This window comes from Bradyrhizobium diazoefficiens (assembly GCF_016616885.1).
GTDB classification, from domain to species: Bacteria; Pseudomonadota; Alphaproteobacteria; order Rhizobiales; family Xanthobacteraceae; genus Bradyrhizobium; species Bradyrhizobium diazoefficiens_F.
Genome location: NZ_CP067102.1, coordinates 7,878,979 through 7,936,002, shown reverse-complemented (window position 1 = coordinate 7,936,002; position 57,024 = coordinate 7,878,979). Strand labels below are relative to the sequence as shown.

Here is a 57,024-nt window from a genome sequence, read left to right as displayed (position 1 = left end):
GGCTTCATGCGCGGCATCAAGGCCGAACGCATCTACCGCGAGGTCAAGGTCAACGCCATCGGCGGCGGCACCGAGGAGATCATGAAGGATCTGGCGTCGCGGCAGATGGGGTTGTGAACTAAACCTTCGTTCCGGGACACGGCGTGAGCTGCGAACCCGGAATCCAGAGATGAGTCCTATAATGTCAAGATTCCGGGTTCGACGCTGCCCGTCGCCCCGGAATGATAGGAAGCAAAATGCCGTTTACCGTCGATCACGACGAAATCCGTCGGAGCTTGCAGAATCTCTTCGGAAAACCGCTGCACACTTTTCCGATCATCCTCTAAAGGAAAGTCCTGATGATCACGCTCTATCACTGCGATGCCGCGCGCTCGTTCCGCCCGCTCTGGATGCTGGAGGAGATGGGGCTGCCGTATGAGCTGAAGATGCTGCCGTTCCCGCCGCGTGTCTTCGCCAAGGAATATCTCGCGCTCAATCCGTTGGGCACGATTCCCTTCATGGTCGACGGCGAGACCAGGATGACGGAGTCCTCCGGCATCTGCCACTATCTCGGCGTCAAGTACGGCCCGACGCCGTTGATGGTCGGCCAAGAGGATCCCGCCTATGGCGCCTTCCTGAACTGGATGTATTTCAGCGACGCGACGTTAACCTTCCCGCAAACGCTGGTGCTCCGCTACACCCAGCTCGAGCCGGAGGAGCGCCGCAATCCGCAGGTCGCCACCGACTACGCCAAGTGGTTCCTGGGGCGGCTGCGCGCCGTGGAGGCTGCGACCGCCAATACTGAGGTCTTGTGCGCCGGCCGTTTCACCGCCGCTGACATCGTCATTGGTTACGCGCTCCGGCTCGCCAGCAATATCGGTCTCGCCAAGGACTTCGGGCCCAATGTCGCGGCCTATTGGGCCCGCTTGCAGCAGCGCGACGGCTTCAAGCGCGCGGTTGCCGCGGAGCAGAAGGCCGGCGCCGAGCAGAATATTGCGCCGCGCGAGAGGGCGTAAGGGAGGCTGCCATTCCGGGGCGACGCGAGGCATCGAACCTGGAATCTCGCGCCGCAATCTCTGGATTCCGGGTTCGATCCTGCGGATCGCCCCGGAAAGACGATCCGTGTTCCATGACAGCGCTATCGCGTCGTGACAGCGCCCCAATTTCCGCTAAGGTTGCCCCGTCCGCAGCGGCCAAAGAGCCGCGCGAGGAGGATACCCAATGGAAGATAAGGGTCGCGAATCCGACCATCTGATGTTGATCACGCCGGAACGGGTCTTCTATGCCGGCTTGCTCGGCAGGCCCCGCAAGCGGACCCCAGGTTGCTGTCACGTCTATGTCGCCGTGAAAGGCAACCTGCATCTTACCATCGACGACGTCCTCGCCACCGCCGAACTGTTCGTCACCCTGCCGAACCAGCGGCATTCCATTGCCAGCGACTATCGCACTGCAATCAGTGTCACGCTCGAGCCAGAAAGCATGCGGGATGGCGTGATCGAGGCCTTGGCCCAGCGGCTGACGGGACCTGATCGGGCCGTCTATGCCCGAAAAATCCTCGCGGCCTACGCGCTGCTGCGCCAGCGCCGCTATAACGACATCACCACCGCCGAGTTCGACGAGATGTGTTTTGGCGAGGCGCTGCCGCGCCGCGTGCTCGACCCGCGCGTGACGCGCGCGGTCGCTCGCATCGAGCGTTTTTCCGGCGAGCCCGTCACCGCAGATACCTGTGCGGCCGAAGCTGGTCTTTCAGCCTCGCGCTTCCTGCATCTGTTCAAGGAAGAGACCGGCATCTCGTTCCGCTCCTTCCGCGCCTGGAAGCGCGCGCGGCATCTGCTGCACTTCGCCAACCAGGACCTCAATCTCGCTCATCTCGCGCAGGATATCGGCTATCCCGATAGCACGCATTTCAGCCATTCGATCCGGCGCTTCTACGGATTGAAGCCGCGCGCGATCTTCGTCGGCTCGCGGGATCTCGCGATCTATCGCAGCACCGAGACCGTGCGACTGGCGGAAGCGAGCTGATATCGCTCTCGTAGGGTGGGTTAGCGCAGCGTAACCCACCTCTTTGGTCTTCGCGGAAATAGACAGTGGTGGGTTACGCTACGCTAACCCACCCTACGGCATCTCGTTTTCCAGCTTCTCCGCGCAAGAAGCCGCATGTCGCGCATCACATGATTGCAGGCGTTGAATTCTCAACGTGCGAGACATGAGTGGTATGAGCGACAAGGCCGTCATCACCTGCGCGCTGAACGGCGTGCTCACCGACCCGAAGCAGCACAACGTTCCGGTTACGCCCGAGCAGATGGCGCGCGAGGCCAAGGCTGCGTTCGATGCGGGCGCGTCCATCATGCACATCCATCTGCGCCAGCAGGCGCCGAACAAGGGGCATCTGCCGTCCTGGGAAGTCAGTGTCAGCAAGGAGATCCAGCAGGCGATCCGCGAAGCCTGCCCCGGCGTCATCATTAACCACACCTCCGGTGTGTCTGGGCCGAACTACTCCGGCGCGCTGGATTGCATCCGCGAGACCAGGCCGGAGATCGCCGCCTGCAACGCCGGCTCGCTGAATTATCTGAAGGTGAAAGCCGACAACAGCTGGGCCTGGCCGCCGATGATGTTCGACAACGCGGTCGAGAAGGTGAAGGACTATCTCGACGTCATGAACGCGGTCGGTACCATCCCCGAGTTCGAATGTTTCGACGTCGGCATCGTGCGCTGCGTCGGCATGTATCACCAGGTCGGCATGTACAAGGGCCCGCTGGAGTACAATTTCGTCATGGGCGTGGCGTCCGGCATGCCCTCCGATACGGACCTGCTGCCGATCCTGATCAAGCTCAAGCGCCCCGAAGCGCATTTTCAGGTCACCGCCATCGGCCGCGAAGAGATCTGGCCGCTGCACCAGCGCTGCGCCGAGCTCGGCGGTCATCTGCGCACCGGCCTCGAGGACGCTTTCTATCTCGCCGATGGCAAGAAGGTGACGTCGAACGGCCAGCTGATCGAGGCCATCGCCGCCTGCGCCCGGCGCGTCGGCCGCGAGATCGCAAGCCCCGCCGAGGCACGGAAGATCTTTGGGACGAATCGCTGAATGTAGCCCCAGCCGTCATTGCGAGCGAAGCGAAACAATCCAGTGTGCATCTGCGGAAACAGACTGGATTGCTTCGTCGCTTCGCTCCTCGCAATGACGGGTAGGATAGAGTCATGTCCATTCTTGAAAGCACCATTTCCCCCGGCAGCGCCGCCTACCGCGCCAACCGCGACGGCATGCTCGCGCTGATCGACCGCATGCGCGCCCTGGAAGAGCGCACGCGCGCGGCGTCGGCGGCAGCGAAAGATCGCTTCCACAAGCGCGGCCAGCTGCTGCCACGTGAGCGCGTCGCGCTGGTGATCGATCCCGGCGCGCCCTTCATCGAGCTGTCAACGCTCGCCGGCTACATGTTCGACGTGCCGGATGCGGACAAGAGCGTGCCCGGTGGCGGCGTTATAGCCGGCATCGGCTTCGTCTCCGGCATTCGCTGCATGGTCAGCGCCAGTGATTCGGGCATTGATGCCGGTGCGCTGCAGCCCTACGGCCTCGACAAGACGCTGCGGGTGCAGGAGCTCGCGCTGGAGAACAAGCTGCCCTACGTGCAGCTCGTCGAGAGCGCCGGCGCCAATTTGCTGCGCTACCGCGTCGAGGACTTTGTCCGCGGCGGCAATATTTTTCGCAATCTCGCGCGGCTCTCGGCGGCGGGGTTGCCGGTCGTCACCGTCACGCACGGCTCGTCCACGGCAGGCGGCGCCTATCAGACCGGCCTGTCCGACTACATCGTCATGGTCCGCGGCCGCACCCGCGCCTTTCTCGCCGGGCCGCCGCTGCTGAAAGCCGCAACCGGCGAAGTCGCGACCGAGGAAGAGCTCGGCGGCGCCGAGATGCACACCCAAATCTCCGGCCTTGGCGACTATCTCGCCGAGGACGATCGTGACGCATTGCGCATCGCACGCGAGATCATGGCGGCGCTGGAATGGGAGCGGCCGGGCCGGGCGGAGCCGCAGTTCAGGCCGCCGCGCTACGACCAGGACGAGCTGCTCGGCATCATGCCGATGGACCATAAGCGCACCGTGGACATGAAGCAGGTGATCGCGCGCATTGTCGACGATTCCGACTTCACGGAGATGGCGCCGAACTATGGTCCGGCCACCGTCTGCGGCCATGCCCGCATCGGGTGCCAGGCCATCGGCATCATCACGAACAACGGTCCGCTCGATCCCGCCGGCGCCAATAAGGCGACGCATTTCATCCAGGCCTGCTGCCAGACCCGCAGGCCGATCCTCTATCTCAACAACACCACCGGCTACATGGTCGGCAAAGCCTATGAAGAGGCCGGCATGATCAAGCACGGCTCGAAGATGATCCAGGCGGTGACCTCGGCGACGGTGCCGCAGATCACCATCTATTGCGGGGCGTCGTTCGGCGCCGGCAATTACGGCATGTGCGGCCGCGGCTTCCATCCGCGCTTCTGCTTCTCCTGGCCCAACGCCAAGACCGCGGTGATGGGTGGCGAGCAGGCCGCCGAGACCATGGCGATCGTCACCGAAGCCGCCGCCGCGCGCCGCGGCAAGCCGATCGAGAAGGACAAGCTCGACGCCATGAAGGCGCAGATCGTCGACGTGTTCGACGGGCAGATGGACGTGTTCTCGACCAGCGCGCGTGTGCTCGACGACGGCGTGATCGATCCGCGCGATACCCGCGCGGTCCTCTCCGAGGTGCTGGCGATCTGTCGCGAGGGCGACGTGCGCACGCCCCAGCGCATGCAGTTTTCGGTGGCTCGCCCATGAGGAATGGATCAGTGCAGCACCGGCCGTTCTATAGGATTCTGATTGCCAATCGCGGCGAGATCGCGCTGCGCGTGATGCGCAGTGCGCGGCAGCTCGGCCTCGGCGTCGTCGCGGTCTATTCGGATGCCGATCGCGAGGCGCTCCATGTACGGCAAGCCGATCAGGCCGTGCGGATCGGCGAAGCCTTGCCGGCGCAATCCTATCTCAACATTCCCGCCATCATCGCGGCGGCAAAGGCAAGCGGCGCGGATGCCGTGCATCCCGGCTACGGCTTCCTCGCCGAGAATGAAGAGTTCGCGCAGGCCTGCAAGGATGCTGGCATCGTTTTCATCGGCCCATCGCCGCAGGCGATCGAGGCGATGGGCAACAAAGCCGGCGCCAAGGAGATCATGAAGAAAGCCGGCGTTCCCTGCGTTCCCGGCTACCAAGGTACCGAGCAGGGCGATGACGTGATGCTTGCGGAAGCCGAAAAGACCGGCTTCCCCGTGATGATCAAGGCGGTTGCCGGTGGCGGCGGCCGCGGCATGCGGCTCGTGACCGACGCCGCATCGTTCCCCGATGCCCTGCGCAGCGCGCGGTCGGAAGCGAAGGCGGCGTTCGGCGACCCCACTGTCATTCTCGAACGCGCTATTCAGAACCCCCGACACATCGAGATCCAGGTGTTCGGTGACGGCCATGGCAATGCCATCCATCTCGGTGAGCGCGATTGCTCGGTGCAGCGGCGGCACCAGAAGCTGATCGAGGAGGCGCCATCGCCGGCAGTCACGCCGGAGCTCCGCGCAAAAATGGGCGAGGTCGCCGTCGCCGCAGTGAAGGCGTTGCGTTACGAGGGCGCCGGTACACTGGAATTTCTGCTCGATCAAAGCGGCGAATTCTACTTCATGGAGATGAACACGCGTCTCCAGGTCGAGCATCCCGTCACCGAGGCGATCACCGGGCTCGATCTCGTCGAGCTGCAGCTGCGCGTCGCGCGCGGCGAGCCATTGCCGGTGAAGCAACAGGACGTCAAGTTCTCTGGTCACGCCATCGAGGTGCGGCTCTGCTCGGAAGATGCTGCGCACGATTTCATGCCGCAGTCCGGCCACATGGCGCGCTGGCATGTGCCTGATGGCATCCGCGTCGAGCACGCGCTGCAATCAGGCTCGGAGATTCCGCCGTTCTACGATTCCATGATTGCCAAGGTGATCAGCCATGGCGTGACGCGCGAAGAGGCGAGAGGGCGGTTGATCTTTGGATTGGAGCAGCTCACGGCGCTTGGCGTGACCACGAACCAGGCGTTCCTGATGTCGTGCCTGCGCCATCCCGGCTTTGCCAGGGGGGAGGCGACAACGGCGTTCATCGGTGCGCATCGCGACGAACTGCTGGCACCGCGCCCCGATGCCGCATTCGACACAGCGTTGGCCGGTCTGTTGCTCTACGTCTCAAATTCGCGCGCGCCGACGTGGCGGAGCGGCCGGAGCCTGTCGGCAACGTTCCCTCTGCCTACGAAAATCGAAATCGCAGGCCACACGCACGAGCTCGACGTCACCCGTGAGCGCGACGGCAGCTACATCGTCGCCACCGACGGCCGCCAGGACAGGTTCGAGATCGAGCAACTTGATCCCGACGCCATCCGCTTCCGGCACGACGACGTGATGGACAGCGCAAAATTCCTGCGCGACGGCGATCGGCTCTATCTCCAGCACCGCGGCATCCCGCTCGCGGTGACTGATCTCACCCTTGCCGCGCCGAAGGCCGCCGCAAGCAACGGCGGCGACGGCAAAGTCCGCGCCGCCATGAACGGCCGCGTCGTCGCTGTTTTGGTCAAGCCGGGCGACCGGGTCATTGCCGGTCAGCCGGTGATGACGCTGGAAGCGATGAAGATGGAGCACGTCCACAAGGCCGGGATCGACGGCGTGGTTTCGGCGATCGACGTCGCCGAGGGCGAGCAGGTCACGACCGGCAGGATCGTGGCCGAGATCGGGGCCACCTGATGTCGTCCTGGACATGCGAGCGGAGCGAGCGCAGATCCAGGACCCATTACCACCGCTGCTTGTTATTGTGTCCTATGAGGCTACCGGGTCGCGCCGCAACTTCTCCCTGGGGTAATGGGTCTTGGCTTTCGCCATGACGACGTTAGGAGGCTCGCCCCGTCCCCTCGTTCAACAAGCACGCCACCTGGTGCCCGTCGCCCGCATCCAACAGCATCGGCCGCTCGGTCTTGCATCGCTCCATCGCAAACCGGCAGCGGGTGTGAAACGCGCAGCCGGGCGGCGGATTGACCGGGCTCGGCACGTCGCCGTCGACCAGCGGCGCGAGCTTCTTCGCCAGCGGATTGGCGATCGGCACCGAGGCAAGCAGGGCCTGCGTGTAGGGATGGCGGGGGTTTCGGAACAGCTCGTCCTTGTCGGCGATCTCGACGATGCGGCCGAGATACATCACGGCGACGCGGTGGCTGATATGCGCGACCACGGCGAGGTCGTGCGCGATGAAGAGATATGAGAAGCCGTGCTGCCGTTGCAGGTCGATCAGCAGATTGATCACCTGCGCCTGGATCGAGACATCGAGCGCGGACACCGGCTCGTCGCAGACGATCAGGCGCGGCTCCAGCGCAAGCGCCCGCGCGATGCAGATGCGCTGGCGCTGGCCACCGGAGAATTGATGCGGGAAATTGCGCATCTGGTCGGGCCGCAAGCCGACCTGCTCGAACAGTTTTGCGACGCGCGCCTCCAGCGCCTTGCCGGTCGCGAGTCCATGGACCGCGATCGGCTCGCCAACGATATCGCCCGCCGTCATGCGCGGATTAAGCGAGGCAAAGGGATCCTGGAACACGATCTGCATCGAACGGCGATATGGCCGTAGCGCCGACTTGGACAGATGCGTGATGTCCTCACCGTCGAGGCAGATCCGGCCCGAGGTCGGCTCGACCAGCCGTAGCACGCTGCGCGCCACCGTCGACTTGCCACAGCCGGATTCACCGACAAGGCCAAGCGTCTCGCCCGCACCGAGCGAAAACGAGACGCCGTCGACCGAATGCACGGTGCCCACCTGCCGGCGCAGCACGCCGGCGCGCACCGGATAGTGCTTTTTGAGATCGGTGACTTCGAGCAGCGCCTCGGTCATGCCACCTCCGCGACTTCAGCCGCGCGCCAGCAGGCGGCGAGATGGCCGCCGCCCCAGTCCGCAAGCGGCGGATATTCCTCGCAGCGCTTGATTGCGAGCGGGCAGCGCGGCGCGAACGCGCAGCCCTTCGGCAACCGCACCAGCGACGGCACCGTGCCGGGAATTTCGTTCAGCCGCTCCTGTGCAGCGACGCCGGATGTGGGCACGGCGGGGATCGAGGCCATCAGTCCTCGCGTGTAAGGGTGTTTTGGCGACGCGAACAGCGCCTCGACGCTGGCTTCTTCGACCTTCCGTCCCGCATACATCACGATCACCCGCTGCGCGGTCTGCGCGACGACGCCGAGATCATGCGTGATCAGGACAAGGCCGGTGCCCAGCTCCTTCTGAAGATCGAGGATCAGCGCCAGGATCTGGGCCTGGATGGTGACGTCGAGCGCGGTGGTCGGTTCGTCCGCGATCAGCAGCGCCGGCCGGCACGCCAGCGCCATCGCGATCATCGCGCGCTGGCGCATCCCGCCGGAGAGCTGGTGTGGATATTCGCGCGCGCGCCGCGGCGGCTCGGGGATGCGCACCAGCCGCAGCATTTCGACTGCGATGTCTCGTGCCTCCCTTGTCGATAAGCTCCGGTGCAGCCGCACCGCCTCGACGATCTGGTCGCCGATCCGCATCACCGGATTGAGCGAGGTCATCGGCTCCTGAAAGATCATGGAGATGCGATTGCCCCGGATCTTGCGCATCTCCGCTTCGTCAAGCGCCAGCAGATCGGTGCCTTCGAGCGTGACCGAGCCGCCGACGATGCGACCCGGCGGATCCGGCACCAGCCGCATCAGTGACAGCGCGGTGACGCTCTTGCCGCAGCCGGATTCACCGACGATGGCGAGCGTCTCGCCGCGGTTCACGGTGAAGGAGACGTCGTCGACCGCTTTGAACAGGCCGGAATTCGTGAAGAACACCGTTTTCAGGTTCTTCACTTCGAGCACGAGATCGGAGGTGTCAGTCATCAGCCGCGCTGCCGGGGATCGAGGATGTCGCGGAGCGCGTCGCCGAACAGATTGGCGCCAAACACGGCGAGGCTGATGGCGATGCCCGGGAAGATCACCAGCCATGGCGCGGTGCGGACATATTCGGCGGCGGACTCGGAAAGCATACGGCCCCATGACGGATAAGGCTCGGGAATGCCGAGACCGAGAAAGGAGAGCGACGCTTCGGTGAGGATGGTCGAGCCGAGCTGGGCCGTGGCGAGCACGATCAGTGGTGCCAGCGTGTTCGGCAGCACATGTCGTAGCGCTATGCGCACCTCGCTCATGCCGATCGATTTCGCCGCTTCCACGAACGGCTGCTCGCGCAGCGCCAGTGTGTTGGCGCGGGTGACGCGCGAGACGGTCGGGATCAGCGGAATGGCAATCGCGAGGATCACGTTCGGCAGCGACGGGCCGAGTGCGGCGGTCATGATCAGGGCCAGCACCAGCAGCGGCAGCGCCTGCAAGATGTCGGAGACACGCTGGAAAACGAGATCGACCCAGCCGGAGAGATAGCCCGAGGTGAGGCCGACGATCACGCCGATCGAGCCGCCGAGCGCGGTCGAGCCGATGCCGACCGCGAGCGAAATCCGTGCGCCGTGGATGATGCGGCTGAACACGTCACGGCCGAACGAGTCCGTGCCCATCCAGTGCGCCAGGCTCGGCCGCATCAGTGCGTGTGCGGAATCGACGCTCAGCGGATCATAGCGCGCGATGAAGTCGGCAAAGATCGCCGTCAGCACGAACAGCGTCATGATGACGAGTCCGGCCGCACCCAGCACGTGCCGTTGCGCCATAAACAGCACGCGCCGCCAGCCGCCGGTGGCATGCGCCCCGGCCCGCCTCAGCTCAACGTCAAAGTCGATTGCGGCCAAGCGCCTCTCCTAGTCCGTATACCGGATGCGTGGATCGAACACGGCGTAGAGCATGTCGACGATGAAATTCGCGCTCACCACCACCACCGCAATCAGCATCACGAGGTTCTGCACGATCGGATAATCGCGCCAGCGGATCGCCTCGACCAGGAAGCGCGCGACGCCGGGGATGTTGAACACGGTCTCGGTGACGATCAGGCCGCCGATCAGGAACGCCGCCTCGATGCCGATCACGGTGATGACGGGCAGGATCGCGTTCTTCAGCGCGTGGTGATAGTTTACGGCGGCATCGGAAGCGCCCTTGGCGCGCGCGGTGCGGATGTAATCCTGCCGCAGCACTTCCAGCATCGAGGACCGCGTGATGCGCATGGTCAGCGCCGCGCTGCGGAAGCCGACGGCGGCGGCCGGCACGGCATAGGTCGCAAACGCCTCGAGCCACGTCGCCGGATTGGGATTGAAGATCGGGATCTGGCCGAACATCGCAACCGACGCGGTGAGGATCAGCAGGCCGAGCCAGAACGAGGGCAGCGACAATCCGCTCAAGCTCACCACGCGCAGCGCGTAGTCGAGCCGGGTGCCCTGCTTGACCGCGCTGATGACCCCGAGCGGAATGCCGATCGACGCCGAGAACAGCAGCGCTAGCCCAGCGAGCCGCGCCGTGATTGGGATCCGCGGCAAAATCTCCTGCAGCGCCGGCTTCTCCGACACGTAGGAGTAACCGAGATCGCCGTGCAGCAGGCCGCTGATCCAGTGCAGATACTGCATCACCAGCGGCTGATCGATGCCGAGCTGCTTCTCGAGATCGACCTCGTCGGCGGGATCGACATAACCGGCTGCCGCGAACAGGATGTCGACGATGTTGCCGGGCACGATGCGCAGCAGGAAGAAGATGACGACCGAGATCCCGAACAGGGTCACGAGCATCAGGAACAGGCGTCGCACCAGATAGGCAAACATCTTTCGCCCTCCGCGAGCCGCTAGAGCATGATCCGGACCCGGAGGGCCGCGTTAGCGCAAAGTGCGTGGCGGTTTTCCGACAAGATCATGCTCAAAAAAATCTCCTCAGCCTGGCGTGCTACTTGTCGAGCCACACGTCCTCATAGCGAAAGCCGTTATAGGAGCTGTTCGACATGATCGTGATCCCCTTGACATAGGGCTGCCAGCAGCTGCCGGCCCGCGCATGGAAAATGATCGGACGGGCGACATCCTCCTGCAGCTTCTTGTCGATGTCCCAGACCAGTTGCTTGCGCTTGTTGGTGTCGATCTCCTGCGACTGTAAGTCGAACAGCTTCTCGATTTCCTTGTTGCAGTAGTTGGTGTAGTTCCGTTCCGAGCCGCAGGAATAGTTCTCGTAGAAGGACTGGTCGGGATCGTCGACGGAGTTGCCGGTCAGATTGAGGCCGAGCATGTAGTCCTTGCGCGCGACTTTCGGGAACCAATTCGCGGTTTCCACGACGTCGAGCTCGCCGTCGATATAGATGCTCTTGAGCTGGTCGATCAGGATCACCGCGGGATCGCGATATTCCGCGAGATTGCGCGTCGAAACCTTCACCGCGAGATGCTTGTCGGGGCCGTAGCCCGCCTTCTGCATCAGCTTCTTCGCTTCCTCCCGGTTCGCGTTCACGTCCTGGCCGTAGCCCGGAATGGTTTCAAGCTTGTCCTTGGGCATGCCCCAGATGCCCTGCGGCGGCGGCAGCATGGTGCCGCCGATGTCGGCCTGGCCTTCGAACAGGATGTCGACGAAGGCCCTGCGGTCGAGCGCCATCGCCATCGCCCGGCGGATATCGATGTTGTCGAACGGCGGGGAGGCCGAATTGACGATGATATTGGTCGAGACGTTGGTCGGCTCAACGACGCAGACCGCGTTCGGCGCCTGCGATTTGATATCCTTCAGGAGTGGGATTGTGATGTGCGTCGGGAAGGTCATGTCGAACTTGCTGGCGACAAAGGCGAGAATCGCAGTCGAGCGGTTCGTGATGATCGTGTACTCGATGCCGTCGAGATAGGGCCGGCCCTTCCGCCAATAGTCAGGATTGCGGGTCAGCTTGATCGACTCATTGGCCTTGAACTCGACGAATTTGAACGGGCCGGTCCCGATCGGATGGGTGCGCATGTCCGCCGGAGAGACGTGACAGGGATAGATCGGCGTATAGCCGGAAGCGAGCATCGCCAGCAGCGAAGGTTGCGGCCGCTTCAGGTCGAAGGAGACCTCGAGATCGCCGTTGGGCGTGACGTCGTTGACTTCGGTGTACCAGGTCTTGCGCGGATTCTGCCGCAGCTTCTGCTGCGATTTGCCCATCAGGAGATCGAACGTGCACTTCACGTCGGCCGACGTGAACGGCTTGCCGTCATGCCATTTGACGCCCTGGCGGAGTTTGAACGTCAGTTTCTTGTTGTCGCTGCTCCACGACCAGCTTTCGGCCAGCTCGGGCCTGAGGGTATCAGGACTGTTCTGCGCGATGTGCTGATCATAGATGACGAGATTGTTGAACACCCCCATGAAGGGCACGTTGACCGAGTAGGTCGCTCCCTCGAGGATCGACGCGTTCGCCGGGCTGTCGCGGTGATACATCCGCAGGATACCGCCCTGTTTGGGCTCACCTGCGAACGTTGCGGTCGAAAACGCCAGCAAAGATAGCGCCGCCGTCGCGGCGAGCGCCCACACGCTCCGCATCCTCGGTCCTCCCTGGACATTAGTCTTTTGGGCCATTTGTGGCCTGTTTGACCGGACGATAGCCGACGCGCGTGGAGGGAGGCAACCGGCAAGGGCGCGTGCTGTCTCGACAATTCGGATGACGAAAGGTCGCGGGGTGTTCTCTCACGATGTGAGCGAAGTTCCTTCGGTCACACGATCCGTGACGTCTTGTTGCCCCAATACCGGTCCCGCAGCAGCCGCTTGTAGAGTTTCCCCGTCGGCAGCCGCGGCAATTCGTTCTCGAAATCGACCGAGCGCGGCACCTTCTGCCGCGACAACGATGCCCCGCAGAAGGCGATCAATTCCTCGGCGAGCGCATCGCCTGGCATCACACCCGGCATCGGCTGCACCACGGCCTTCACCTCCTCGCCGAGGTCGGGATTGGGCACACCGAACACGGCGGCGTCCGCGACCTTCGGATGGGTAATCAGCAGATTCTCGCATTCCTGCGGATAGATGTTCACACCACCTGAGATGATCATGAAGGTGGCGCGATCGGTGAGATAGAGGAAACGGTCGTGGTCGACATAGCCGACATCGCCGACCGTGCTCATGCTGCCGTCGGGCGAGCGCGCTTCCTTGGTCTTCTCCGGGTCGTTGAAATATTCGAACGGCGATCCCGTCTTGAACCAGACCTGGCCGGGTATGCCGGTCGGGCACGGCTGCATGTTCTCGTCGAGAATGTGGAGGTCGCCGAGCAGCACCTTGCCGACGGTGCCGCGATGGCTGAGCCATTCCTCGCTGTTGCAGGCGGTGAAGCCGAGGCCTTCGGTCGCGCCGTAATATTCGTGGATGATCGGTCCCCACCATTTGATGATGTCGTCCTTGACCAGCGCAGGGCAGGGCGCGGCAGCATGGATCGCGATCTCGAGCGATGACAAATCGTAGCGGCTGCGCACTTCCTCCGGGAGCTTCAGCATCCGTGAAAACATCGTCGGCACCAGCTGGCTGTGGGTGATGCCCCATTGTTGCACGAGCTGGAGATAGCGCTCTGGATCGAATGTCTCCATGATGACCACGGTGCCGCCCATGCGGATCGTAAGATTGACCGCGGCCTGCGGCGCCGAGTGATAGAGCGGCGCCGGCGACAGATAGACCATGCCCTCGCGGTAGCGCCAAAGTTTGGTCAGGAATTCGAACAGCGGCAGATTGTGCTTCGGCGGTTCTTCCGGCAGCGGCCGCAAGATGCCCTTCGGTCGGCCGGTCGTGCCGGAGGAGTAGAGCATCGCCGTGCCAAGCCATTCATCAGGGATCGGTGTCTTCGGCAGGTCGGCGGTGACGTCCGCCAATCCAACGATGCGGTCGCTCTCGCCGGGACCGTCGGCGACGATGCAGAGCTTGATCTCGGGGCAAGCCTGGATCGCCTCGCGCGCGATGTCGAGTTTTGCCACCGACGTGATCAAGATCTTCGACTGGCTGTTGACGAGGAGGTAAGCGAGCTCGCCCGGCGTGAGGAATGAATTGATGCAGGTGTAATACAGCCCTGACCGCTCGCCCGCGCTGCAGGCTTCGAGATAGCGGGAATTGTTCTCCATGAAGATCGAGTAGTGATCGAGCCGCTTTAAGCCGTGCTTGCGAAACAGATGCGCAAGCCGGTTGCTGCGCGCATCGAGCTCGCGATAGGTGACGGCCTCGCCGGTCGCGGCCATGATGAAGGCGGGTTGCAGCGGGCGCAGGCGGGCATGCAGACCTGGGTACATCAGTCCTCCGGGCTTAGAATCATGCGGCGAGAAGCAGGATTTCTCGCACTTGCGCCGGGCTCTCGATCTTGCGCGGGTTACGCGGGATCCAGTTCGTGCGCATTGCCTGTTCGGCGATAGCGTCGAAATGTTCCGGCGAGACGCGGGCATCGGCGAGGCTGCGCGGCATGCCGAGCGAGCGGATAAAGGCATCGAGCACGTCGGCGGCATCGTGGCCGGGAAAACCCATGGCGGCGGCGACGATCATCTGGCGTTCGGCATTGGCGCTCGCATTCCAGCGCATCACCGCCGGCAGCATGATGCAGGAGGTGTAGCCGTGCGGCACGTCGAAGGCCGCACCCAGCACATAGCCGATGCCGTGGCTCGCCCCCATCGGCACGCCGGCCGCAAGCGCGCCCATCGACAGCCAGGTGCCGATCTGTGCATCCATTCGCGCATCGAGATCGGCAGGGCCGGCCTTCACCCGCGGCAGCGCGTCGGCGAGCATGGCGAGGCCCTTCACCGATTGCGCGTCGGCATAAGGGTGCGTTTCGCGCGAGCAGATCGCCTCGACGCAATGGTCGATGGCGCGGACGCCGGTGGAGAGAAACAGCCATTCCGGCGTGTGCACGGTGATGGCGGGATCGAGGATGGTCGCGCGCGGCACGGTGAGCGGATGCCGCAGCATCTGCTTCACATGCGTGCTGCGGTCGGTGACGCCTGCGATGGATGAGAACTCGCCGCCGGCAATCGTGGTCGGCACGCTGATCTGGCGCACCGTCGGCGCGGTCATCTCCGGCGCGACGCCTTTGTGCACGCGGATGCGGTCGATGCCGCCGATTTCGTCGATGCCATTGGCGAGGCAAAGCTGCACCGCCTTGGCGCCGTCGGTGATCGAGCCGCCGCCCACGGTGACGATCAAATCGGCGCGGGCCTCGCGGGCGGCATTGGTGGCAGCGATCACCGCCTCGCGCGGCGTGTGCGCGGGCATCGCATCGAACAGGCCGCCGCGGCGCGGACCCAGCGCTTGTACGATCTTCGCGATTTCGTCCGTCTGCCGGTTGAGTGTGCCCGAGACCATCAGGAAGGCGCGGCGCGTCCCCAGCCGGTCCATCTGCGCAACAATGGCCTCAGCCGCCGGATGGCCGAACACGACCTCCTCGATCGCGCCGTAAACGACACGTCCCTGATGCACGCCTGTCCTCCCGGACAATTCGTCTTGTTTTTGTAAGGGGTAGTCTAGCCGAGCTCGCCCCGCCCGTCATGCGCGAAGACGCTGGCTGTACTTACCTTCCCCTGGGGGGAGCCCCTCCAGGGGAGGGTGGCGAGCGCCGCTCCTTCATCGCCAAGCTTCGACGTGCACTAAGCCCTGCGAGCGTCTGGCACTCCCGCCCTGTCAACCCGCCATCCGGCCAGGGCATTCCCTGAACACCGCGCGCGCTTTGGTCTTGAAGAGTTCATCTTCTCAACCCATCTTGTGGCGCCCGCGGGTACGGGCGTACCCTGCTATTTCCGCGGCTTTTATGCGAGGACCTGGGATGACTGGACCGGACGGAAGCGAGCAATTTGTCAAAACGCACGATTTCGTTCAGCCCCGGCCTTACGCCATAGCCGGCCTTCTCGCAGCCGCGTTCGCGCTCACCGGTTGCGGACAACCGGCCTCGCAAGCGGCAGCACCGCCGCCTCCCCCGGTGACCGTTGCGCAGCCGGTCAAGCGCACCGTCACCGATTGGGACGAGTACACCGGCCGGTTCGAGGCGGTCGAGGAGGTGCAGGTGCGGCCCCGCGTCGGCGGCTTCGTCAACTCGGTCGAGTTCCAGGACGGTGCGATCGTGCACGCCGGGGATCTCCTCTACGTCATCGACCCACGCCCGTTCGAGGCCGTGGCCGAGCAGGCGGACGGTCAGCTCTCCGATGCGCGCGCCAAGGTGGAGCTCGCCAAGCGCGAGCTCGACCGCGGCCTGAACCTGGTGCAGACCAGCGCGGTGTCCGAGCAGGTCGTCGACCAGCGCCGCCAGGCCTTGCAGGCCGCGCACGCCGCCGAGACCCAAGCCGAGGGGGCACTGAAGGCCGCCCGGCTCAACATCGAGTTCACCCATGTCACCGCGCCGCTCACCGGCCGCGTCAGCCGCCATCTCGTCAGCCCCGGCAATCTGGTGCAAGGCAGCGACACCGGCACCTCGACCCTGTTGACCTCGATCGTCGCGCTCGACCCGATCTACGTCTATTTCGACATGGATGAGACGACCTTCATCAAATACAGCAAGCTCTGGTTCGAGGGTAAGCGCCCGAGCTCGCGCGACACCGCGAACCCGGTGCAGGTGACGCTGGCCGGCGAGACCAAGCCGTCGCATGACGGCGCCATCAACTTCCTCGACAACCGCCTCGATGTTTCCACCGGCACGCTGCGCAGCCGCGCCGTGGTCAAGAACACTGATCTGTCGATCCTGCCCGGCCAGTTCGGCCGCGTCCGCCTGATCGGCAGCGCGCCGTACGAGGCGCTCTTGGTTCCCGACGTTGCCGTCGCGACCGACCAGTCCCGCAAGATCGTGTTCGTGGTGAAGCCGGATGACACCGTCGAGGCGCGTCCCGTGGTGCCGGGGCCGCTCGATGACGGCCTGCGCGTGATCCGCGAGGGGCTGACGGCGGAGGACCGCGTCATCGTCAACGGCATCCAGCGCGCCCGCGTCGGCGCCAAGGTCGCCCCGTCTCCTGCTCAAGCGCCGGCCGGTGCCAAGGCTGGTACCAAGGCTGGTGACAAGTCATGAATCTTGGCCGTCTCTCCATCAACCAGCCCATCCTGGCGATGGTGCTGTCGATCGTGCTCCTGATCGTCGGTGCGCTCGCCTACTCGACGCTGCCGATCTCCGAATATCCGCAAGTGGTGCCGCCGACCGTCGTCGTCACCACGCAATATCCGGGCGCCTCGGCGCAAACCGTGTCCGACACCGTGGCCGCTCCGATCGAGCAGCAGATCAACGGCGTCGAGGACATGCTGTATCTCTACAGCCAGGCGACCTCGAACGGCCAGCTCACCATCACCGTCACCTTCAAGCTGGGCACCGATCTCGACAAGGCCCAGGTACTGGTCCAGAACCGCGTCGCGATCGCGCAGCCGCAACTGCCGGACGAGGTGCAGCGCAACGGCGTCGTCACCCGCAAGAACTCGCCCGACATTTTGATGGTCGTGTTCATGCTGTCGCCCGACGACACGTTCGACCAGCTCTACATCTCCAACTACGCGCTGCTCCAGGTCCGCGACCAGCTGTTGCGCATCGACGGCGTCGGCGACATCCAGATCTTCGGCGCGCGCGACTATTCGATGCGGCTCTGGCTCGATCCTGACCGCATCGCCAATCTCGGCCTGACCTCGACCGAGGTGCTGGCCGCGATCCGTGCGCAAAACGTGCAGATCGCGGGCGGCCAGCTCGCCGAGCCGCCGATCGCCGATCGCGCCTTTCAGCCGAACCTGGTTTTCACAGGGCGGTTGAAAGACCAGAGGCAGTTCGAGGACATCCTGATCAAGGCCGGCTCCGACGGCCGCACGGTGCGGCTGCGCGACGTCGCGCGCATCGAGCTCGGCGCGCTGGCCTACTCCACCAACAGCTTCCTGCTGCGCAAATCCGCGGTCGCCATGCTGGTGACGCAGCGGCCGGGATCGAATGCGCTCGCGACGGCGAAAAACATCTCCGACACCATGACGAAGCTCAAGGAGAGCTTTCCGAAGGGGCTTGACTACAATATCGGCTACAACCCGACCGAGTTCATCGCGCAGTCCGTTCACGAGCTGATCAAGACCATCTACGAGGCCATGCTGCTCGTGGTGATCGTGGTGCTGGTGTTCCTGCAGGGCTGGCGGCCGGCGATCATTCCGATCATCGCGATTCCGGTGTCGCTGGTCGGCACCTTTGCGGTGATGGCGGCGCTCGGCTTCTCCATCAACAATCTCACGCTGTTCGGGCTGGTGCTTGCCGTCGGCATCGTGGTCGACGACGCCATCGTCGTGGTCGAGAATGTCGAGCGGCATCTCGAGCACGGCCTCAGCCGGCGCGATGCGGCACTGAAGACGATGGAGGAGGTCGGCGGCGCGCTGGTCTCGATCGCGCTGGTGCTGTGTGCGGTATTCGTGCCGACGGCGTTCCTCGGCGGCATATCCGGGCAGTTCTTCCAGCAATTCGCTGTTACGATCGCGGTTGCGACCGCGATCTCCTGCTTCTGCTCGCTCACGCTGTCGCCGGCGCTGGCCTCGCAGATACTCGTCCCTCATGAGGAGAAGCGGCCGCCCGCCGCCTGGAATCTGATCGCACGGGCGTGGGGTGCCTTCACCGGCGCCTTCAATCGCGTGTTCGACCGGCTGGCGCACGGCTATGCCGGTGCCGCCAATTTTGTGATCCGGCACTCTGTAGTGATGCTGCTGATCTATGTTGTGCTGATCGGCAGCGCCGGCTGGCTGATCGGGACCACGTCGCAGGGCTTCATTCCGGCGCAGGATCGCGGCTACGTCATCATATCTGTGCAATTGCCGGGCGCGGCATCGCTGGCGCGCACCACCGAGGTCGTGCGCGAGATCGAGCGGATATCGCTGGATACGCCAGGCATCATCCGCGTCGCTGCCTTCGCCGGCTTCTCAGGTGCCACACGCACCCAGGCCGGGAATGCGGCGGCGCTGTTCCCGGTGTTCGACGAGCCTGAAGTCCGGCTGAAGAAGGGGCTGACCGCGAATGCCATCACCGCGGAGCTGCGCAAGCGGTTGTTGGCAATCCAGGGTGCTTTCATCATCGTCATCCCGCCACCGGCCGTGCCCGGCATCGGCACCGGTGGTGGCTTCACCATCCGCATCCAGGATCGCCAAGGCCGCGGGCCGGAGCTGCTGGCATCGGCGACCGACGAGCTCGTCGCGGCTGCGCGAAAATCGCCGAGCCTCACTTCGGTGTTCTCGCCGTTCTCAGCCAACACGCCGCAGCTCTTCGTCGATATCGACCGCACCAAGGCGCAGAAGCTCGGCGTGCCCATCGCCAACATCAACGACACGATCCAGACCTATTTCGGATCGACCTATGTCAACGACCTCAACCTGTTCGGTCGCACTTATCACGTCACCGCGCAGGCCGATTTCCCGTTCCGCAAAGAGCCGAGCGATCTGGCGCGGCTGCGCACGCGCAACGCCTCCGGCGACATGGTGATGCTCGGCAGCGTGGTCGACTTCAAGGACGTCTCCGGCCCCGACCGCGTCGCGCGCTACAATCTCTACGCCGCGTCCGAGCTTCAGGGTGAGCCGGCGCCGGGCACGAGCTCGACCACCGCCCTTAATACTATCAAGAAGCTCGCCGACGACACCCTGCCGAGCGGCTTCACGTTCGAATGGACTGATCTGTCCTATCAGCAGGTCACCGGCGGCAATGCCGGCCTCTACGTGTTCCCGATCTGCGTGCTGTTCGTCTATCTCGTGCTTGCGGCGCAATATGGCAGCTGGACGCTGCCGTTCGCGGTGATCCTGATCGTGCCGATGTGCCTGCTCGCCGCCACCATCGGCGTCCGCATCATGGGGCAGGATGTCAACATCCTCACCCAGATCGGCTTTGTCGTGCTGGTGGGGTTAGCGGCGAAAAACGCGATCCTGATCGTGGAGTTCGCGCGCGACATCGAGAAGGAAGGCAAGCCACGTCTGGAGGCCGTGATCGAGGCCTGCCGGTTGCGACTGCGACCGATCCTGATGACGTCCTTCGCCTTTATCCTCGGCGTGCTGCCGCTGGTGATCTCGTCCGGCTCAGGCTCCGAGATGCGTCAAGCCGTCGGCGTCGCCGTGTTCTTCGGCATGATCGGCGTCACGCTGTTCGGCCTGCTGTTCACGCCGATCTTCTATGTGGTGGTGCGGAACCTGGCGGAAGGACGGAACGAGAAGAAGCCGCAGGGGGTGGCTTAACGCCGCCCCAGCGTCGTCCTGGCTCGGCGCTCCGCTTCGCTGCGCTTGTCCAGGACGACGGTTTTTGAGGCACGGCCCGCCATACTAACGGTCTACGCAAAATCGATGGGCACGCGCGCCGTTCTTCACTAGTATCCGCGCGATTTCAAAACAGAACACTGCTGGGAGTTAAAAGATGAAATCAGCACTTTTGGCCGCTGTCGCAACGTCGGCTTTGTTGCTGGCCGCGCCGGCCTCCGCGCAAGGCGTCAAAATCGGTATCCTGAACGATCAGTCCGGCGTCTATGCCGATTACGGCGGAAAATATTCGGTCGAAGCGGCCAAGATGGCGATCGAGGATTTCGGCGGCGAGGTGCTCGGCCAGAAGATCGAGATGATCACCGCCGATCACCAGAACAAGCCCGATCTCGCCACCTCCATCGCGCGGCGCTGGTATGACGCCGACAATGTCGACATGATCACCGAGCTGACGACGTCGTCGGTAGCGCTCGCCGTACAGGACCTGTCGAAGGAAAAGAAGAAGATCGACATCGTGGTCGGTGCGGCCACGTCGAGCATCACCGGTTCTGCGTGCTCGCCCTATGGCTTTCACTGGGCGTTCGACACCCACGCGCTCGCGGTCGGCACCGGCGGTGCGTTGACCAAGGCCGGCGGCGACAGCTGGTTTTTCCTCACCGCCGACTATGCGTTCGGCTACGCGCTCGAGAAAGACACCAGCGAGATCGTCACGCACAGCGGCGGCAAGGTGCTCGGTTCGGTTCGCGTTCCCCTCAACTCGTCGGACTTCTCCTCCTTCCTGCTCCAGGCGCAGAGCTCGAAGGCAAAGATCGTCGGCCTCGCCAATGCCGGCCAGGACACCACCAACTCGATCAAGCAGGCCGCGGAATTCGGCATCGTCCAGGGTGGCCAGAAGCTCGCCGGCCTTCTGATGACAATCGCTGAGGTGAACGGTCTGGGACTTCCGGCCGCGCAGGGCCTGGTGCTGACCGAAGGCTTCTATTGGGATCAGAACGACACCACGCGCGCCTTCTCCGAGCGCTTCTTCAAGCGCACCGGGCGGATGCCGAGCATGATCCACGCCGGCACCTACTCGGCGACGCTGAGTTATCTCAAGGCGGTGAAGGCCGCCGGCACCAAGGACGCCGAAGCCGTTTCCAAGAAGCTGAAGGAGCTACCGGTCGACGACGCCTTCGCCAAGGGCAAGGTGCTCGAGAACGGCCGCATGGTCCACGACATGTATCTGTTCGAGGTCAAGAAGCCCTCGGAATCGAAGAAGCCGTGGGACTACTACAAGCAGCTTGCCGTGGTGCCCGGCGACCAGGCCTTCTTCACCGCCAAGGAAAGCGGCTGCCCGCTGACGAAGTAGGGCGTAGCGTCATTCCGGGGCGATGCGAAGCATCGAACCCGGAATCTCGAGATTCCGGGTTCGCCGCTCCGGAATGACGGCTGAGAAATCCCTCTCACACCAACCTTAACACCACCGCCCCCAGCGCCCCCGCCCACAGCGCAATCGCCGCAATCGCCTGGATCGCAAATCCGGGGCCGCGCTTGGCGGCGGCCTGCGAATAGCCGATGAAATAGACGATGCGGCCGATGATCCAGACTGCACCGATGCCGGCCGCGATGGCGTCGCTGATATAGCTCGCGAACAGCCAGAGCGACGGCAGGAAGATCGGCATCCATTCCAGCGTGTTCATCTGGATGCGGAAGGCGCGCTCGAAATCCGGATGGCCCGACATCGCCGGCACCTTGACGCCGGTCTTGGTCCGCGACCGCGAGACGTTGATGCAGGTAAAGAAATAAAATGCAAGCGCCAGCAACGTGACGAGAGCGGTGAGGTAGTACATCGCTGATTCCTTCGAGCAGGTCGCGCTTCAATAGCCGGTCAGCTCGAGATAGCCAACACCGTCATGCGTGCCGGCAAAGCTGATCGGTCCCTCCCAATAGGAGAAGCCGGTCCCCATCCACGCCCGGGGATTGAGCGGCTTGCAGGAAATCGAGAACGAACGTGACGGGATCGCGATCTGCCATTCCACCGGCAGCTTGCGGCCCGCAACCTCGGCCGTGGCCTTCGGACTCATCTGGATATCGCCGCTTGCAATCATCTGCGTCTCGCCTGCGGCGCTGATCCAGTTGCCGAACGGATAATCCTTGCCGTCCTTCTGGCGTAGCCGGTACAGCATCAGCTTGTCGCCGGAGGAAAGATGCAGCGACAGCCAGTCCCAGCCGGTCTGGTCGGCGTCGAGCGGCTGGCTGCTCCATTCCCGGTCCATCCAGGCCTGGCCGGATACATCGACCGACTTGTCGTCGATGGTGAGCGTGCCGCGCGCACGGTAGAACGGCTGGCTGTAATAGTAGGAGGCTTGTCCGCGCTCGGACTTGCGGCTGTAGCCGCCGTCGCCTTGCAAGACCACAGGGCGATCCGCATCAAGCGTGAGCGCGTAGCTGAAATCAGTGCCGGACGCTTTCAGCGTGACCGGCGACAGGGTGCGATCGTCGGTGCGCTCCGAACCCTTCATCTCCCAATCGTCGATCCAGGCCGCGAACAGCTTAGCCTCGACACCGGCCTGACCGATGCCGCCGCGTGAGAACAGCTCGTTGAAGCGGTGGGTATCTGCACACGTCACCGCGGCGTGCGCCATCCAGATTTGCTGATTGGCCCAGCCCGCGGCTTGCGGTCCCGGCTTTGCGGCCTGGCGAAACAGCGTCCATTGCAGCCCACATGCCGCACCACTGCTGTCGACGAGGTTCGCCGTCAGATACCACCACTCGATGCGAAAATCCGGATGGGGCCCGTGATCAGCGGGAAAGGTAAACACCTTTCCAGGCGTCACCTTCGCAAAGCCGTCGGCGCCCTCGCCGAGCCCGGCATAGCCTTGCGCGCTGGCGCGGCGCGAGAGCGCGAGCGCGGCGATACTGCCGGCGAAGGCGCGTCGCGAGAGTTTGTCAGCGCTCATTGGCAAACACCTTGACGAGGCTCGCCGGCTGCATCCGCGCCAATCGCAACACGGGCAACAGCGCGGCCAGCAGCGAGGCGATCAGCGCGACGGCGACCAGCTCGACCAGTTGCAGCGGGAAGACATGGAACGGCAGCCGCCAGCCGAACGCCTTCACATTCACGATCGCGATCAGGCACCACGCCACCAGCAGCCCGAGCGGAACCGCCAGCAGCGAGGTGAACAGCGCAACAGACAGCGTCTTGGTCAGCTCGATCGCGGCAAGGCGCGGCCGGGTGATACCGATCGCCCAGAGCGGCGCAAGCTGCGGCAGGCGGGAGTTCGCCAGCGTCAACAGGCTGGTCAGCAGTGCGATGCCGGCGACGCCGAGCGTGAAGGCATTCAGCGCCGACGTCACCGCAAAGGTGTGATTGAAGATGCGGATGGATTCCGCCTTCACCGTCGCCTGATCGGCCACGGCGCGGTCATCGAGCGCGAACTGCTTCTGCAGTGCTGCGATCAAGCCGGGGATCTTGTCGCGCGGCACGATCAGTCCGATCCGCGTCTGCGGCGTTTGTGGAAACTGCCGGATCAGCGCAGCGACGTTCACCGCGAGCTGCCCCTTGGGGTTGCCGTAATCGGCATAGATGCCGACGATGTCGAGCTCCCAGGCTCCGCCCGGCGCCGGCACCTCGATGACATCGCCGACGCGGACGTTGAGGCGGCGACTCAGTTGCTCGCTGATGAAGGCGGCGTTGCCCGGCACCAGTTGGGACCAGGCGCGCGTCGCGGTTTCCAGCAGCGGCCAGCGCTCGCGATAGAGCGCGTGATCGGGCAGGCCGAGCAACTCCACCGGCTGGCCCTGCACTTGCGTCTCTGCGCGTCCGCCCGACAGGATCGCTTGCACCTCGCTGCGGTCCTTCAGCCAGTTGCGGATCGCGATCGCTTGCACATTGTCGGCGGCGCTGATGTAGACGTCGGCGGCCAACCGTCCATCAAGCCAGCCGATGAAAGTGCGGCTGAAGGTTTCCACCATGGTGGAGACCCCGACATTGACGGCCAGCGCGAGCAACAGCGCCATCAGCGCCAGCGACAAGCCGGAGAGCTGCTGGCGGCTGTCCGCCCAGAACCACAGCGCCAGCGGCCGGCGCGCTAAGCGCTGGCCCGCGAGCAGGAGGATATCGAGGAAGGCCGGCAGGATCAGCGCCGCGCCGAGCATCAGCGCCGCCAGCAGGCCAAATCCCGCGATCAGCGATTGGCCGTAGTCCAGCAACAACAATGCGACCGCGAACACGGCGCAGGCCGCAACGCTTTGCAGGATCAGCCAGCGGCGCTGCCGCTGCTGCCAGGCCTGCGGCTGCGCAGTCGCGAGCACCGGCATCCTGATCGCCTTGATCAGGCTGGTCGCCGCTGCCACAATCGCACCGGCAACGCTGATGCCGATGCCGGCGAGCCACCATTCAGGTCTAAGCGTGAGCTGCCCCGGAATCTGCGCGCCATAGAGCCCGCGCAGCGAGGCCGCTACATCGGGCAACAGCGTCGCCGCGATGACATAGCCGCAGACGAGCCCGATCAGGCCGGCGATCAGCGCCAGCGCCACCAGCTCGATCACCAGCACGCTGTTGACCAGCCGTGCCGAGGCACCGCAGGCGCGCAAGGTGCGCAGCATCGGCAGCCGCTGCTCGAAGGCGAGGCCGACGGCCGAATTGACGATGAAGAGGCCGACGAAGAACGACAGCAGGCCGAAGGCGGTGAGGTTGAGATGGAAGCTGTCGGTCAGCCGTTCCAGCTCGGTCTCTGCGGTCGGCTCTATCCGCTGCAATTGGTCGCCGACGACGCTCTGCAGTGGCGCCGGCTTGCCCTTCGCCTTGCCGATCAGCAGGCGCGACAGCTGGTCCGGCTTGTTCAGCAGTCGCTGCGCCACGCCGATGTCGACCACCAGCACCTCGGGCACGAGCTGCGGCTGTACATGCAGCGGCGGTAGTTTTGCGCCGCTGCTGATCGAGGGCGTCGCACCGTCTTGTTCGCGCAAATCGTTCAGCGTCTCCTGCGCCACTAGCGTCTGGCCGGGCGCGGCAACAAAACTGCTTAAGTCTGCAGCACCGAGGCGCGGCGCGTTGCCGACATCGACCGGCAGCGTCACCGGCTCGATGCCGAGCAGCCGGATTGATCGTCCATTGATCTGGACCCGGCCTTCCAGCACCGGCGAGACCGGCCAGCCCGCGCGGCGGAGTTTTATGAACAGGTCTTGCGGGAAGGTCGCCGCATTGGGCGCCACCAGCGTGGCCGTGCGGACACCGCCAAACGTCGCCGCCGCGCGGTCATAGGCGCTACGGGCCTGCTGGTTGATCGCCTGCACCCCGCTCCACAGCGCGGTCGCCGCGATCAGCCCGATCAGAAGCGTCGCGAACTGCATCCGGTGCCGTCGCCAATGGCTGAGTAGCACCGCGAGCACCCACAGCGCGCGCCTCATGTGATCCGCCCTGCATGGAGGATGATGTGACGGTCGAGCGTGCCGGCCAGATGCAGGCTGTGCGTCACCATCAGGAAGCCGCAGCCGGTGCGCGCGACGAGGTCGCGCGTCAGCGCCAGCACATCGTCGGCGGTGGCTTCGTCCAGATTGCCGGTCGGCTCGTCCGCGAGCAGCAGCGATGGCTTGGTCGCCAGCGCCCGTCCGATCGCGACCCGCTGCTGTTGGCCGCCTGATAATTGCTCTGGATAGCGCTTGAGCAGGCCGCCGAGCCCGAGCCGTTCGGTCAACTCCTTGGTCCAGCCTGCATCATGCCGGCCGGCGATCCGCGCCTGGAAGGCGAGATTGTCGGCGACCGACAGGCTTGGGATCAGGTTGAACTGCTGAAAAACCAGGCCGATGCGGTCGCGCCGCAATTCGGCGCGGCCCGCGTCGGAGAGCTTCGTAACCTCGGTCTCTCCCAGCCGGATCGTGCCGCCATCGGCGGCATCGAGCCCGGCGACCAGGTGCAACAGCGTGCTCTTGCCGCTGCCGGATTCGCCGGTCAGCGCAACGCGCTCGCCGGCCTTCAGGTCGAAGTCGACGCCGCGCAGCACGTGGACCGGCTCGGCGGCCGAGGAGAAGGTCTTTGAGAGGTTTCGGATGCTCAGCAAGATCAATGCGCCGGACGGAATTTAACTTAATGCTGCGTAGCACACTTGTCGTGGAAATGCCGGGGTTGCGTTGCCGTTCAAGCCGTTGTTAGCTCCCAAGACGGCCAAATCAAAAGTGCCGAAAAGACATACGGGGAGAATGATGAGCGCTCAGGGAACGCCGTCCGCGGCGGCTAGGACGGCAGGGGCATCCAAGCAAACGCCGAGGGGCGCCTGGACCGTCACTTTTCTCCTCTTTCTCTTCATGGTGGTGAACTTCGCGGACAAGATCGTCGTCGGCCTCGCCGGCGTGCCGATCATGACCGATTTGAAGCTCGAGCCGGAGCAGTTCGGCCTGCTTGGCTCCTCGTTCTTCTTCCTGTTCTCGATCTCGGCCGTCGTGGTCGGCTTCATCGTCAACAAGGTGGCGACGCGCTGGGTGCTGCTGACGTTGGCGGTGATATGGGCGCTGGCGCAATTTCCGATGGTCGGCAGCGTCTCCTTCACCACGCTCTTGATCTGCCGCATCGTGCTCGGTGCCGGCGAGGGGCCAGCGGCGTCGGTCGCCACGCATGCCATCTACAAATGGTTCCCGGACGAGAAGCGCGCGCTGCCGACGGCGCTCCTGTTGCAGGGCTCGGCGTTCGGCGTCATCCTGGCCGTGCCGGCGCTCAACTGGGTCATCGTCAATCATTCCTGGCACTATGCCTTCGGCGCGCTCGGCGTCGTCGGCCTGATCTGGGTCTGTGCCTGGCTGGCGCTCGGGAAGGAAGGTCCGCTCGAGGACACGCGGGTCCTCGCGGCCACCGAGACGAAAATTCCCTACATTCAGCTTCTGACCTCGCGCACCTTCCTTGGCTGCGTGTTCGCAACCTTCGGCGCCTACTGGGCGCTGTCGCTCGGGCTCACCTGGTTCACGCCGTTCATCGTCAAGGGCCTCGGCTTCTCGCAGAGTGATGCGGGCTTCATCTCGATCCTGCCCTGGATGTTCGGCGCCTTCATCGTCATCCTCACCGGGTGGATCTCGCAGGTCATGATGGCGCGGCGTTCGACCACCCGTGTGGCCCGCGGCGTACTTGGCTCGGTGCCGCTGGTGATCGGCGGCCTCGTCCTCGCATTGATGCCGCACGTCCCGGGCGTGGGCCTGAAGATCGCGATGCTCGTGATTGGCCCGGGCCTGTGCAGCTCGATCTATGTGGTGTGCCCGCCGATGCTCGGCGAGTTCACTCCGGCCTCGCAACGCGGCGCGGTCCTCGCGATCTATGGCGCGCTCTATACGCTCTCGGGCATCATCGCACCGATGGTGATGGGCAGCGTGATCCAGCGCGCCGGCAGCATGCTCGACGGCTACATGACCGGCTTCACCATCAATGCTGCGGTGATGGTCAGCTCCGGCGTCATCGGCCTGCTGCTACTCTGGCCGAATACGGAAAAGGCCCGCCTGACGCGCGGTGCGGCTCCGCGGTCGGCTGAACTGAAGGGCGCGGTGTCGCCGACGTAAGCAGCAATCAGGGGACGACACCTTAGCTTTGTAGCTACGCCTTGAGCTTTGTAGCTATGCCTTGGCTTGCGGCTTCCGCTCGGTGAACGGCGACAGCACCACGGTCGCGACCATGAAGATCACGGAGGCGCCGAACACCCAGTGCGGCGCGCTCTGATCCATGATCCAGCCGAACAGCAGCGGGCTGACGATGCCGCCGAGATTGAAGCCGGTGGAGACGATGCCGAAGGCGCGACCGGCGGCGCCGGGAGGCGCTGCGTTGCGCACCAGCATGTCCCGCGACGGCGCGATCACGCCGGAGAGGAAGCCCGCGCTCGCCATCGTCGCGGTCAGGGCCCAGCCGGGCAGCGTGACCAGCGCGATCAGCAGCACGATGGCCGCATTCGCGGCAAAGCAGGCGGCGGCGACATAGCCGTGGCGCTCGGTGTGGTCGGCGAGGAAGCCGCCCGCGAGCACACCCGCGGCGCTGGAGCCAAGGAAGGCGGTCAGCGCGACGTTGGCGATGGAATAGGTTGCGCCGTAGCCGCTCATCAGTGCCACCACGCCGAAATTGTTGATGCCGGCAACCGACAGGCTGAGCAGCATGAACAGCGCGGTCAGCGTGATCAGCGCCGGCGTGATGACGGCCTGTTTCGGCAGCTTCGTATTGCCCGGCTTGACCTTGTGCGCGCCGGCATCGGGAATGTTCATGGCGACCAGCAGCAGCGCCACCAGCACGCCGATCGCGCCCGATGCGAGCAGCGCACCAACGCCGCCGGACACCGTGATCAGCGCGGCGACGATCGCCGGCGCAACGGCACCACCAAAATATCCGGCAAAGGTGTGGACCGAGAAGGCGCGGCCCATCCGCGCCTCATCCATATGCTCGGCCAGAATGGCGTAATCGGCGGGATGATAGACGCTGTTGGCAAGGCCAAGCAACACGGCGCAGGCGATCAGCGAGGCGTAGCTCAGATACAGGCCGAGCATGATCAGCGCGAGCCCGCCGAGCGTCAGTCCGCCGAGCAGGATTTTGCGCGCGCCAAAATGGTCGACGAGATAGCCGGTCGGTGCCTGCGTCAGCCCGGAGACAACGGCCGACACGGTCAGCGCGAAGCCGAGCTCGACATAGCCGACGCCGAGCTGGCTCTTGAGGAACGGGAACAGCATCGGCAGGACCAGCAGATGGAAATGGCTGACCCAATGCGCGATCGAAATCCCGGTCAGCGTGCGCAGCGCGCTGTCCGCCTTGCCTTGTTGCGGTGCGGCGAGAACGTCGACCATCGCAGTTCCGTTTCACTCCCTGGAGGCGCGCAAACTATCGGGGACAGCGGTTATTTGTCCATGAACGCAGGCGCATGGCAGGTAGTGCGGGTGACGCGTGATGCCTCCCCAACGTCGTCCCGGCCTTTCGCCAGGACGACAGCGGAGGACGAGGTCAGCGTCGCGTCCTTCTCACAACGGCTCGTCATCAGTCCCATAACGATCGCGCTTCGGCGTGGCGATGTCACCGTCTTCACAATCGTCGTCGACACCGCGCGGAGGCTTCGGCTTTTTCGCCTTGTCGGCCACCTGTTTCGGCGGCTCGCTGGGCTTGGCGGTCTTGTTCCCGATCTTGGCCATGGCTAATCCCGGATGGTGATGCGTCATCCGCTTCTAGACCGAAGATCTATGCGGTTCCTGACCTATCTCAAGGACCGGCAACGAAATCGTCAGATGTGCACCACCGGCCCGCCCGCCTTTTTCCAGGCGTCGATGCCGCCGGCGATGTGGGCGGTGTTGGAGAGGCCGGCCTCCTTGGCGGCGGCGACAGCCATCGCCGAGCGCTCGCCGAAGGCGCAGAAGAAAACCACGCGGCGCCCCGTCGCGGCGGCGACCTCGCGCAGCATGCCGCCGGGCTTGAGGCTCTCCTCGACGCTCGGATAGGGCGTGTGCAGTGCGCCTTCGAGCATGCCGTGCTTCATCCGTTCATTGGTCTCGCGCAGATCGACCAGCAGAATATCGGGCCGGCCGAGCGAGCGGATTGCCTCGACCGCGCTAAGCGCGCGGCCCTCCTTCTCCAGTTCCTCCTGATGCAGGCCGACCCGCATGTTGGCCGGCACCGCCACGTCCATCATCTTCGGATTGGGCAGCTTCAGGTTCGCCATCAGCTCGATATATTCGTCGACCGAGCGCACCTGCAGCCGCGGATTGTAGCGCTTCTCCTCGCCGATGGTGGAGACAGTGTCGCCCTTGTAGTCATGCGCCGGGAAGACCATCGTCTCATCCGGCAGCTTCAGCAGCCGATTGAAAATTGACTCGTACTGCGCGCGCGAAGAACCGTTCTGGAAATCGGTGCGGCCGGTACCGCGGATCAAAAGCGTATCGCCGGTGAAGACGCGGTCGCCCATCAGATAGGAATAGGAATCGTCGGTGTGGCCCGGCGTGTACATCACATCGAGCGAGAGACCTTCGATGGTCACCTTGTCGCCGTCGGCGACGCGCATCGCCACCACGTCGGCCTTGGTCTGGTCGCCCATCACCGTCATGCAATGGGTGCGATCGCGCAGCTCGCCGAGGCCTGTGACGTGGTCGGCATGCAGATGGGTGTCGACCGCCTTGACCAGCTTGAGGTCGAGCTCGCGGAGCAGCTGGCAATAGCGGTCGACCTTCTCCAGCACGGGATCAAGGATCAGCGCCTCGCCGCCGGGGCGGCTGGCAAGAACGTAGCTGTAGGTGCCCGAAACGCTGTCGAAGAGCTGGCGGAAGATCATGGCAGGACCCGGCGTGAATTGACTTCGAGGATTCTACTACGCCAGAGACTATAAGGAGAAGCAATCCACTGTGAAAACAAGAAAATTTAGAAGATTCTTATTGTTGGGTCAGCTGTCATTCCGGGGCGGCTCGTAGAGCCGAACCCGGAATCTCGAGATTCTCAGGTGCGCAAGGGCGCACCCTAGTTCGATGCTTCGCATCGCCCCGGAATGACGGCGATGGCCCTACGGCCTCACCAGCGTGTACCCATTCTCCGCCAGAAACAGGATCTGCCCAACACCCACCTGCACCGGCGTGGCCGCCGGAATGAACTCCGGCCGCTTGCCCGTCTCCCGCTCGATCGTGTCGACCGTGTTGAGGCAGACATCGAAACGCACGCCCTGCGCGATCAGGCTCTCGACCTGCTCGCGGCGCTCGCTGCCGGACAGCAGCAAATCGATGCCGGGGCCGAAGGCGACGACCTCCACGGCGATCTTGTCGGGGGCGTAGGCCTTCAGAAGATTGTTGGCGACGCTCAGCACCAGCGCCTGCTTCCTGGCATCGCCATCTGAGAGCTGCAGCACGATCTTGTGCTCGGCGAATGGCTTGTCCTGGAGCGGCACTTGCTGCGCAGAAGCCAACGTCGGCGCGACCAAGACGAGCTGCGCCAGCAGCATTGCGCGAAAGATTTGCAACCGCATCATCTCTATCCTGCGACGCCTGGATTGCCGTCGACGCCCTTCAGCGTGACGCCGGTGCCGAGCCGCTCCTGAAGCATCCGGCCCGAGCGCAGATATTTGCCGACGACGTCCCACACCGGCGCGCCCTGCTGGCCGTTGACCGAGGCCCAGCCCGCGACCTTGTAGTGCCTGACGGCGCTGAGCGCCTTGCCGTCGGCGAGCTTGAGCTCGGAGATGCGGCTGCCGATCGCGTTGGTAGGGCTGCAGGCGTAGCTGAGCCCGCCGGCGCGCACCATGTCGCCGCCCTGCTGGTAATAGGGATCGGCGTTGAAGAGATTGTCGCAGATGTCTTCCAGCACGTCCTTGATCTGACTGCCAGTCATCTCCTGCATATAGGTCTCGGGATAGGTGATCGCGGTCTCCGCGAGCACATCCTCCATGGTCAGCGGCTGGCCGGGCAACGCGGTGACGCCCCAGCGAAAGCCCGGCGACAGCGCGATCTCGGCGTCGAGCTCGGTGCGTAGCGCGGTGCAGATCAGCTCGTCGACGGGGCCGGCGAAATTGTCGCGGCGATAGAGCAGGCGGTCGGGCGTTGCGATCTTCTCCGACCAGTCGGTCACATGCGGCGCGCGCAGCTTTCCGATCAGCTCGGCCATTGCAGGATCGGGCTTCAGCAGCTCGGAATAGACCGGCAGCAGATGGTACCTGACGTCGCCGACCTTGCCCTTGTCGAGCGCGAGATCGAGCACGCCCAAAAACTTCCCGTTGGAGCCGGCATTGGTGACGAGCGTCGTACCGCCCGCGTTCTTCACGAGAATTGGCTGCGGCACGGCATCATGGGTGTGGCCGCCGAGAATGACATCGATGCCGGTGACGCGGGTTGCGAGCTTGAGGTCGACGTCCATGCCGTTGTGCGACAGCAGGATGACCGCATCGACCTTGTCGACGCCGCGCAACGCATCGACATGCTTCTGCAGCTCTTCCTCGCGAATGCCAAAGGTCCAGTCCGGCGTGAATCGCTTGGGATGCGCGATCGGCACGTAAGGAAAGGCCTGGCCGATGATTGCGACGCGATGGCCACCGAGCTCCTTGATGGTCGATGGCTTGAACACGCGCCCCGTCGCCTTGTCGAAGGCGAGGGCGTCGTTGAACGCGGCTTCCTCGGTCAGGAAGACGTTCTGCGCCAGAAACGCGCCCTTGAAGTGCTCGAGATTGTCACGCAGCGCCTGCTCGCCATAGGTGAACTCCCAATGCCCGGTCATCGCCTCGATACCGAGCAGATTGGCGACCTCCACCATGTCGCGACCCTGCATGATGTTGGCGAGGCCGGTGCCCTGCCAGAGGTCGCCGCCGTCGACCAGCATCGCATGCTTCTCGCCGACATCACTGCGCAGGCGGTCGATCAGCGTCTTCAGATGAGCGAAGCCGCCGAGCTTGCCGAAACGGCCGGCCGACTTCTCGAACTCGACAGAGGTGAAAGCATAGGCGTCGGCGCTGTCGGGCCGGATGCCAAAGTGCTCCAGGAAAGCGCGACCGACCAGATGCGGCGGCCGTCCAGCCATCTCGCCAATACCGATATTGACGCTGGGCTCGCGGACATAGACCGGATTGAGCTGCGCATGCGTGTCGGTGAGATGCAGGATCCGCGCGTTGCCGAAGCGCTCGATGTCGTAAATGCTCGCGGTTTCTGCGCCGCGCGCAAACCGTGGCAGCGCAAGCGATGCGGCAGCAACGGCTGAGCTCCTCAGGAAATCGCGGCGGCGGATCGCCATTTTCACATTCTCCGCGCCTCTTGACGGCAGTTCGACGGTTCCCACCAAGCTTACTTTAGCGGATTTCCATCGCCTTCCAGGCTTCTTTTTCAGAGGTCGCCTGGACAATCGATGCTTTCGCCAGTGCTTCAGCTTCCTTGGCTGCGGCCACGGCGCGGTCGAAATCGCCGCCATCGCCCGCCTTCTTGGCGGCCGCCAGCGTCGAGACGGTCGTGGTCCACTGGTTGCGCATGCCGGCTGCCTCCTTGGAGGCAGCCTCCGCGGCAGCATAGGCCGCCTTGTAGTCTGCCTCGGTCGCCGCGCGCGCCATCGGCGCGAAGCTCAGGGCCAGCAACATGGCGATAGGAAGTGACCGCTTCATGGCCGCGCTCCCGGTCCCGAAATCGGCAGGCCGTTGGCGACGTAGGAGAGGAAATATTCGACGTCGCGATATTCGTCTGCCTGCGGCTCCAGCGGAACCGCGCGGGTCTGGCTGTTGCAGGTGATGAAGCGGCGGCTGGTGGTGCCCATGCCACTCCATTCGGAGCGGTAGATCGGCAAGGCGTTCAGGATGCCGAGCGCCGGCGCCAGGACTTCCGCGCGGATGCGCTCGCCCGGGCTCTGCACATGGCAGCTCGCGCAGGAGAAATTCAGCTGGCCACGGCGGGTGTAGAAATAGCGCTTGCCGTTCTCGAACGCTTCCAGCGCGCTGGGATCATCGGGAATCTTGATGTCCATCGGCTTGCCGCGCGAGGTGAAGGCCATGTAGGCCGTGAGCGAGGCCATCTCGTCCTTGACGTAAGAGTAGGGCGCCTCGCCATTGGCCTCGCGGCAGCGGTTGAGCGCGAGTTCCAGCGTGACGACCTTGCCTTCCTTCGTATCGAAGTAAGGATAGTTCTGGCGGATGCCGATGCCGCCATTCGGGAAGCAATCGGCGTAGGTCTTGCCGTTCTTGAACGGCGTCGAAAACATCTCCTTGCCGGCATCGAGCGCAAACTCGTAAGGCGGAAACTCTTCCTTCTCCTGCCACTGCCGTTTCATGTCCTCGTTCATGGAATAGGGACCGTTGACGAAGTCCTCGTGCTTCACGTTCGGAAACTTCTGGAAAAAGAAGTTCTGGAACGCCTTGGCGTCAGCGACGGGATCGACCTTGTCGCCCGCGGCCACGCGCGGAGAGGTGAGCGTGAACGCGACCAGCGCGGCACTCAGCGAGCCAAGCAGGAGGGAGGTGCGGGCCTTCATCACGCGATCTTCGCCGTGGTCTCGTCGGACCCACCCTTGTTGTCGGTCCAGGAGATCTTCAAATCATCGCCCTTCTTGGCGCCCTTGAAGCTGAACTTGACGTAGGGGTCCTTGGAGATCGCGGTGCCCCAATTGGCGACGAAGACGTCCTTGCCGTTGCATGCGAACTTCAGTGCCTGGATGTAATGCGCAGGGATCAACTCGCCCTTGGCGTCCTTGACGAGGCCGGTATCCATGGGGTGCTGGATCAACGTCTGCACCTCGGTGATGTCGCCGTTGGATGTTGCGCGTACGCGAATGCTGGATGCCATCTTGATTCCCCTAGCCGCCGCAGCCGCCGACGGTGACCTTCACTTCCTTGGTCGCGCTGTAGAGCTTGCCGTCGGATTCCACGATTGCGGTCATGTTGCTGGTCTTCGCCATCTTCAGGCGGTTGGCGACAGCGGGGATCGTGCCGTCGGGAAACGTGTAGGACGCCGCCAGCGCGTTCGGGTTCTCGGCCACGAAGAACGAGATCGAGGTGACCTTGTCGAGCGTCGTCGCTACCGAGATCGGCACCACGCCGCCATTCTCGGCGATCTCGGGCGCGTCGAGCTTGATCTTGTCGGACGGCTCGGCGGTCCTGCCATAGAGCGCCTTGATCGCATCCGCTTCGTTCTTCAGCTTGAACGCCGCTTCCGGATATTTGTCATTGGCCGCGGCGCGCACGGGCGCAAATGGCAGATTGCCGAGGCCGATCAACGCGACCGACACCGCGCCCTGAAGGATCAGGCGCCGCGTCGGATGAGGGCCGGTATGTGTGGTCATCTCAGGTCTCCTGGGCCCACCGTTACAGCGTTTGCAGGAAATCAACGATCGCGCTGATCTCCTGGTCGGTCAAAAGCCGGTTGCGGCCGAACGGCGGCATCATGGTCTGCGGGTTGCGCTTGGTCTCGTCGAACAGGATCGCGACCAGCTCGTTGCGGTCGGGGTATTTTGCCTTGAGGTCCTTCAGCTCCGGTCCGATCGTGCCCGGCAAATCGCCGCCCTTGATGACGTGGCAGGTCAGGCAATTGCCCTTGCCGCGGTCGAAGGCAAGCTTTTGGCCCTCGGCGATCGTTGACTGTGCCCACGCCGGGGGCGCAGCGAGGCCCGTGAGGACGACCAGCGCGAGGAGCAGGGCGGGCTTGCGAGGAAAGGCGGTCAAGGCGTCGTTCCGAGGCTTAAGATGTCTGCAAAAGATGTCTGCAAAAGATGGTGTTCAAAAGCACAAAGGGCGTGCCCTGACAATCAAGACTATGCAGGGCGCAAAATGGCGTTAATATCTTCCGCATTGCAACTGAAAGGATAGATTGTTCATCAAGCCGGTCTTGTCAGGCACTTGTTTGGGGCGTTTGGCCCGTGTTGCGTTTTCGTCTGCTTTCTCGTTTTCCGGGGACATGAATTGGCTGAATATGTCGTTGAATTTGGCAAGGACGGCGGGAGGGTCGAATCTGACGGCCGTCTCGATGCGCCGGCCTTCCATCGCAATCACGAGCCGCTCTGGGCGGCGCTCGAAAAGCACCTCGCTGGGCGGTCGGGCGACGTGGTTGAGGTCGGCAGTGGAACCGGCCAGCATGTGGTCCATTTCGCCCGCCATACGCCCGATCTGGTCTGGTGGCCGAGCGACCTCAACCAACGCCATGTGAAGAGCATCGAGGCCTGGCGCGTGCATTCGGGCCTGACAAACATCCGCTCGCCGTTGCGGATCGATCTGTCCGATCCCGACTGGTGCCCGGCGATGAAGAGCGGGCAGGGGCCGAACAATCTCGCGGCCGTGTTCTGCGCCAATGTCATTCACATTGCGCCCTGGACCGTGGCCGAAGGCCTGTTCGCCGGCGCCGGCCGCTACTTGCGGTCCGACGGCCAGTTGTTCCTCTACGGCCCGTTCAAGCGCGATGGCAAGCACACCGCACTCAGCAACGCGGTGTTCGATACATCGCTGCGCGAAGGCAATCCCGATTGGGGCGTGCGCGACGTCGGCGACGTCGAGACACTGGCGCGCGGTGCGGGGCTTCGCCTCATCGATGCCATCGACATGCCCGCGAACAATCTGACGCTGGTGTTTGCGCGCGGCTGAGGCGCGAGGCCGTCAGGCCTCGCTGTCCTTCCAGCCGATCTTGTCCTTCAAGAACTGAAAGCCGAGCACCTCGAAGCCGGCGCGCTCCTTGTTGTCCTTGCCGTAGCCGTGGCCGCCGGCGGCCGGTTCGTAGAACCAGGCCTCGTAGCCCATCGCCTGCAGCTTGGCCGCCATCTTGCGCGCGTGGCCGGGATGGACGCGGTCGTCGCGCCGCGTCGTGGCGATCAGGATCGGCGGATAGGGCTGGCCGGGCTTTGCGTTGTGATAGGCGGAGTAGGTCTTGAGCCAATCCCATTCCTCGGGCTTGTCGGGGTCGCCATATTCCGCGATCCAGCTCGCGCCCGCGAGCAACTTTGTGTAGCGGCGCATGTCGATCAGCGGGATGGTGCAGAACAGCGCGCCGAAGCGCTCAGGATAGCGCACCAGCATGTTGGTGATGAGGATGCCGCCGTTCGATCCGCCTTGCGCAGCGATGCGCTTTGGCGTCGTGACGCCGCGGCGCACGAGATCGGCGGCGACGGTCGCGAAATCATCATGCGACAGCTGCTTGCCGGCGAAACGGCCGGCATCGTGCCAGCGCGTGCCGAACTCGCCGCCGCCGCGCAAATTGGCCTGCACCGTGGTGCCGCCGCGCTCCAGCCACAACTTGCCGAGCGACGAATTGTAATAAGGCTTCACCGCGAGGCCGAAGCCGCCATAGGCGCTCATGTAGACCGGCGCATCGCCGGTCTCGCCTGCCGGGCCGGTCTGGACATAGGGAATGCGCTCGCCGTCGCTCGAGATCGCCTCGTGCTGGGTCACCACGAGGCCGTCCGCGTTGAACGTCTTCGGCGCCTGCTTCAGCACGGTCGGGCTTTCGACGCCGCGCTCGATCAACAGCAGCGACGGCGGCGTGAGCGGGTCCTGCACATTGGCGAGCAGGTCGCCATTGCTCTCGGACGAATGGCGATCGAGCGGCCAGACATCGACGACGCCGATTTCGGGGAGGCCGCCGAGCGTCTCGCGGCTCCAGACCGTGGCGGATGGCGTGCAAGTCTCAAATCGCGGCTTGAGCTCGTCGAGGATCGACAGCACCAGCTTGCCGGCGGTCCAAAAGAATCCCTGCAACGCGCGTCGCGGTCCGGGCTCGAACAGGATCGCGAAATCGCGGCTGCCGGCGAGGAATGCCGAGAGCGAAATGCCGAGCACGGCGTCGGCTGCATAAGTTCGACCTTCAGTTGACCAGGCTGCGCGCAGCTTCATCGCGAACCAGTCGCCATGCGCTTGCATCCAGATGCCGGTCGGCAAGTCGAGTTTTGTCGTGGTGCCGGCTTCGTCGCGTAGCCAGATGCCGTAATTGAAGAAGTCGATCTGGTCGATGATCCAGGCGCGCGGTTTCGCACCAGTGTCGTCGGCGCCGCCATGGATACCCGTATGATCGGGCGTCGTATCGAGAAGCACTTGCGCCTGATCCACATGCTCGCCGCGCCGCCAAAGGCGGACAGTCCTCGCATATCCGGAGCTGGTCACCATGCCATCGCCGTAAGCGCTGGACAGCAGCAAATTGTCCGGATCGAGCCAGTCGACGCCGCCCTTGGCTTCCGGCAGCGTGAAGCCGCCTGCAACGAAGCTCTTCGTCTCCGCGTCGAACTCCCGCAAGGTGACGGCGTCACTGCCGCCGCGCGAGAAGCTCAGAATGGTCCGCGAGCTGCCCGGCAGCGAACTGATCGAGCTCAGCAGCCAGTCTTCGCCCTCGCTCGCCGCGAGCTCGTCGATATCCAGCATGATCTCCCAGGCTGGATTGGGCTTGCGAAACTCCGCCATCGTGGTCCGCCGCCACAGGCCGCGCGGATGGCCAGCGTCCTTCCAGAGATTGTGGAGATAGCCGCCGCGACGTCCCACATAGGGAATGTTGTCTGGGCGATCGTAGATCGCCGCGAGCGCGTCACGGTCGCGTTCGAACGCCGCGCCGCCGAATCTGTCCAGCGTCAGGCGGTTCTGCTGCTCGACGAAATCGAGCGCGCGGGCGCCCTCGACCTCCTCCAGCCAGAGCCAGGGATCGTCGTCGGGAGCGCTGAGCGTAGGCCTGTTGTCGACGGGCATGAACGAAACTCCCTGAGGTCGCGCCGGATAGGATTTGATCGAGCGCAAGCCGTCAAGAGCGCGGGCCGGGTATCATCGGCCCGATTGCGTCAGAGGCATGGCCTGCGCCCGTTTGCGTCGGTTGCCCGCCCTCCCGTGCCCCTCCATAGTGCCGCGAATCACCAAGGCTTTTAGTTAAAAGACCCTGCGGGCGGAAATGCCGATGTTAGATGTGACTTCAGCCAATGAGATTGCCGCCGACGTCCGCGTGCGCGGCAATGTGGTGCGCCTTGCCGCGGCCCAGGCGCTGACCGGCGCCAACTCGGCGGTGATCTTTGCCACGGGCTCGATCGTCGGCGCCACGCTCGCACCCGACATGTCGCTCGCGACCGTGCCGCTGTCGATGTACGTCGTCGGGCTTGCGGCCGGCACGCTGCCGACCGGCGCGATCTCGCGCCGCTTCGGTCGCCGCTGGGCTTTTGTGATCGGCACCGGCCTCGGCACGCTCACCGGTCTCATCGGCTCGTTCGCGATTCTGCACGCCTCGTTCGCACTGTTCTGTCTCGCGACCTTCCTCGGCGGCCTCTACGGCTCGGTGGCGCAATCCTATCGCTTTGCTGCGGCCGACGGCGCCAGCGCGGCCTACCGGCCCAAGGCCGTGTCGTGGGTGATGGCGGGTGGCGTGTTCGCCGGTGTGCTCGGTCCGCAGCTGGTGCAATGGACCATGGACATCTGGTCGCCTTATCTGTTCGCCTTCAGCTTCCTGGTGCAGGCGGCCGTCGCGCTGATCGCGATGGGCATCGTCGCCGGCGTCGACATGCCGAAGCCGGCGCTGGCCGATTTGCATGGCGGACGCCCGCTGCTCACCATCGTGACCCAGCCGCGCTTCATCGCCGCCGCGCTGTGCGGCGTCATCTCCTATCCCATGATGAATCTGGTGATGACATCGGCGCCGCTCGCCATGAAGCTGTGTGGCCTCAGCCTGTCCGATTCCAATTTCGGCATTCAATGGCACATCGTCGCGATGTACGGGCCGAGCTTCTTCACCGGCGCGCTGATCGCCCGCTTCGGCGCACCCAAGGTCGTCGCTGCCGGACTGCTGCTGGAAGCCGGCGCCGCGGGCATCGGTCTCTCCGGCATCACCGCGATGCATTTCTGGGCGACGTTGATCGTGCTGGGTGTGGGGTGGAATTTCTCCTTCATCGGCGCCTCCGCTTTGGTGCTGGAGACGCACCGTCCGCAGGAGCGCAACAAGGTGCAGGCGTTCAACGATTTCCTGGTGTTCGGCATGATGGCGATCGGCTCGTTCTCATCGGGCCAGTTGCTCGCCAATTACGGCTGGTCCGCGGTGAACATGGTGGTGTTCCCCCCGGTCGCGCTCGGTTTGGTCGCGCTCTCGCTGGCGTCCTGGGCCCGCCGCCGCAGGGCGCGGCTTGCGGCGGCGATGGGTGAGTTCCCGGACGCGATCTGAGTTGGCGGGAGCCTGTCAGCAACGTCAATACTTCGATCCAGGTCGAAATGATTTTCGATGTCCGGGTTGTTACATGATGCTCGTCATGAACAGCCTTGTCAGGTCATCAACGTCCTTCGATTTCTGCCGTCATTCCGGGGCACCGAAGGGTGAACCCGGAATCTCGAGATTCTCAGGTGCGCAACTGCGCACCGTAGTTCGATGCCTCGCATCGCCCCGGAATGACGGTGAGGAGCAAACCAATGCTCGACAATCCTCAACATGCTCGCGTCGATGAAACGTCGCTCCGCTACGAAGGCTGGCGCATCGTTGCGGTCTGCTTCCTGCTCGCGACCTTTGGCTGGGGGCTCGGCTTCTACGGCCAGAGCGTTTATGTCGCCGAGCTTCAGCGCGCGCGGGGCTGGCCGGCCTCGCTGATCTCCTCCGGCACCACGTTCTTCTATCTGTTCGGCGCGCTGTTGGTCGTCTTCGTTGGCGAGGCCGTCCGAAAATATGGTCCGCGGCTTTGTCTCATCGCCGGCACGCTGGCGATGGCGGCCGCCGCGGTTGCGATCGGCGCGGTGCGCGAGCCCTGGCAGCTTTATCTGGCCGATGCCGTGCTCGCCTTCGGCTGGGCCGGCACCAGCCTCGCCATGATCACCAACACGATCAGCCTATGGTTCGACCACAAGCGAGGCATGGCGATCAGCCTGGCGCTGAACGGCGCCAGTTTTGGCGGCATCATCGGCGTGCCGCTACTGGTGATGATGATCAGCCATATCGGTTTCGCCAGCGCGATGTTCGCCACCTCCGGCGCAATGCTGGCGCTGCTCCTGCCGGTAATTGTGCTGGTCGTTGGCCACCCGCCCGACCTCCATGGCTGGCACGGCGCGGCGAAGCCGCAGTCGCAATCGTCGACGGAGATCCGCGCCTGGGCGTTGCGGGACGTCGGCTTCCTCACCGTGACGATTGCGTTCGCGCTGGTGCTGTTCGCGCAGGTCGGCTTCATCGTCCACCTGATCTCGTTCCTCGATCCCGTGATCGGGCGCGAACGTGCGGCCGTGGCGGTCGCGGTGCTCACGGCGATGGCGGTGGTCGGCCGGGTGCTGTTCTCGATGGTGATCGACCGCCTCAACCAGCGGCTGGCCTCCGCGCTGTCGTTCCTCAGCCAGGCCGCAGCGCTGTGCGTCGTCATCAATCTGCACAATGATTACGTGCTGATCGCGGCCTGCGCGGTGTTCGGTTTCTCGGTCGGCAACCTCATCACGCTGCCGTCGCTGATCGTGCAGCAGGAGTTCGACTCCGCCTCGTTCGGCGTGCTGATCAGCCTGAACACCGCGATCAACCAGGTGACGTACGCGTTCGGCCCGGGCGTCGTCGGGGCCTTGCGCGATTGGTCCGGCGGCTACGCGCTGCCGTTCTATCTCTGCATTTCGCTGGAGGTCTCGGCTGCGGCGCTGATCATGGTGCGGGGGACGCCGCAGGCGAAGACTGCGTAGAGACGCGGCGTCGCCTCAACACACTCCGTCATTGCGAGCGAAGCGAAGCAAATCCAGAATGCCTTCGCGGAGGCAGTCTGGATTGCTTCGTCGCTTCGCCCCTCGCAATGACGGGGAGAGAGCAGGGTTTACGCCTCCCGCTGCTTCAACAACCCCTCCACATCCAGCCGCTTCGTAAACATCGCCAGCTTCCCATCCGGCCCGAACGGCCATTGCTCCCGCGGCTTGTCCCAATACAGCTCCACGCCATTCTCGTCGGGATCGCGCAGATACAGTGCCTCGGACACGCCATGGTCGCTCGCGCCATCCAGCGCAATGCCGGCGGTCAGCACCCGGTGCAGCGCGTCCGCCAGCGCCGGCCGCGTCGGATAGAGGATCGCGGTGTGGAACAGCCCGGTCGTGCCCGGCGGCGGCGGCGAGCCGCCTTTGCTCTCCCAGGTGTTGAGCCCGATGTGGTGATGATAGCCGCCGGCGGAAATAAAAGCCGCGCCGGAGCCCATGCGCTGCATCAGCTCGAAGCCGAGCACGCCGCAATAGAAGCCAAGCGCGCGATCGAGATCAGCGACCTTGAGGTGGACGTGGCCGATCCTTGTGCCGGCGGCGACGGCTGATGTTTGCGACATGTGGTTGCTCCGTTACTGAATTCCACTTAAGCCGTGTATCGGGACAGCGCTACTGGCTGATCCCGAAACCCAGCGTTTCCAGATGCGCAATTGCGCATCCGGATGCGAAACTAAGACAGCTCCGGCACTTCTCCTTCCGGCAGCTCGAACTCGAACGTGTTCAGCGTCATCGACACCATCGTATAGTAGCCGCACAGCCCGATCACCTCGACGACGCCGCGCTCGCTGAGCAGCGTCACTGCCTCGTCGTAGAGGCCTTTCTCGACGCCGTGGCCTTCATGCAGCGACTTCGCGAGATCGTAGATCATCTCCGCTTTGGGATCGTCGAACTTGGGCGAGCGGCGGTCGCGGATCGCGTCGATGATTTTTGGATCCATGCCGCCCGAAAGCGCCAGGCGCTTATGCGCATACCATTCGTAATGCGCGGTCCAGTGGCGCGCCGTCACCAGGATCGCGATCTCCGAGAGTTTTGCCGGGAAGATCGTGTCGTAGCGCAAGACCTCGCCGAGCCGCGTGGCGTGACGGGCCATGTCGGGGCTGTTGAGCCAGGCCATCATCGGCGCCGGCGGCTTGCCGCGTTTGCCGGCGATCGACTCGTCATAGGTCTGCCGCTGGCTCTCGCTCATTTCGCCAGGCGAAAGAAGTTTCAGGCGCATTCGCGTTTCCTCTTTGTTTTCAAGCACCGTCGCGGTCGCGACTATAGCGGATGACAGGCTGCGGAAGTGGTTGAATTCCGCAGTGCGATGGCCCAGAGTCGCGCCCAACAAGTCGATTGTGATTGATGGAAACGACCCATGACTGACTCGAAAACCAGCGAAACTGAGAACGCCGATCTCGAACAATTCCGCACTGAGACGCGCGCATGGCTGGAAGCCAATTGTCCGCCGGAGATGCGCAAGCCGGCGACGTCGGACACCGACGTGTTCTGGGGCGGACGCAACGCAAAATTCTCGTCCGAGCCGCAGCGCATCTGGTTCGAGCGCATGCGCGACAAGGGCTGGACTGTGCCGGACTGGCCGAAGGAATATGGCGGTGGCGGCCTCAGCGCTGCCGAGCACAAGGTGCTGCGGTCCGAGATGGCCAAGTTGGGCGCGCGTCCGCCGCTGTCGAGCTTTGGCATCTGGATGCTCGGACCGGCGCTGCTGAAATACGGCAACGAGGCGCAGAAGAAAGAGCATCTGCCGAAAATCGCAGCCGGCCTGATCCGCTGGTGCCAGGGCTATTCCGAGCCGAACGCCGGCTCCGATCTCGCTTCGCTGCAGACCCGCGCCGAGCGCGACGGCGACGATTTCGTCATCACGGGGTCGAAGATCTGGACGTCCTACGCCAATTACGCCGACTGGATCTTCTGCCTGGTGCGGACTGACTCGGCCGCGAAGAAGCACGATGGCATCAGCTTCATCCTGTTCGACATGACGTCGAAGGGCGTGACCACCAAGCCGATCCTGCTGATCTCCGGCTATTCGCCGTTCTGCGAGACCTTCTTCGACGGCGTCCGCGTGCCGAAATCGCACGTGGTCGGCACCGTCAACCGCGGCTGGGACGTTGCGAAATATCTGCTCCAGCACGAGCGCGCGATGATCTCCGGGATGGGCGAGCGCGGCGTCGGCCGTCCACTCGGCCAGATCGCGGCCGACTCGGTCGGCGCCGACGCGCTGGGGCGGCTCGATGATTCCACGCTGCGTGGCCGGATCGCGACCTTCGACGTCGACGAGGCCGCCCTTGCGGCCTGCGCCGAACGCGCGGTCGATCTCGCCAAGGCCGGGCAAGCGCATCCGGCGTTCTCGTCGGCGATGAAATATTACGGCACCGAGCTCAACAAGCGCCGCTACGAGATCCTGATGTCGGCCGGCGGCGTCGACGCGCTGGAATGGGAGAGCGAGCGCTCGCGGCAAGGGGCCCGTCCGCGCGCATGGCTCCGCACCAAGGCCAACTCGATCGAGGGCGGCACGTCCGAGGTGATGCTCGGCATCGTCGCCAAGCGCATCCTGGATCTGCCGGGGGCGTGAGGCTTTCCGTCGTTCCGGGGCGGTCCGCAGGACCGAACTACGGTGCGCGGTTGCGCACCTGAGAACCTCGAGATTCCGGGTTCGCGTCTTCGACGCGCCCCGGAATGACAACAACAACATGCATTCCGCCAGACGTTAGAGACTGAACACATGGCCCTCGTCCTCACCGAAGAACAATCAATGCTCCGCGACAGCGCGCGCGGGCTGATCAGCGACAAGGCGCCGGTGTCGCACCTGCGATCTCTGCGCGATAGCAAGGATCCCACCGGCTTCTCCAAGGAGCTGTGGCACTCCTTCGCCGAGATGGGCTTTGCCGGCCTGCTGGTGCCGGAAGAGTTCGGCGGCAGCGGCCTCGGCTTCATGGAAGCCGGTGTCGTCATGGAAGAGATCGGCCGCACCTTGATGCCGTCGCCGTTCCTCGCCACCAGCGTGGTTGCAGCCTCGGCGCTGAACCGCGGCGGCAATGCTGCGCAGAAGTCCGAGTATCTTCCGAAAATCTCCAACGGCTCGCTGCTCGCGACGCTCGCGATCGACGAGGGCGCAAAGCATCGCCCGCTCCAGACCAATTTGCAGGCCGTGCGCGCCGGCAACGGTTTCAAGCTCTCCGGCGCCAAGGCGCTCGTCGTTGATGGCCACGTCGCCGATCTCTTCATCGTCGCCGCGCGCACCGCTGGCTCCGCCGGCGAGCGCGACGGCCTGACGCTGTTCCTGGTCAATCCCAGGGCCAAGGGTGTTTCGATCGAGCGTACCATCATGGTCGATGCGCACAATGCGGCGCGGATCGAGCTTTCCAATGTCGAGGTCAATGCCGACAGCGTGCTCGGCGAGGTCGATCAGGGCGCCGCCCTGCTCGATGGCGTGCTCGATATCGGCCGCGGCGCGGTGGCCGCCGAAATGGTGGGCCTGAGCGAGGAGGTCTTCAACCGTACCGTCGAGTATCTCAAGAACCGAAAGCAGTTCGGCAAGCTGATCGGCGAATTCCAGGCGCTGCAGCATCGCGCCGCCGAGCTCTATGTCGACATCGAGATCACCCGTGCCGCCACGATGAAGGCGCTGCAGGCGCTGGATGCTGATATCGCCAAGGCCGCCTCAGCCGTCGCAGTGGCAAAAGCCCGCGCCGGCACCACCGCCACCCGCGCGGTGCAGGAAGGCGTGCAGATGCATGGCGGCATAGGCATGACCGACCAGTTCGACATCGGCTTCTTCATGAAGCGCGCGCGCGTGTGCGAGGAGCTGTTCGGGGATGCGAACTACCACACCGAGCAGCTGGCCCGGGCGCGGGGGTATTGAGGCGGGGCGCGGTCGCGCCAGATAACCCACCGCTGTCGTCGCCCGGCTTGACCGGGCGACCAGGATTCCAGAGACAGCAGAGATTTACGGAGAGGCCGCGGCGTACTGGATTGCCGGTCAAGCCGGGCGATGACGGTTGAGAGTGTGGAGGGCGTTGGCCTCAAACTCGTCATTGCGAGGAGCACTTGCGACGAAGCAATCCAGTTTGTCACCGCGGAACGACTCTGGATTGCTTCGCTTCGCTTGCAATGACGGCGGAGAGCACCGTCACCGCATCGGCGGTGCATACTGCACGCCGCCCGCGTTCCACAGCTGGTTCATGCCGCGCGGGATCTTCAGCTGCGACTTCTCGCCGATATTGCGCTCGTACATCTCGCCGTAATTGCCGACGCGGCGGATGATGCGCACGGCCCAGTCCTTGGTCAGGCCGAGCTGCTCGCCGTAATTGCCCTCGGTACCGACCAGCCGCATCACTTCCGGCTTCTTCGACTTCAGCGCCTGGTCGATGTTCTCCGAGGTGACGCCGAGCTCTTCCGCATTGATCATCGCGTAGAGCGACCACTTCACGATCATCATCCAGTCGTCGTCGCGCTGGCGCACGACAGGGGCGAGCGGCTCCTTGGAGATCATGTCGGGCAGGATCATGTGATCGCCGGGCTTCGACATGTTCAGCCGCAGCGCATAGAGCTGCGAGACGTCGGCGGTCAGCGTGTCGCATTTGCCGGTGTCGTAGGCCTTCACCACGTCTTCCAGCTTGTCGAACTTCACCAGCTCATACTTCATGTTGTTGGCGCGGAAGTAGTCGGCGAGGTTGAGCATCGTGGTGGTGCCGGCCTGCACGCAGACCTTGCTGTCGGCGAGGTCCAGCGACGTCTCCTTGTTGCGGGAGCGCGGCACCATGAAGCCTTCGCCGTCGTAATAGGCGATTGCGGGGAAGTAGAGATCGTAGTCGAGCTCACGCGACATGCTCCAGGTCGAGTTGCGCGAGAGGATGTCGACCTTGCGGCTCTGCAATTCCTTGAAGCGCTCGCTGGCGTCGAGCGGCACGAAGCGCGCCTTGCCCGGGTCGTCGAAGATCGCGGCCGCCACTGCGCGGCAGAAATCGACGTCAAAACCGGTCCAGTTGCCCTTGTCGTCGGGGATCGAGAAGCCCGGCAGGCCCTTGTTGACGCCGCACAGCACTTCGCCGCGGCGCACCGTGCGCTTCAGCGTGCGGGTGTCGTAGAATTCGTAGATGACGGCCAAGGCGCCGACCAGCACGGCGACCGCGAGCCCGATCAGCAGGCCGCCTTGAAATGTGCGCATCATGTTGCTCTCTCGAAAAATCGGGAAAAGGAATTTGGAGGAGGGCGCAGAGCATGATCCGAAAGATCATGCTCAAACGATAGGCTTACAGTTCAGGCTTCTGCCGGATGACCACTTTGGTGCCGACCGGAACGCGGTCGTAAAGGTCGGCGACGTCGTTGTTGACCAGACGGAAGCAGCCCGAGGACACTTTGGTGCCGATCGTATCGGGGCGGTTGGTGCCGTGGATGCGGTAGACGGTCGTGCCCAGATACATGGCGCGGGCGCCGAGCGGATTGCCGGGGCCGCCGGCCATGAAGCGCGGCAGATAGGGCTGGCGCTGGATCATCTCCGACGGCGGCGTCCAGTCCGGCCACTCCTTCTTGTTGGTGATGTTCACCAGTCCCTGCCATTGAAAACCGTCGCGGCCGACGCCGATGCCGTAGCGGATCGCGCGTCCGCCCGGCTGCACCAGGTAGAGGTGACGCTCGGTGGTCGCGATGATGATGGTGCCAGGGGCCTCGGTCGTGCGGTAGTACACGACCTGCTTCTGCCATTCCGGATCGAGCTGGTAGCCGTCGTCCGCGATCAGGCCGGGTTCGTCGCCGCGGTCGGGCTGCTGGGCGAAGGCTGGCGGCGCGGACAGGAACAGCCCCATCGCAGCCAACAACGCCCCGGTCAGGCGACGAAAATCCGTCATTTCAAGCTCTCCCCGCTGCCACAGCGCAAATCGTTAGGAACCATCTGAACTCAGGGGCAGCTTCGTGGCAAGTTAAAGGCGCGCCCGACTGGTATGTCACGACAATGCTTTGGTTTTTTGACGAAGCCCGGCAATGCCATGAACGGGGGATGGCGCGAAAAGCACAGATTGCTGCCGCAGTGGTGGTGCGCTCCCTCCTCTGCTTGCGGGACCGTTCTGATGGAGAGAGGTAAGCCTCAATAGCAGTACGACACGCCATCCAGAATCGCGCACTGCCGCTTGTTCGGCGCGTTCGGATCGTCCATCGGCACCATGCCCTTGCCCTGGCCGACGAACACGCCGGGCCCGACATGCACCGAGCTCTTGTTGCCGATGATCACGCTCTGGTGCGGGGTTGAGCTGGAGCGGGTCCCGTCCGGCCAGAGGATAGCATCGCCCGAAAGCACCCCGCGCCGCCCATCGTCGCAGGTCACATCAACGCCCTGCCGGGTGCAGGCCTGTGCGTTGGCCGACGCGCTAAAGGCGGAGCCAAGAGCCAAAATCAGGCTCAGCGCGGCAATGGTTTTGCGGATGGTCATGGCGTCCCGGTCGTGTTTGATGTCCTTGCGTGAATCGTCGCGCCAAACCCGCGACTGGTTCAGCCTGAGGTGGGTTCCGGGCGACCTCGTGACGCGAGATATTCTATTGTAAATACAATATGTTGCGGAAAATTCACCCGATTTAGCCGCGATCCCTTGCAAAATCACCGGCGCCCCTTCAAGAGAGGGCGCTCCGGAGAGATGGCCGAGTGGCTTAAGGCGCACGCTTGGAAAGCGTGTGTGCGGGAAACCGTACCGTGGGTTCGAATCCCACTCTCTCCGCCACCCGCCACTTTGTCCAGCCCGGAGACATAGGTAACAGGTCGTACCTAAGACATGGGTGACAACCTCGTGCCGAACGGGTTGTCGAAGGGTTGCAGGGTCACTCACTCCACGCATTCGTTGGCATGGCCATTATTGCTCGGCCCGCACTTTCGCCGTCAAGCCCGCGCGCCAAGGGCGCGCCCCCTACGGGGCTTCGGGGGTTGACGGCTCAGCGCGGCCAAGCCGGTGGCTGCCATGCCAAGAATGAGCAAGAGTGCATCTCGGTCAGAGCGACAATGTCGTACCGGGAACATCGGTGACGGGCTTCGGGCCGAATGGATTGTCGAGGGGTTGCAAGGTCTTTTGCTCGAGGTCGAAGTATCCCAGATCGTAGTGCATGAAGCTGACGAGCCAAATGCCATCGTCGACTTCCTTGATGCCGAGCTTCTGGCCGGCCAGCACGCTCGAGATGTTGATCCTCTTGCGATGCAGGCAGAGCCGTCCGCAGGCCGTGACGAGGACGTCGCGGTCATGGAATGGATAGGACAGTTCGGGCAAGCCGTCATAGTGGCGCGGTGAAGCCGCATACAATTCCGCCGGACACTTCATGTCGAGCGCCTCGTGCGGTCTTTCCGTGTTGAATTCGTGAACGAAGGCATCGAAGCGGTCTTGTTGTTGCAGAATATTCGAGCCTGGCGGCCGGGTCGCCTCCTTCTTCAGCGTCAGGTGCATGCGCTCGTGACGGCCATTCTGCTGCGGATGGCCAGGCTTGATGCGTTCGATGGCGATGCCGAGACGAAGCCACCAGACCGAGAGCCTTGACAGGTTGAACAGCGCATTGGGGCTGGCGAACGGTACGCCATTGTCGGAGCGGATCGACAGCGGCAGCCCGCGTTCGGCAAACAGCCGCTCGAACGCCGTAACTGCCAGTTCCTCTCGCGTCGACTCCAGAGCTTCGCACATGAGCAAGAACCGCGAAGCCTGATCGGTCACGGTGAGTGGGTAGCAATAGCGCCCATTGCCGAGCTTGAACTCGCCCTTGAAGTCGGCGCACCAGAGGTCATTGGGCGCAACCGCGGCCGACAACCGCGTGCCCTGCGCCGGGGTCTTCCGTTCACGGGCGCGCTTGACCAGGCCCTGGCGGTCGAGCACGGCATGGATGGTGCTCTTGGCCGGCACCCTGACGTCACCATCCAGCCGCCGGACCAGGAGCTCGCGGATTTTGCGGGCTCCCCAATGTGGCTTCTCGGTTTTCAGGCGTACGATCAGGCTTTCGAGCTGCTGCGGCAGCTGGTTGGCGTAGCGGACCGGCCGCCGCGACCGGTCCGTCAGGGCCTCAAGCCCGTGCTCCTTGTACCGACCAAAGATCTTGTAGCCGGTCTTCCGCGATATGCCGAAATCCCGGCATACGTCCGTCATTGCCTCGCCATCCAACAGCCGGGCAACAAACCGCAGGCGCTCCTCCATCACCGAACTCGCTTTCCACGGCATCCACACCTCCCGCAGAACAAAAGCGGAAAGTGTAACCCATGTGTCCGGTACGTTTTGTCACCTATGTCTCGGGCCGCTCAACTGAATCCAGAAAAATATTCGGGGTGCTATCTGCTGACAGCGAGCCGACGCCGCATGCATGCCGCTCGATCGTAGAATCGCAGCCAGTTAAGCCACGCGCAAGGTGGAATTCGAACGCTAGCTCTTCAGGAACGAAGAAATGAGGTGCGCGGTAGCGGCCGGCTGCTCCTCAGGGAAAAAGTGCCCGCCTGCTACTGCTTGCCCTTGCACCCTCTCCGCCCAACGCTGCCAGAGACCTAATGGCCCGCCGGCATCGTCATACCAGGTTGCTGGTCCGCCTCCCTTACTCCATAGCGCCAGCAGTGGGCAGCCTATCCGTCGTCCAGCATCGAGATCTGCCTTGTCGTTCTCACGATCAAGCCCGGCGGCGGCGCGGTATTCGTTACAGATGGCGTGAACATGGACGGGATCGCTTAGCGCCTCGATGTAGGCCTCCCGAACCCACTCGGGGAACGCATCTGGCGATGATCCCCATTCGTTGATTGCATCGTCCACGACCGCTTCGGGAGCCGCCGCAATCAATCGTTCTGGAAGCGGCGATGGCTGAGCAAGCAACGAAAACGGCCAGAACGAAAGGGCGAGGCGCGCATCGGCGCGGTCCCAGACGTCGAATGTAGGCACCACGTCCAGCACACCAACGTGGGAAATTTGCGCGAAATGGTCCAGCGCTGCACGATAGGCGACGCGTCCGCCGCGATCATGCCCGATGATGGCGAAGCGGTCATGACCTGCCGTTCGCATCGCCGCGACGAGTGTCGCCGCCATCTCCCGCTTCGACATGGCAATCGGGTCGTTGACCTTGGGGCACTCGCTCCTCCCGTAGCCCGGCAAGTCCGCGACGATCACTCTGAAGTCCCGTGCTAAAACCGGAGCAACGTCGCGCCACATCAAGCCCGTCTCTGGAAAGCCATGCAAGAGAAGCACGACCGGGCCAGTGCCACCTTCGCGCACAAAAATTCCACCACGTTCGCTCTCAAGCAAACGACTGTTGAATCCCGCTACGTCGGCCATGTCGGCCATAGGGCGAAACGACGATGGCGGGCAATGGTTCCCTGGTGCAACCTTGCGCGTCAATGGCGCTACTTGCCGCGATGTCGACGCCTCATTGCTGTCATTCTGTCGCCAGGATCACGCGAGCCAGCTCCGACGGATTCTCGACGGCTGAGAAGTGGCCGCTATTCTTCAGCGTCACCATCTGCGAAGCGGGAATCAGCGACCGCGTGCGTTCACGTTCATTTGGCCGAGACCAATCGCTGTCGCCATAAATGAGCGTCACAGGCGCCGTGATCTGGCGATAATAATCGCGTGCGTTGCTCCAGGATCGCCAGCCTGCCAACACCTTGCGTGCGATGCGCTTGTATCCGGGCCGATGGGCGACTTCATCGAACTCGGCGAGCAGATCGACCGGCAGTTTGCGGGGGTCGTGATATCCGCCGCCCATGATCTTGCCGAGGATCAGCTTGTTTTCGAGCGACGCATTCACCGCACCGAGCAGCGGGATCTGCAAACTTCCGATGATGAAATTCGCGAGCCAGTTGCCGCGTCGAATCCCGTCGCCGTAGCGGGTCTCGTAGTCGTAGGGGTTGATCGCATAGACCCGCTTCACCCGCTGCGGAAGCGCCGCCGCCACCGTGAGGGCCAAAGCGCCGCCGATCGACTCGCCGACAATCGTGACGTCCGAGAGGTCTAGCTCCTCGATGACGCGAATGACGGCCCGCCTGAAGTAGGGTTCGTCGAAGCTCGCGTCTGGATCTATTGGTGAGTGTCCGTGGCCTGGGAGGTCAATGGCGTACACCGTGTGCGATCTGGCGAGGAGGGGCGCAAGACTGCGGAAATATTCGAGCTGCGTCCGGATCGTATGGATGAGGAGCAGCGGAGGCCCGCTGCCGGTCTTTTGAAAACGCACACTCAGCGTGTCCGATAGCTTGAGCAAACTTGGTTTGACTTCGCGCGTGCTAAGCATTCGATCTCTCTGTGGTTCGAGGGGCGATCTTTCAGGCGCCTGCGGCGTCGCGAACCTGTTCGGCCGCCGCATCGAGAAGGGCCTGAGCCAGATCAGGGTCGTTGACGACGCGCGATAGCGTGATCGCGCCGATCATCGTCGCGAGAATGGCCATGGCCTTGCCACGGGATTCTTCGCCGCCGCTCCCGGCGAGGAAGCGGCCGAGGACCTCGAGATGCGCCTTGATCCCGGTTTCGAATGCCGCTTTCACGCCGGGCCCCTGTCTGGCGGCATCTGAGCCGAGCGCCACGATCGGGCAGCCGTCCATCCTTTCTCCGCGATGGTCGGCACTGAGGTAGAACGCGATCACCGCGCCAAGCGGATCATCGGGGTTCTGCGCGGCCGCGTCCGACCATCGGAGGGAGGCGCTCTCCAACGCCCGGTTGGACGCCTCTACCGCCAAATCCTCTTTTGACGCGAACTGCTTGTAGAAGGCGCCTTGGGTTAGCCCGGCGGCCTCCATCAGATCCTTCAGGCCGATGCCGTCAAAGCCCCGCTCCCGGAAAAGGCGACTTGCCACATTGATCACGTTTTGGCGGTTTTCCGCGGCCTGAACGCGAGTCACGCGCATCGTGGGCTCTCCTATTTAGATTTCGTTTGACTTCTATATGAGAAATAGAGACTGAACGCAATCTATCAAAGCGTCGTCCCCGTGGCGAAAGCTCCGACGCCGAGATAGTCAGCTCTCTCCATGGTCACGGTTCCGTGAACCCGCACTTTTAGATTGCGATCGAACTCTATTCTGGATTATAGAGTTTGACGGCAATCTAAATGAAGGCGGGAGTTGGACATGGGAAAGAAGAGATTTGCGGTTTTGGCCGGTGTCGTGCTCGCGGCGTCCGGGGCGGCTGCCTTCGCTACTTTTGTCATTCCCACCCAAAGGGCCTCTGCCCTGAGCGATCCGAGACAAGAACTACCGATCGTCAACCTGGTGACGGCAGCGCGAGTGACCGGATCCGAACGCGGCTTCACCGGCGTTGTAGGGGCGCGCGTGGAAAGCAATCTCGGTTTTCGCGTCGCCGGCAAGATCGTGGAACGGCTGGTGAATGTCGGTCAGCAGGTCAAGGCCGGCGAGCCGCTGATGCGCATCGACGAAACCGATCTCCGCCTTGCACTTGCGGCGAAACGCAACGCCGTTGTCGCAGCGCGCGCAACCGTCGTTCAGACCGACGCGGATGAGAAGCGATACGCCAACCTGGTCAACGACGGATGGACGTCCCGACAGCGGTACGAGCAGGCGAAAGCCGCGTCGGACACCGCCAACGCGCAACTCGCCGCGGTCGAAGCCGACGCGCGCGTCGCCGAGAACCAGGCGACCTATTCCGTCCTGGTGGCCGACGCGGACGGAACAGTCATGCAAACGCTTGGCGAGCCGGGACAAGTGGTCTCCGCAGGCCAGACGGTCGTTCGGCTTGCACAGTCCGGTCCTCGCGAAGCTGTGGTCGCGCTTCCCGAAACGATGCGGCCGGCGATCGGCTCGCTCGCCGAGGCGAGCCTGTATGGGAGCGATGGGCGCCGCTCTACCGCGCATCTCCGGCAGTTGTCGGATTCCGCCGACGTCCAGACCCGTACCTACGAGGCCCGCTATGTGCTCGACGGTGAGGCCGCGGCGGCGCCACTTGGCGCGACGGTCACCATTCGGCTTGCAAGCCAGGAGACTCTCCCGGAAGTCCAGGTGCCGCTGGGAGCCGTGCTCGATGACGGCAGAAAGACCGGCGTTTGGGTCTTCGACAGCGGCATCTCGGCCGTACACTTTCAGCCCATCAAGCTTGTGCGTGTGACCAGCGAAACTGCCGTTATCTCCGGGCTGAGCTCAGGTGATCGGGTTGTTTCGCTGGGCGCTCACCTCCTGCAAGAAGGCGCGCGCGTCAGGACTGCCTCCGAAAGCAGGAGCAATTGATGAGCCTCAATCTCTCCGCGGTCGCCGTTCGCGAACGGGCCGTCACCCTGTTCTTCATCCTCCTGCTGGCGGCCGCAGGCGCCTACGCCTTCTTCATGCTCGGGCGTGCCGAGGATCCTTCCTTCACCATCAAGACCCTGACGGTCACGACGGTATGGCCGGGCGCGACGGCGCGCGAGATGCAGGACCAGGTCGCCGAACCCCTGGAGAAGCGGATTCAGGAGCTGACCTGGTACGACCGGGTGGAGACGACCACGCGGCCGGGTTATGCCTACATGACCGTTACGTTGAAGGACAGCACGCCGCCATCCGTCGTGCAGGAGGAGTTCTACCAGGCCCGCAAGAAGCTCGGGGACGAAGCGCGCAAGCTGCCGTCTGGTGTGCTCGGCCCCTTCGTCAACGACGAATATTCGGACGTGAGCTTCGCCCTTTACGCCCTCAAGGCCAAGGGCATGCCAATGCGGGAGCTCGCCAGGCAGGCCGAGACTATTCGCCAGGACCTTCTGCACGTGCCCGGCGTCAAGAAGATCAACATCCTCGGGGAACGTCCCGAGCAGATATTCGTCGAGTTTTCCTATCCCAAGCTGGCAACGCTCGGCGTGTCGGCACAGGATATTGTCGCGGCCTTGCAGCGGCAGAACACCGTCACACCGGCGGGCTCGATCGACACCAGGGGGCCGCAGGTCTTCATCCGGGTCGACGGCGCCTATGACAGCGTGCAGGCGATCGCCGATTCCCCGATCGTCGCTGCGGGGCGGACGTTGAAACTCTCCGACATCGCAGTAGTCCGCCGCGGTTACGAGGATCCTCCCACCTATCTCATCCGGCACCAGGGCGAGCCGTCCATCATGCTCGCGGCGATCATGCAAGAGGGCTGGAACGGCCTCGCGCTCGGCAAGGCGCTGGAGGAGAGGTCCGCAGCGATCTCCCGGACGCTGCCGCTCGGGATGTCTCTGGCCAAGGTCAGTGACCAGGCCGTCAACATCACCTCGGCCGTCGATGAATTCATGATGAAGTTCGCGATGGCGCTCGGCGTGGTGCTGCTGGTGAGCCTGCTCAGCCTCGGCTGGCGCGTCGGAATCGTCGTCGCGGCCGCCGTTCCTCTGACCCTTGCCGTCGTGTTCCTCATCATGCTGGAGACCGGCAGGTTCTTCGACCGCATCACACTCGGCGCCCTCATCCTGGCGCTTGGTCTTCTCGTGGACGACGCCATCATCGCCATCGAGGTGATGGTGGTGAAAATGGAAGAGGGCATGGACCGTATGTTGGCGGCGGCCTATGCGTGGAGCCACACGGCGGCGCCGATGCTGTCGGGAACACTCGTGACGATCGCCGGCTTCCTGCCGGTGGGCTTCGCGCGTTCGACGGCCGGCGAATACGCCGGCAACATCTTCTGGGTCGTGGGGTTCGCTCTCATCGTCTCCTGGATCGTCGCGGTGGTCTTCACGCCCTATCTTGGCGTCAAGATGCTGCCCGCGATCAAGCCGATCGAAGGTGGTCACCACGCGATTTACGGCACGCCGAATTATCGGCGTCTGCGCGCGCTCATTACCTTCGCCGTCCGCCACAAGTTCGTAACCTGTGGCATCGTCGCCGTCGCCTTCGCCCTGTCCGTCGTCGGCATGGGCGGCGTCAAACAGCAGTTCTTCCCGACCTCCGACCGTCCCGAAGTGCTGGTGGAGGTTCGTCTGCCGGAAGGCACCAGCATCGAGACGACCACCGCCGCAGCCGAGAAGCTCGAGCGGTGGCTGCACGATCAGCCCGAAGCCAAGATCGTCACGAGCTATATCGGTCAGGGCGCGCCTCGCTTCTTCTTCGCGATGGCGCCGGAACTGCCTGATCCGGCCTTCGCCAAGATCGTCGTGCTGACGCCGGACGCGGAGGCGCGCGAAGATCTGAAGCACCGGCTCCGACAGGCGGTGTCACAGGGCCTTGCACCTGAGGCCAATGTGCGCGTCACCCAGCTCGTGTTCGGACCCTACACGCCATTCCCGGTCGAGTTTCGGGTCATGGGGCCTGATCCGGCGCAATTGTACGCCATCTCCGAAAAAGCCCTCGGTATCATGCGTGGCGTTCCCGACGTGCGCCAAGCGAACCGCGATTGGGGCAATCGCACGCCCGTGCTCCGCTTCATCCCGGATCAGGATCGACTGAACCTCATCGGTCTTTCGCCAGCGGAGGTCGGCCGGCAACTCCAATTCCTGCTCACCGGCATCACCGTGACGCAGGTTCGCGAGGACATTCGTAATGTCCCCATCGTGGCACGCAGCGCCGGTGGCGAGCGGCTGGATCCGACGCGTCTGGCGGACTTCTCACTGATGAGCAGGGACGGTCGCCCGGTTCCGCTCGACCAGGTCGGCCATTCGGAAGTCCAGCTTGAAGAGCCGATCCTGAAGCGTCGCGATCGCACCCCCGTCGTCACCATCAGGTCGGACATCAACGAGGCGACCCAACCGCCAGAGGTCTCCAAGGAGATCAAGACGGCACTTCAGCCGCTGATCGCGTCACTGCCCGCCGGCTATCGCATCGAGTTGGGCGGATCGATCGAGGAGGCAACCAAGGCCAACGATGCGTTGGCGACGATCTTTCCCGCCATGATTGCCGCCATGCTGATCGTCATTATGTTGCAGGTGCGATCGTTCTCGACGATGGCCATGGTCGTGCTGACGGGACCGCTTGGCCTCGTCGGTGTCGTGCCGATGTTGCTGGCCTTTCACCAGCCCTTCGGGTTCAACGCCATTCTGGGGCTGATAGGACTGGCGGGCATCCTGATGCGCAATACGCTGATCCTGACCGAACAGATCAAGGAGAACCTTGCCGCCGGCCTTGATGACTATCACGCCGTCATCGAAGCCACGGTGCAGCGTACCAGGCCCGTGATCCTGACCGCACTTGCTGCCGTGCTGGCCTTCATTCCCCTCACGCACTCCGTGTTCTGGGGATCGATGGCCTACACGCTGATCGGCGGCACCGCAGTCGGCACGGTCCTGATCCTGCTGTTCCTTCCTGCGCTTTATGCCGCATGGTTTCGGATCAAGCCGACTGCGGATGAGATCCACGGGGATGCTGCGGAAGAGCCGGAATTGCGACCGGCACTGGCTGCCGAGTAGGGTTCTGTTCGATCCATGAATCGTCCGGTCCGAACGGGAGATCGAAGCGGACGAGTTCGAGGTCGAAGATGCTGCGGAAGCCGCGCGAGCGGTCAAGCACGCATTCTTGGTGTTCTTCCACGGCGCGAGCAAAGGAAGCTCTGAGGCCGGATCGCATCAATCTCAAATCATCGCGCTGGCTTATTGACTTCGGGGCCAGAAATCGTCGCCAAGCGCCCGAGCAGGGTCGCTTCGGCGTTGGGAGTGAGACGGTAGCCTTCCGCCATCTCGACGATGTCGCCGCCGGCGACGCACGCGTCCCACCAGTCCCTCACAAAGCCCTCGGCGTACCCGCGCGTGTTGAAGTCGTAAGGGTCGGCGACAAGGTCGAAAGCGATCATCAGCTCGTAACAAATCGAGTCGTCGTAGGAGGCGCCGGTCTCGGGACGGTCCACGAAAGCTTCGAAGGATCTGGCGGTACAAAGGCTCGAATAGAGCCAGAACATCAGTCCATACATCAGGTGCGAGCGTTCGTCGTCGTGCAAGGCGAAGAAGCCCTTCTCGTCCACGACCTGCCGGGCCAAGGCTCGCAATATT

The 57,024-nt window shown here is 63.9% G+C and carries 49 protein-coding genes and 1 tRNA gene (2 of these 50 cut by a window edge); 18 read left to right on the top strand and 32 right to left on the bottom strand.

Annotated elements, in window-relative coordinates; genetic code table 11:
* The 6 genes from JJC00_RS37070 to JJC00_RS37045 all read left to right on the top strand — a co-directional run.
* Window positions 1-117: the final stretch of an acyl-CoA dehydrogenase family protein gene (locus JJC00_RS37070; RefSeq protein ID WP_200470646.1), read on the top strand. Its footprint begins 1,020 nt before the window's first position; the window shows 117 of its 1,137 coding nt (coding positions 1,021-1,137); the start codon falls outside the window, past its left edge; its stop codon occupies window positions 115-117.
* A gap of 221 nt (window positions 118-338) precedes the next feature.
* A complete protein-coding gene (locus JJC00_RS37065) occupies window positions 339-995 on the top strand; it encodes a glutathione S-transferase family protein (RefSeq protein WP_200470645.1) in 657 nt (218 codons plus the stop codon).
* Window positions 996-1,200: 205 nt separating this feature from the next.
* Window positions 1,201-2,001 carry an AraC family transcriptional regulator gene (locus JJC00_RS37060; protein WP_200470644.1) on the top strand — a complete coding sequence of 267 codons (801 nt, stop codon included), beginning with the start codon at window positions 1,201-1,203 and terminating at the stop codon, window positions 1,999-2,001.
* A gap of 193 nt (window positions 2,002-2,194) precedes the next feature.
* On the top strand, window positions 2,195-3,061 hold the full coding sequence (locus JJC00_RS37055) for a 3-keto-5-aminohexanoate cleavage protein (RefSeq protein WP_200474357.1): 867 nt from the start codon (window positions 2,195-2,197) through the stop codon (window positions 3,059-3,061).
* 113 nt (window positions 3,062-3,174) lie between these two features.
* Window positions 3,175-4,791, top strand: a complete 1,617-nt coding sequence (locus JJC00_RS37050) for an acyl-CoA carboxylase subunit beta (RefSeq protein ID WP_200470643.1) — start codon at window positions 3,175-3,177, stop codon at window positions 4,789-4,791.
* The gene (locus JJC00_RS37045) at window positions 4,788-6,764 is read left to right on the top strand and encodes an acetyl-CoA carboxylase biotin carboxylase subunit (protein ID WP_200470642.1); all 1,977 of its coding nucleotides are present in this window, start codon (window positions 4,788-4,790) and stop codon (window positions 6,762-6,764) included. The genes JJC00_RS37050 and JJC00_RS37045 overlap by 4 nt, the downstream gene beginning before the upstream one ends.
* Before the next feature lie 142 nt (window positions 6,765-6,906).
* Here the strand turns inward: JJC00_RS37045 and JJC00_RS37040 are convergent, their stop codons facing one another.
* The 7 genes from JJC00_RS37040 to JJC00_RS37010 all read right to left on the bottom strand — a co-directional run bounded on the left by JJC00_RS37040 (window position 6,907) and on the right by JJC00_RS37010 (window position 15,356).
* Complete coding sequence (locus JJC00_RS37040) at window positions 6,907-7,893, bottom strand: ABC transporter ATP-binding protein (protein WP_200470641.1); 987 nt, start codon at window positions 7,891-7,893, stop codon at window positions 6,907-6,909.
* Window positions 7,890-8,894: an ABC transporter ATP-binding protein gene (locus JJC00_RS37035; protein ID WP_200470640.1), complete on the bottom strand. Its 1,005-nt coding sequence runs from the start codon at window positions 8,892-8,894 to the stop codon at window positions 7,890-7,892. The genes JJC00_RS37040 and JJC00_RS37035 overlap by 4 nt, the downstream gene beginning before the upstream one ends.
* A complete protein-coding gene (locus JJC00_RS37030) occupies window positions 8,894-9,787 on the bottom strand; it encodes an ABC transporter permease (protein ID WP_200470639.1) in 894 nt (297 codons plus the stop codon). Before JJC00_RS37030 ends, JJC00_RS37035 begins: the two co-directional genes overlap by 1 nt.
* Window positions 9,788-9,796: 9 nt before the next feature.
* Window positions 9,797-10,744, bottom strand: a complete 948-nt coding sequence (locus JJC00_RS37025) for an ABC transporter permease (RefSeq protein WP_200470638.1) — start codon at window positions 10,742-10,744, stop codon at window positions 9,797-9,799.
* A 118-nt stretch (window positions 10,745-10,862) separates the two neighbouring features.
* A complete protein-coding gene (locus JJC00_RS37020; RefSeq protein WP_200470637.1) occupies window positions 10,863-12,461 on the bottom strand; it encodes an ABC transporter substrate-binding protein in 1,599 nt (532 codons plus the stop codon).
* A 170-nt stretch (window positions 12,462-12,631) separates the two neighbouring features.
* Window positions 12,632-14,182: an AMP-binding protein gene (locus JJC00_RS37015; protein WP_200470636.1), complete on the bottom strand. Its 1,551-nt coding sequence runs from the start codon at window positions 14,180-14,182 to the stop codon at window positions 12,632-12,634.
* A 19-nt stretch (window positions 14,183-14,201) separates the two neighbouring features.
* Window positions 14,202-15,356, bottom strand: a complete 1,155-nt coding sequence (locus tag JJC00_RS37010) for an iron-containing alcohol dehydrogenase (RefSeq protein ID WP_200470635.1) — start codon at window positions 15,354-15,356, stop codon at window positions 14,202-14,204.
* A 343-nt stretch (window positions 15,357-15,699) separates the two neighbouring features.
* Here JJC00_RS37010 and JJC00_RS37005 point away from each other — a divergent pair, with 343 nt between their 5' ends.
* The 3 genes from JJC00_RS37005 to JJC00_RS36995 all read left to right on the top strand — a co-directional run bounded on the left by JJC00_RS37005 (window position 15,700) and on the right by JJC00_RS36995 (window position 21,450).
* On the top strand, window positions 15,700-16,929 hold the full coding sequence (locus JJC00_RS37005; protein WP_200470634.1) for an efflux RND transporter periplasmic adaptor subunit: 1,230 nt from the start codon (window positions 15,700-15,702) through the stop codon (window positions 16,927-16,929).
* Window positions 16,926-20,084 (top strand): efflux RND transporter permease subunit, encoded by a 3,159-nt coding sequence (locus JJC00_RS37000; RefSeq protein WP_200470633.1) that lies wholly within the window; start codon window positions 16,926-16,928, stop codon window positions 20,082-20,084. The genes JJC00_RS37005 and JJC00_RS37000 overlap by 4 nt, the downstream gene beginning before the upstream one ends.
* Before the next feature lie 175 nt (window positions 20,085-20,259).
* Complete coding sequence (locus JJC00_RS36995; RefSeq protein ID WP_200470632.1) at window positions 20,260-21,450, top strand: ABC transporter substrate-binding protein; 1,191 nt, start codon at window positions 20,260-20,262, stop codon at window positions 21,448-21,450.
* A gap of 94 nt (window positions 21,451-21,544) precedes the next feature.
* Here the strand turns inward: JJC00_RS36995 and JJC00_RS36990 are convergent, their stop codons facing one another.
* The 4 genes from JJC00_RS36990 to JJC00_RS36975 are packed head-to-tail and all read right to left on the bottom strand — an operon-like array spanning window position 21,545 to window position 26,143.
* Window positions 21,545-21,931 (bottom strand): MAPEG family protein, encoded by a 387-nt coding sequence (locus tag JJC00_RS36990; RefSeq protein WP_200470631.1) that lies wholly within the window; start codon window positions 21,929-21,931, stop codon window positions 21,545-21,547.
* A gap of 27 nt (window positions 21,932-21,958) precedes the next feature.
* Window positions 21,959-23,041 (bottom strand): lipocalin-like domain-containing protein, encoded by a 1,083-nt coding sequence (locus tag JJC00_RS36985; protein ID WP_200470630.1) that lies wholly within the window; start codon window positions 23,039-23,041, stop codon window positions 21,959-21,961.
* The gene (locus JJC00_RS36980) at window positions 23,031-25,493 is read right to left on the bottom strand and encodes an ABC transporter permease (RefSeq protein ID WP_200470629.1); all 2,463 of its coding nucleotides are present in this window, start codon (window positions 25,491-25,493) and stop codon (window positions 23,031-23,033) included. Before JJC00_RS36980 ends, JJC00_RS36985 begins: the two co-directional genes overlap by 11 nt.
* The gene (locus tag JJC00_RS36975; RefSeq protein ID WP_200470628.1) at window positions 25,490-26,143 is read right to left on the bottom strand and encodes an ABC transporter ATP-binding protein; all 654 of its coding nucleotides are present in this window, start codon (window positions 26,141-26,143) and stop codon (window positions 25,490-25,492) included. Before JJC00_RS36975 ends, JJC00_RS36980 begins: the two co-directional genes overlap by 4 nt.
* A 142-nt stretch (window positions 26,144-26,285) precedes the next feature.
* On the opposite strand from JJC00_RS36975, the gene JJC00_RS36970 reads away from it, so the two are divergent.
* Window positions 26,286-27,623: an MFS transporter gene (locus JJC00_RS36970; protein ID WP_200470627.1), complete on the top strand. Its 1,338-nt coding sequence runs from the start codon at window positions 26,286-26,288 to the stop codon at window positions 27,621-27,623.
* A gap of 54 nt (window positions 27,624-27,677) precedes the next feature.
* Here JJC00_RS36970 and JJC00_RS36965 read toward each other — a convergent pair whose 3' ends face one another.
* From JJC00_RS36965 to soxX, 10 genes are all read right to left on the bottom strand, one after another.
* Window positions 27,678-28,886 carry an MFS transporter gene (locus JJC00_RS36965; protein WP_200470626.1) on the bottom strand — a complete coding sequence of 403 codons (1,209 nt, stop codon included), beginning with the start codon at window positions 28,884-28,886 and terminating at the stop codon, window positions 27,678-27,680.
* A gap of 171 nt (window positions 28,887-29,057) precedes the next feature.
* Complete coding sequence (locus JJC00_RS36960; protein WP_200470625.1) at window positions 29,058-29,225, bottom strand: hypothetical protein; 168 nt, start codon at window positions 29,223-29,225, stop codon at window positions 29,058-29,060.
* An 89-nt stretch (window positions 29,226-29,314) separates the two neighbouring features.
* Complete coding sequence (locus JJC00_RS36955; RefSeq protein WP_200470624.1) at window positions 29,315-30,355, bottom strand: MBL fold metallo-hydrolase; 1,041 nt, start codon at window positions 30,353-30,355, stop codon at window positions 29,315-29,317.
* A 225-nt stretch (window positions 30,356-30,580) separates the two neighbouring features.
* Window positions 30,581-31,039 (bottom strand): hypothetical protein, encoded by a 459-nt coding sequence (locus JJC00_RS36950; protein WP_200470623.1) that lies wholly within the window; start codon window positions 31,037-31,039, stop codon window positions 30,581-30,583.
* A gap of 2 nt (window positions 31,040-31,041) precedes the next feature.
* Window positions 31,042-32,787, bottom strand: coding sequence for a thiosulfohydrolase SoxB (gene soxB, locus JJC00_RS36945; protein WP_200470622.1), 1,746 nt, complete (start codon window positions 32,785-32,787; stop codon window positions 31,042-31,044).
* Between the two features lie 55 nt (window positions 32,788-32,842).
* The gene (locus JJC00_RS36940; protein WP_200470621.1) at window positions 32,843-33,148 is read right to left on the bottom strand and encodes a hypothetical protein; all 306 of its coding nucleotides are present in this window, start codon (window positions 33,146-33,148) and stop codon (window positions 32,843-32,845) included.
* Complete coding sequence (gene soxA, locus JJC00_RS36935) at window positions 33,145-34,008, bottom strand: sulfur oxidation c-type cytochrome SoxA (protein WP_200470620.1); 864 nt, start codon at window positions 34,006-34,008, stop codon at window positions 33,145-33,147. The genes JJC00_RS36940 and soxA overlap by 4 nt, the downstream gene beginning before the upstream one ends.
* Window positions 34,008-34,319, bottom strand: coding sequence for a thiosulfate oxidation carrier complex protein SoxZ (soxZ, locus tag JJC00_RS36930; protein WP_200470619.1), 312 nt, complete (start codon window positions 34,317-34,319; stop codon window positions 34,008-34,010). Before soxZ ends, soxA begins: the two co-directional genes overlap by 1 nt.
* Window positions 34,320-34,329: 10 nt before the next feature.
* Complete coding sequence (soxY, locus tag JJC00_RS36925; RefSeq protein ID WP_200470618.1) at window positions 34,330-34,815, bottom strand: thiosulfate oxidation carrier protein SoxY; 486 nt, start codon at window positions 34,813-34,815, stop codon at window positions 34,330-34,332.
* Window positions 34,816-34,837: 22 nt separating this feature from the next.
* Window positions 34,838-35,194: a sulfur oxidation c-type cytochrome SoxX gene (gene soxX / locus JJC00_RS36920; RefSeq protein WP_200470617.1), complete on the bottom strand. Its 357-nt coding sequence runs from the start codon at window positions 35,192-35,194 to the stop codon at window positions 34,838-34,840.
* Between the two features lie 237 nt (window positions 35,195-35,431).
* On the opposite strand from soxX, the gene JJC00_RS36915 reads away from it, so the two are divergent.
* Complete coding sequence (locus tag JJC00_RS36915) at window positions 35,432-36,106, top strand: DUF938 domain-containing protein (protein WP_200470616.1); 675 nt, start codon at window positions 35,432-35,434, stop codon at window positions 36,104-36,106.
* 12 nt (window positions 36,107-36,118) lie between these two features.
* On the opposite strand, the gene JJC00_RS36910 is transcribed toward JJC00_RS36915, so the two are convergent.
* Window positions 36,119-38,188, bottom strand: a complete 2,070-nt coding sequence (locus tag JJC00_RS36910) for a prolyl oligopeptidase family serine peptidase (RefSeq protein WP_200470615.1) — start codon at window positions 38,186-38,188, stop codon at window positions 36,119-36,121.
* Window positions 38,189-38,390: 202 nt separating this feature from the next.
* Here JJC00_RS36910 and JJC00_RS36905 point away from each other — a divergent pair, with 202 nt between their 5' ends.
* The gene (locus JJC00_RS36905; RefSeq protein ID WP_200470614.1) at window positions 38,391-39,638 is read left to right on the top strand and encodes an MFS transporter; all 1,248 of its coding nucleotides are present in this window, start codon (window positions 38,391-38,393) and stop codon (window positions 39,636-39,638) included.
* 242 nt (window positions 39,639-39,880) lie between these two features.
* Complete coding sequence (locus tag JJC00_RS36900; protein WP_200470613.1) at window positions 39,881-41,116, top strand: MFS transporter; 1,236 nt, start codon at window positions 39,881-39,883, stop codon at window positions 41,114-41,116.
* 128 nt (window positions 41,117-41,244) lie between these two features.
* On the opposite strand, the gene JJC00_RS36895 is transcribed toward JJC00_RS36900, so the two are convergent.
* Together JJC00_RS36895 and JJC00_RS36890 are read right to left on the bottom strand one after the other, a co-directional pair.
* Entirely contained in the window at window positions 41,245-41,739 is a 495-nt protein-coding gene (locus JJC00_RS36895) for a VOC family protein (protein WP_200470612.1), read from the bottom strand.
* Between the two features lie 110 nt (window positions 41,740-41,849).
* Window positions 41,850-42,395, bottom strand: a complete 546-nt coding sequence (locus tag JJC00_RS36890; protein WP_200470611.1) for a carboxymuconolactone decarboxylase family protein — start codon at window positions 42,393-42,395, stop codon at window positions 41,850-41,852.
* Between the two features lie 138 nt (window positions 42,396-42,533).
* On the opposite strand from JJC00_RS36890, the gene JJC00_RS36885 reads away from it, so the two are divergent.
* Complete coding sequence (locus JJC00_RS36885; RefSeq protein ID WP_200470610.1) at window positions 42,534-43,748, top strand: acyl-CoA dehydrogenase family protein; 1,215 nt, start codon at window positions 42,534-42,536, stop codon at window positions 43,746-43,748.
* A 150-nt stretch (window positions 43,749-43,898) separates the two neighbouring features.
* Window positions 43,899-45,038: an acyl-CoA dehydrogenase family protein gene (locus JJC00_RS36880; RefSeq protein ID WP_200470609.1), complete on the top strand. Its 1,140-nt coding sequence runs from the start codon at window positions 43,899-43,901 to the stop codon at window positions 45,036-45,038.
* Window positions 45,039-45,305: 267 nt separating this feature from the next.
* Here the strand turns inward: JJC00_RS36880 and JJC00_RS36875 are convergent, their stop codons facing one another.
* The 3 genes from JJC00_RS36875 to JJC00_RS36865 all read right to left on the bottom strand — a co-directional run bounded on the left by JJC00_RS36875 (window position 45,306) and on the right by JJC00_RS36865 (window position 47,600).
* Window positions 45,306-46,343, bottom strand: coding sequence for an amino acid ABC transporter substrate-binding protein (locus tag JJC00_RS36875; RefSeq protein WP_200474356.1), 1,038 nt, complete (start codon window positions 46,341-46,343; stop codon window positions 45,306-45,308).
* A gap of 85 nt (window positions 46,344-46,428) precedes the next feature.
* Window positions 46,429-47,022, bottom strand: a complete 594-nt coding sequence (locus tag JJC00_RS36870; RefSeq protein WP_200470608.1) for a L,D-transpeptidase — start codon at window positions 47,020-47,022, stop codon at window positions 46,429-46,431.
* A gap of 236 nt (window positions 47,023-47,258) precedes the next feature.
* Complete coding sequence (locus JJC00_RS36865) at window positions 47,259-47,600, bottom strand: hypothetical protein (RefSeq protein WP_200470607.1); 342 nt, start codon at window positions 47,598-47,600, stop codon at window positions 47,259-47,261.
* 195 nt (window positions 47,601-47,795) lie between these two features.
* Here JJC00_RS36865 and JJC00_RS36860 point away from each other — a divergent pair.
* Window positions 47,796-47,885 (top strand) — tRNA-Ser (locus tag JJC00_RS36860).
* A gap of 264 nt (window positions 47,886-48,149) precedes the next feature.
* Here JJC00_RS36860 and JJC00_RS36855 read toward each other — a convergent pair.
* The 4 genes from JJC00_RS36855 to JJC00_RS36840 form a co-directional block, all read right to left on the bottom strand.
* Window positions 48,150-49,355 (bottom strand): IS481 family transposase, encoded by a 1,206-nt coding sequence (locus JJC00_RS36855; RefSeq protein ID WP_200469653.1) that lies wholly within the window; start codon window positions 49,353-49,355, stop codon window positions 48,150-48,152.
* A 198-nt stretch (window positions 49,356-49,553) separates the two neighbouring features.
* Window positions 49,554-50,456, bottom strand: coding sequence for an alpha/beta fold hydrolase (locus JJC00_RS36850; RefSeq protein WP_433996472.1), 903 nt, complete (start codon window positions 50,454-50,456; stop codon window positions 49,554-49,556).
* Window positions 50,457-50,547: 91 nt separating this feature from the next.
* On the bottom strand, window positions 50,548-51,399 hold the full coding sequence (locus JJC00_RS36845; RefSeq protein ID WP_200470606.1) for an alpha/beta fold hydrolase: 852 nt from the start codon (window positions 51,397-51,399) through the stop codon (window positions 50,548-50,550).
* Between the two features lie 31 nt (window positions 51,400-51,430).
* On the bottom strand, window positions 51,431-52,009 hold the full coding sequence (locus JJC00_RS36840) for a TetR/AcrR family transcriptional regulator (protein ID WP_200470605.1): 579 nt from the start codon (window positions 52,007-52,009) through the stop codon (window positions 51,431-51,433).
* A 219-nt stretch (window positions 52,010-52,228) separates the two neighbouring features.
* Here JJC00_RS36840 and JJC00_RS36835 point away from each other — a divergent pair, with 219 nt between their 5' ends.
* Both JJC00_RS36835 and JJC00_RS36830 read left to right on the top strand, forming a co-directional pair.
* On the top strand, window positions 52,229-53,338 hold the full coding sequence (locus JJC00_RS36835; RefSeq protein WP_200470604.1) for an efflux RND transporter periplasmic adaptor subunit: 1,110 nt from the start codon (window positions 52,229-52,231) through the stop codon (window positions 53,336-53,338).
* Window positions 53,338-56,448: an efflux RND transporter permease subunit gene (locus JJC00_RS36830; protein ID WP_200470603.1), complete on the top strand. Its 3,111-nt coding sequence runs from the start codon at window positions 53,338-53,340 to the stop codon at window positions 56,446-56,448. The genes JJC00_RS36835 and JJC00_RS36830 overlap by 1 nt, the downstream gene beginning before the upstream one ends.
* Before the next feature lie 167 nt (window positions 56,449-56,615).
* On the opposite strand, the gene JJC00_RS36825 is transcribed toward JJC00_RS36830, so the two are convergent.
* Window positions 56,616-57,024: the final stretch of an SMI1/KNR4 family protein gene (locus JJC00_RS36825; protein WP_200470602.1), read on the bottom strand. Its footprint extends 647 nt past the window's final position; the window shows 409 of its 1,056 coding nt (coding positions 648-1,056); the start codon falls outside the window, past its right edge — the gene reads right to left on this strand; its stop codon occupies window positions 56,616-56,618.

Excerpts from the sequence above, each read along its gene's own strand:
- JJC00_RS36850 (WP_433996472.1), bottom strand. The coding sequence starts at position 50,456 with ATGGCCGACATGGCCGACGTAGCGGGATTCAACAGTCGTTTGCTTGAG.
- soxB (WP_200470622.1), bottom strand. The coding sequence starts at position 32,787 with ATGGCGATCCGCCGCCGCGATTTCCTGAGGAGCTCAGCCGTTGCTGCC.
- JJC00_RS36865 (WP_200470607.1), bottom strand. The coding sequence starts at position 47,600 with ATGACCATCCGCAAAACCATTGCCGCGCTGAGCCTGATTTTGGCTCTT.
- JJC00_RS36965 (WP_200470626.1), bottom strand. The coding sequence starts at position 28,886 with ATGGTCGACGTTCTCGCCGCACCGCAACAAGGCAAGGCGGACAGCGCG.
- JJC00_RS36950 (WP_200470623.1), bottom strand. The coding sequence starts at position 31,039 with ATGATGCGGTTGCAAATCTTTCGCGCAATGCTGCTGGCGCAGCTCGTC.
- soxY (WP_200470618.1), bottom strand. The coding sequence starts at position 34,815 with ATGACCACACATACCGGCCCTCATCCGACGCGGCGCCTGATCCTTCAG.
- JJC00_RS36980 (WP_200470629.1), bottom strand. The coding sequence starts at position 25,493 with ATGAGGCGCGCGCTGTGGGTGCTCGCGGTGCTACTCAGCCATTGGCGA.
- JJC00_RS36885 (WP_200470610.1), top strand. The coding sequence starts at position 42,534 with ATGACTGACTCGAAAACCAGCGAAACTGAGAACGCCGATCTCGAACAA.
- JJC00_RS36835 (WP_200470604.1), top strand. The coding sequence starts at position 52,229 with ATGGGAAAGAAGAGATTTGCGGTTTTGGCCGGTGTCGTGCTCGCGGCG.
- JJC00_RS36890 (WP_200470611.1), bottom strand. The coding sequence starts at position 42,395 with ATGCGCCTGAAACTTCTTTCGCCTGGCGAAATGAGCGAGAGCCAGCGG.
- JJC00_RS36870 (WP_200470608.1), bottom strand. The coding sequence starts at position 47,022 with ATGACGGATTTTCGTCGCCTGACCGGGGCGTTGTTGGCTGCGATGGGG.
- JJC00_RS37000 (WP_200470633.1), top strand. The coding sequence starts at position 16,926 with ATGAATCTTGGCCGTCTCTCCATCAACCAGCCCATCCTGGCGATGGTG.
- JJC00_RS36875 (WP_200474356.1), bottom strand. The coding sequence starts at position 46,343 with ATGCGCACATTTCAAGGCGGCCTGCTGATCGGGCTCGCGGTCGCCGTG.
- JJC00_RS37040 (WP_200470641.1), bottom strand. The coding sequence starts at position 7,893 with ATGACCGAGGCGCTGCTCGAAGTCACCGATCTCAAAAAGCACTATCCG.
- JJC00_RS36905 (WP_200470614.1), top strand. The coding sequence starts at position 38,391 with ATGTTAGATGTGACTTCAGCCAATGAGATTGCCGCCGACGTCCGCGTG.
- JJC00_RS36940 (WP_200470621.1), bottom strand. The coding sequence starts at position 33,148 with ATGAAGCGGTCACTTCCTATCGCCATGTTGCTGGCCCTGAGCTTCGCG.
- JJC00_RS37050 (WP_200470643.1), top strand. The coding sequence starts at position 3,175 with ATGTCCATTCTTGAAAGCACCATTTCCCCCGGCAGCGCCGCCTACCGC.
- JJC00_RS36985 (WP_200470630.1), bottom strand. The coding sequence starts at position 23,041 with ATGAGCGCTGACAAACTCTCGCGACGCGCCTTCGCCGGCAGTATCGCC.
- JJC00_RS36895 (WP_200470612.1), bottom strand. The coding sequence starts at position 41,739 with ATGTCGCAAACATCAGCCGTCGCCGCCGGCACAAGGATCGGCCACGTC.
- soxA (WP_200470620.1), bottom strand. The coding sequence starts at position 34,008 with ATGAAGGCCCGCACCTCCCTCCTGCTTGGCTCGCTGAGTGCCGCGCTG.
- JJC00_RS36855 (WP_200469653.1), bottom strand. The coding sequence starts at position 49,355 with ATGCCGTGGAAAGCGAGTTCGGTGATGGAGGAGCGCCTGCGGTTTGTT.
- JJC00_RS36910 (WP_200470615.1), bottom strand. The coding sequence starts at position 38,188 with ATGCCCGTCGACAACAGGCCTACGCTCAGCGCTCCCGACGACGATCCC.
- JJC00_RS37005 (WP_200470634.1), top strand. The coding sequence starts at position 15,700 with ATGACTGGACCGGACGGAAGCGAGCAATTTGTCAAAACGCACGATTTC.
- JJC00_RS36830 (WP_200470603.1), top strand. The coding sequence starts at position 53,338 with ATGAGCCTCAATCTCTCCGCGGTCGCCGTTCGCGAACGGGCCGTCACC.
- JJC00_RS37035 (WP_200470640.1), bottom strand. The coding sequence starts at position 8,894 with ATGACTGACACCTCCGATCTCGTGCTCGAAGTGAAGAACCTGAAAACG.
- soxZ (WP_200470619.1), bottom strand. The coding sequence starts at position 34,319 with ATGGCATCCAGCATTCGCGTACGCGCAACATCCAACGGCGACATCACC.
- JJC00_RS37025 (WP_200470638.1), bottom strand. The coding sequence starts at position 10,744 with ATGTTTGCCTATCTGGTGCGACGCCTGTTCCTGATGCTCGTGACCCTG.
- JJC00_RS36955 (WP_200470624.1), bottom strand. The coding sequence starts at position 30,355 with ATGATCTTCCGCCAGCTCTTCGACAGCGTTTCGGGCACCTACAGCTAC.
- JJC00_RS37055 (WP_200474357.1), top strand. The coding sequence starts at position 2,195 with ATGAGCGACAAGGCCGTCATCACCTGCGCGCTGAACGGCGTGCTCACC.
- JJC00_RS36880 (WP_200470609.1), top strand. The coding sequence starts at position 43,899 with ATGGCCCTCGTCCTCACCGAAGAACAATCAATGCTCCGCGACAGCGCG.
- JJC00_RS36840 (WP_200470605.1), bottom strand. The coding sequence starts at position 52,009 with ATGCGCGTGACTCGCGTTCAGGCCGCGGAAAACCGCCAAAACGTGATC.
- JJC00_RS36970 (WP_200470627.1), top strand. The coding sequence starts at position 26,286 with ATGAGCGCTCAGGGAACGCCGTCCGCGGCGGCTAGGACGGCAGGGGCA.
- JJC00_RS37015 (WP_200470636.1), bottom strand. The coding sequence starts at position 14,182 with ATGTACCCAGGTCTGCATGCCCGCCTGCGCCCGCTGCAACCCGCCTTC.
- JJC00_RS36995 (WP_200470632.1), top strand. The coding sequence starts at position 20,260 with ATGAAATCAGCACTTTTGGCCGCTGTCGCAACGTCGGCTTTGTTGCTG.
- JJC00_RS36845 (WP_200470606.1), bottom strand. The coding sequence starts at position 51,399 with ATGCTTAGCACGCGCGAAGTCAAACCAAGTTTGCTCAAGCTATCGGAC.
- JJC00_RS37020 (WP_200470637.1), bottom strand. The coding sequence starts at position 12,461 with ATGCGGAGCGTGTGGGCGCTCGCCGCGACGGCGGCGCTATCTTTGCTG.
- JJC00_RS36900 (WP_200470613.1), top strand. The coding sequence starts at position 39,881 with ATGCTCGACAATCCTCAACATGCTCGCGTCGATGAAACGTCGCTCCGC.
- JJC00_RS37060 (WP_200470644.1), top strand. The coding sequence starts at position 1,201 with ATGGAAGATAAGGGTCGCGAATCCGACCATCTGATGTTGATCACGCCG.
- JJC00_RS36960 (WP_200470625.1), bottom strand. The coding sequence starts at position 29,225 with ATGGCCAAGATCGGGAACAAGACCGCCAAGCCCAGCGAGCCGCCGAAA.
- JJC00_RS37065 (WP_200470645.1), top strand. The coding sequence starts at position 339 with ATGATCACGCTCTATCACTGCGATGCCGCGCGCTCGTTCCGCCCGCTC.
- JJC00_RS36990 (WP_200470631.1), bottom strand. The coding sequence starts at position 21,931 with ATGTACTACCTCACCGCTCTCGTCACGTTGCTGGCGCTTGCATTTTAT.
- JJC00_RS37045 (WP_200470642.1), top strand. The coding sequence starts at position 4,788 with ATGAGGAATGGATCAGTGCAGCACCGGCCGTTCTATAGGATTCTGATT.